This window comes from Rubrobacter marinus, from assembly GCF_011492965.1.
In the GTDB taxonomy this organism is placed as follows: domain Bacteria; phylum Actinomycetota; class Rubrobacteria; order Rubrobacterales; family Rubrobacteraceae; genus Rubrobacter_F; species Rubrobacter_F marinus.
In genome coordinates, this window is sequence record NZ_CP045121.1 from 333730 (window position 1) to 391400 (window position 57671).

The window sequence follows — 57671 nt, forward strand, 5'->3', positions numbered from 1 at the left end:
CGGCCCGGAAGGTAGCGAGCTGCCTGAGAAAGCCCGGCACCCTCAAGCGGAGGATGCCCGATGCGACCGTCTCGGCCGGCTCGTCGCCCTCCTCCACGTGGCCGCGCGACACACGGGTGTACAGGGTAGTGGTGTCGCGCCAGACGCGGATGCCGGAGCCCGCACCGACGAACTTGGTGCCGGTCAGGGTGAGCGGATGGCCGACGCCGTCGCGGAAGAAGAGGCGGTAGAGCATCCGCTTCCGGCCCGGGCCGGCCTCGTCGACGAGGAGGTTGAAGGCGCCGCCTTCCACGGGCAGCCGGCCGCCGAGCGCCTCGCATTCGACGAACCCCTGCACGCCCGCCGCGCGGCGGGCGTCGGCGGCGAAACGGTCGAGGTCCTCGACCTCGATGGTGAGATGGAACATCAGGCGGGTGCCCGCCTCGCGCCCCTCCCGAGCGCCGCGTTCGTAGTCCTCCTCCCCGAACGAGACGTAACCCTTCATCTCCTCGGTGAAGCGGACGCCCGTGCGGGCTCTCGCGTTGCCGGTCATGTGGTCGGACCGTCCTTTACTAGCCGGTAGCGTTCGCGGTTCCGTGCCGGCGCCGCCGGCGGGCGCGGGAGATCTGACGCCTCGGGCGCGCCTGCTGCCACATCGTCACACCGGTCAGGACGAGGGCGGGGATCGGGCCGACCTGCGCGAAGGGGACGAACGCCTCGCTCTCGCGCCGGGGTGTAGACGAAGGCGCCGAGAAGCCACGCCATCGGCAGGTGCGTCCATCGCATCGACGTCCTCATCGCCCTGTTTGCGTCCTCATGGTGTTCCCCCTCCGTCCCGGCGGTCCGATCCTCATGGATAGGCCCTCATCCGGCCGAACCGTTCTTTCGTTCGATCATCCCGTCCGCGAAGCGGTCCGCGAGGGCGGCGATGGTAAGGCTCGGGTTGGCGCCGACCGGCCCGGGCATGACCGCGCCGTCGGCCACGTAGAGGCCCGGGTAGCCGAAGACCTCGCCGGAGGAGTCCACCACGCCTTCATCCGCATTGCGGCCCATCGGGCAGCCGCCGAGGGGGTGGACGGTGATCAGGCGGTTCAGGTCGGTGACGATGCGGCCCAGAGACCTCAGGGGGTCGTGCACGAAGCGGGCGCCCAGGGCGTCGGAGATCCTCCTCGACGCGTCCCTGACGCGCTCGAAGTGCGCGCCGGACTTGCGGTGCTTCCAGTTTATGTCGAGCCTGCCCGAGCGCAGCGTCATGCGCCCGTTGGGGAGGTCCCGGCCCATGCCGAGGAGCGGCAGCACCCCGGCCGAGAGCGCGGTGTTGGCGAGCACGTCGGAGAGCTCGACGCTGAGGTTCGGGTCCGCGCTCACCCCGAACCAGTCCCATATGAAACGGCGCTTGACGAGCCGCCAGATCGACCCCGGGAGGTTTATCGTCTGCAGCATCCAGGCCAGGTGCTGAGGAAACCCGGCGTCCTCCAGATAAAATCCGCGGCCCTCCCCGCCGTCGGCCGCGTCGGCGCCCCGGACGGCGCTCGTGATGACGGGCCCGAAGCCGGGATCTATGACGCGCGGGACCCGTCCCTCCTCGGTCTCGCGGGTGGCCCCGACGGCGAGGGTGAGGTAGTCCCCGTTGCCGCAGAAGCGCGTGCCCAAGGTCTTGCTCACGCGCGGGAAGGCGCTCCGGTTCTTCAAGAGCAGATAGGTGGATCCCAGAGCGCCGGCCGAGAGGATCAGGCGGTCGGCCGTGAGGGTCCGCGGCCCCGGTGAGCCGTCGGAGCCGGGCGAGATCGGGTGTTCCCTGTAACGGACGGAATACCCTCCGCCGGCTTCGCTCCGCGGCTCGAAGGCCTCGACCTCGCAGCCGGTCCGGAGCTGCGCGCCGAGGCGCTTGGCCGCGGAGAGGTAGTTGTAGTCGAGGGTGTTCTTGGACCCGTAGTTGCACCCGAAGTCGCACTCGCCGACGAGCCTGCAGGTCTGGCGGGTGCGGCCGTGGAGGTTGCCGTGCTCCTCCCGGATCGGCTCTCCCGGCACCGGCTCCTCGCCCTCGGCGGGGGCGAAGGTGACGGCGAGGTTGGGGAAGAACGGCTCCATCCCGGCTTTCCTCGCCGCCTCCCTGAAGGCTACGGTCTTCGACGTGCCGCTGTAGGGCTCCGTGTCGAAGGGATACTTCTCGGGGCGCAGCATCCCTTCGACTTGATCGTAGTGCGGGTCGAGGTCGTCGCGCGTTACGGGCCAGTATTCCAGGCCGCCGCGCCGGAGGTCCTCCCTGGCGAACCACTTCTCGTCCTTGCGCAGGAGGACGTTCGCGTAGATGAGCGAGCCGCCGCCGAGCCCGCTGGCGACGAGGGCGTGGACCCTGTGGAAGGACCAGAAGTCGTAGAGGCCGTGCAGCCCCTCGCTCGGGTCCCAGAAGTTCTCGCGCATCGTGTAGGGGCTGCGGGGGAACGAGCCCGGCGGGTAGGCCTTGCCCCGCTCCAGGAGGCACACGCTCAGGCCCGCCTCCGCGAGGCGGTAGGCCGTCACCGAGCCGCCGAACCCGCTGCCTACTACGATCGCGTCGAAGTGGGTCTCTTCCATCACGCTCCCTCCCGCCGGACTTCGGGTAATGGTAACTCGGGCGCGGGCCGCCGCGGCTTCTGGTCGCGCTCGGGCGACACCTCCTACTCCCTCCTGAGGGCCTCCACAGGCGCGAGCCGGGCCGAGCGGTACGCCGGGACGACGCCGAACAGCACCCCGATCAGGGCCGAGACCCCGAAGGCCAGGGCTATCTGCGTCGTCGCGAACGCGGCGGCCGGAAGGTCCGAGATCAGGACGGGCAGCAGGACCGAGGACCCGACCCCGAGCGCGACCCCGGCGAGCCCGCCGAGGGTCGCCAAGAGGACCGCCTCGAAGAGGAACTGCAGCAGCACGTCCCCGTCGGTGGCGCCCAGGGCCTTCCTCACCCCGATCTCGCGCGTCCTCTCGGCGACGGAGACGAGCATGATGTTCATGATGCCGATGCCCCCGACGAGCAGGGAGATGCCGGCGATGCCCGCGAGGAAGACGTTGAGCTGGTCCGTTATCTGGGAGAAGGTGGAGAGCAGCTCCTCCTGCGTCTCGACCGTGAAGTCCTCCTGCCCGCCGTGGGCGGCCCGTATCTCGGAGGCGATCCCGGCCTTCGCCTCGCCCACCGCGCCGGCGCCCGTGGCGGCGACCAGGATCTGGCCGACGGTCTCCGAGCCGGAGAGCTCCAGGGCGTCGGCGGTGGTCACGTAGGAGACGGCCGAGGCAGCCTGGACCAGGCCGCCCTCCGGCTGCGAGGCGACGACGCCCACGACCTCGTACTCCCTGACAGGCCGCTCCTGCCGGGAGTCCTGCGCCTGCTCGGGCGGGAGGCCCTCGGGAACGTTCCGGGCGGAGCCACCGACGGGTAGGGTCTTCCCCACGGCCCCTTCGGGCTTCCCGCCGAACAGCTTCTCCGCGTCGGCGTGGGAGAGCACGATCTCCCCGCCTCCCTCCACGAAGCGCCCGGAGGCGAGCTCGACCTTGCGGACCTCGTCGTACGAGGGGTCCACGCCCGAGAGCTGCACGCCCTTGCCGTCGACGAAGGCGCCGGTCGCGGCGTTGGACGAGGCCGCCTTCACCGAGGGCAGGGCCGCGACGTTCCTCGTGTCCTGGGGGGTGAGCGTGCTGACCATCTCGGCGTCTATGGCGCCGCCGCCATCGGCGGACTCCGAGCCGGGGCTCACGGTGACGATGTTCGGGCCGAGGTCCGTGATCTGTCCGGAGACGCTGTCGCGGATGCCGTTGCCGAGCGAGGTCAGGGCGACGACCGACGCGACCCCGATGACTATGCCCAGAGCCGACAGCGCCGTCCTCAAGGGCTTGCCGAGAAGGCCGCGCAAGCCCATCGCGATTATCCTGAGTATCTTCATCGCCGTCCTCCGTTCTCTACGTCGCGTCCGGGGCTCCGGCCTTCGTCGCCGAAGATCCTGCCGTCGCGGATCTCTATCGTCCTGTCGCCCCGCTCGGCGACCTCCGCCTCGTGGGTAACGACCATGATGGTCACGCCCGAGTCGTGCAGCTCCCCGAAGAGCGACATGATCTCCTCGCTCGTCTTGGAGTCGAGGTTCCCGGTCGGCTCGTCGGCCAGGAGCAGCGACGGCCCGTTGACGAGGGCGCGGGCTATCGCCACCCGCTGCATCTGCCCGCCGGAGAGCTCGGTCGGCTTGTGCTTTAACCTGCCGGAGAGCCCGACCCGCTCCAAAGCCTCCGTCGCCCGCCTGCGCCTCTCCTTGCGGCCGACGTCGGCGTAGACCATGGGCAGCTCCACGTTGGCGAGCGCCGTCTCGCCGGGGAGGAGGTTGTAGCTCTGGAAGACGAACCCCACGAGGTCTCGTCTGGCCCTACTGAGCTCCCCGCCCCTCAGCCCGGAGACCTCGCGGCCGCCCAGGTTGTAGGAGCCGCCCGTCGGCCGGTCGAGCAGGCCGAGCAGGTTCATCAGGGTGCTCTTGCCGCTCCCCGAGGGCCCTATCAGGGAGACCCACTCCCCGGCCTCGACCGCGAGGCTCACCCCGGCCAGCGCCTCGACCGTGTTCTCCCCGCGGCCGTAAACCTTCGTCAGATCCCTGGCCTCGATCACGGCCCGGGAAGCCCGTCCCGCTCCACCCTCCGTTCCTTCCCTGGTCTTCGTCGACTGCATGGTTCCTCCCGTCGTCTCGTCGCTTCTCTGCCTCGCCTCGGCGGAGCCTCCGCCGTGCCCCCGTCGCGGCCGGGCGGTGGCCTCGGATCTCCTGGTGCCGCGCTCACGGCGTGCCCTCCCCGCGCAATGCCGCGCGGCGGAGCATCCAGGCCTCCAGCCGCCCCCTGAACGCCAACCCGAGCGCCATGACCGCGGCGACGACGATGCCCGCCGTGACCCAGGTCGCCGTCGAGCCCGTCACCCAGTCCGAGGCCAGAAGGGCCGTCATGGCGCTACTGGGCGTCCTGCCCAGGACCAGCATCACCAGGAAGCGGCGGAAGCCGAGCGCCGAGAGCCCCGCGAGGGCGACCGCGGCGTCGTCGGGCATGAAGGGGACGAGCAGAACCGCGAGCATCCACCAGCCCCGACGGTCGAGGACCCCGACGTACCTTCGGACCACCTCCCGGCCCACGAGCCGCGCGACCAGCACCTCGCCCCACCTGCGCACCGCCAGGAACACCAGGACCGAGCCGACGACCGAACCGGCCAGGCCCAGGGCCAGGCCCTCCCAGACGCCGAAGACGAGCGCGCCTACCAGGGAGAAGGGCCCGGACGGGATCGGCGCGACAAACACCTGAGCGACCATCGCGAAGAAGTAGACGACCGGCGCGAAGGCCCCGAACGAGAGAACGAAGCCCTCGACGCCGGCCGCGTACGCGTCTCCCGCCAGGGCGGCGAAACCGACGAGGTCCGCGCGCAACCCGGGCGAGACCGCGAAAGCCAACAAAGACGTACCCGCGACGGCGAGGGCGCCGACGGTCCGCCGGCCTCCGAACGCCCCGAAAGCGCCATCCTTGACGGTAGTCTTCATCTCGACACCCCTTCCTGTCTTCCTCGACGGACGAACCTCTTGCTAACTAAGTTAAGTAAACGTCGAAGGACGTCTGCGTCGCCGCTCGTGTGTTCCGGTGGTCGCGATCCGGGCGTCCCTCCGCGCGGGTTTACCCGGCCTGAGAGGCGGCGGTAGAGGCGACGGATGCGGCCCTGCTGCCACATCCACAGCCCGGTCTGGGTAACGACGGGGACGATTATGGCCTGCATGAGCAGGACGAAGGCTTCGCTGTCGCGCGCCGGGGTGTAGACGAGGACCCCGATCAGGAAGCCAACCAGAAGGTGCGTCCACCGCAGGAGGGCCCGCGCCTTCTTGTTCGGGTTGCTCATAGCTTCGGCCTCCTGATCCGGGTTACCGGGCGTCGGGCCGCGTGCCGGGTTCCGGCACGAGCACGACCTTGCCGCTCGCCCCGCCGGAGGCCAGGAGCTCGAGCGCCTCGGAAGCCCTTTCCAGCGGCATCCGGGTGGTCGCGTGCGCCTCGATCTCCCCCTTTGCCAGGAGCGACAGGACCGTCGAGAGGTCCTCCTGGAAGAACTTGGGCCATCGCTGGACGTAGTAGAACGTCGCCCGCTTGCCGTTGGGGACGGCGCCCCAGAGCAGCACCCGGCCCACGATCGGCAGGTAGGGCTTCAGGCGATGACCGGCGTCCCCCAGCGTGGACGCCGAGCCGTAGGAGACCAGCGTGCCGCCCTTGCGGAGCATTCGGTAGGAGTCCACGAGCCCGGGACCGCCCACGTGGTCGAAGACCGCGTCCACCCCTTCGGGGGAGATCTCGCGCACCCGGGCGGGCACGTCGTCGTTCCTGTAGTCGACCGGGACGGCGCCCAGAGCGCGCACGTGCTCGTGCTTGGAGGCCGAGGCGGTCCCTATCACCTCCGCGCCGGCGAGCCGCGCGAGCTGCACCAGGAGCGTCCCCACGCCGCCGGAGGCCCCGTGAACGAGCACGGTCTGGCCGGGGCGAACCCGTGCCGCGCGGTGGATCATCTGCCAGGCGGTGACCCCGTTGGTGACGGCCGCTACCGCCTCGGCGGGGTCGAGGCCGTCCGGCACCGGCGCGAGATCCTTCGCGGGAAGCGCCACCCGCTCGGCCCACGAGCCCGTCTGCGTGAGCGCGGCGACGCGCCGACCCACCAACCCCCCGTCGACGCCCTCGCCGACGCTCTCCACCTCACCTACCAAATCGTAGCCGGGGACGAAGGGGAACTTGGGCTGCATGAAGTAGCGCCCCTTGAGCATCTGCACCTCGGCGAAGGAGACGCCTGTCGCCTCCACGCGGACCACGGCCTCTCCTGGCCCCGGGCCGGGCAGGTCCCGCCGGTGCGCCTCGAGCACCCCCGGCCCACCCTCGCGCGGCATCACTATCTCGGTCGTCGTGGCCACTGCGGCCTCCGTGGTCTTCGTCGTCATGGTCGTTGCTCCTTTCGGTCGCGTTGCCGGGTGGTTTACTTGACCGCCGTCTCCGCCGGGAGTCCCAGGACGTTGTCCGGGGCGATGCCCGGGCGCAGGGCGAGCAGCGCGGGCACCGCGACGGCGACGGCGACCACGTTGAGGGTGGCGGCGACGACGAAGGCGGTGACGGTGCCGCCGGCGAGCAGCCCCCAGACGGGGATGGACATGAACGCCACGAAGAAACCGGCGGCCGGCACGAGGAACTTGACGAGCGCCCGCGGGTCGTAGGAGCGGTAGGACATATAGAAGCCCAGGGCGTTCCCCAGGACCGCCGGGATCGTCGCCAGCACCACCTTCACGGTGCCGAACTGGGAGACCTCGTCCGGCGCCCCGAGGGCCGGCGGGCCCGCGCTGGCGATCAGCGTGTTGATAGCGAAGGCCACCGCCGACAGGACCAGGCCCACCAGCACCACGGCGGCCGGGCGGATCTCGCCCTCCGGACTAAACGCGATGCGGTTCATAAACTCTTCCTCCTCGTTTCGTGCGACCCCCGATGGATCGCGGTTCTCCCCGGACTCCCTACAAGCCCCTGACTGCCCTCGCCGCCCCGTTGCGGGCCCCGCCCAAAACCTTCGTCACGTGAATCACCTCCCTCCTTAACGGCTCTCGTTTTATGAACTAAGTTAGATTGCGGGTAAAAGAGAGGGTGCTGCCTCTGCCTGCGCTCCTTGATGCCCGAGATACCTCCGTTTCCTATCGTTGGTCTAAAATCTAACACAGTTAAATAACGCCGTCAAGCCTCTTGTGGCATCGATAGGAAAAAAGGTGGCGAGCGAGCGAGATCCAACGTTCACAAGCCCTGACGATCGGTGAAGGCCACACCGATCCTGCCTCGTTCGCGATGTTTCGGGGGAGGGCAGCATCGCGGGTGAGTGCTAGCCGCGCAGGTAGGCCAGCACCGCCAGCACGCGGCGGTGGTCGGCCTCGCCCTGGGGCAGCCCGAGCTTGCCGAAGATGCTTTTTACGTGCTTCTCCACCGCCCCGCCGGTGACGAAGAGCGCCTTTGCTATGGCCTGGTTGGTGCGGCCCTCGGCGACGAGGGCGAGGACCTCGCCCTCGCGCGGGGTGAGGGACGCGAGGCCTTCGTTGCGCCTCCTGCGGGCCAGGAGTTGGCCCACTACCTCGGGGTCGAGCACCGTCCCGCCGGAGCCGACGGACTCGAGCGCCGATACGAACTCGGCGACGTCGGCGACGCGGTCCTTCAGCAGGTAGCCCGTGCCCTCCATCCCGGACTCCAGGAGCTCCCTGCCGTAGCGCTCCTCGACGTACTGCGAGAGCACCAGCACCGCGAGGCCGGGCCTCCGCCTCCTCGCCTCCAGGGCGGCCTTGAGGCCCTCGTCCTTGAAGCCCGGCGGCATGCGCACGTCCACGACGGCCACGTCGGGGGGGTGCTCCTCGACGGCGCTCAGGAAGCCCGGTCCGTCGCTCGCCTCGGCGACGACCCGGTGGCCTGCGTCGGTTATGAGGCGCGCGATGCCAGCCCGCAGCAGGCCGGAGTCCTCTGCGATCGCGACCTTCAGGGGGCTCTTCTGGGGTGTCCTCACTCATCGTCTCGTCCTCCCCACGGTAGCTCCGCGCGCACCCTGGTCGGGCCGCCGGCTGGGCTCTCGACCGTCAGGCGGCCGTCGAGGACGACCGCGCGGTCGGCCAGCCCCCGAGGCCCGTGCCCGAGGGGTCGGCCCCTCCGTGGCCGTCGTCTTCGACCTCCGCCACGAGGAGGTCTTTCGGAAGCTCCCCGTCCCCTCCGGGGAGGCCCCTCTCCCGGCGCACCGAGACGCGGGCTTCGGAGGCGCCCGAGTGCTTGGCGACGTTGGCCAGGGCCTCGGCGATCACGAAGTAGGCGGTGATCTCGGTCGCCTCGGGGGGACGTTCGTCGAGCTCGACCTCGACGGAGGTGGGCACCGGGGAGCGGTGCGCCAGCGCGGAGATCGCCGCGTCCAGGCCCCTGTCGGTGAGGACGGCCGGGTGGATGCCGCGGATGAGGTCCCGGATCTCGGCCAGGGCGCGCTTGGCCTCCTCGTGGGCCTCGGCCACGAGCTCCGTCGCCTTTGCCGCCTCGCGCTGCCCTGCGGCGCCCACGCCGGGGCCGTTCTCCAGCTTCTGCCGGGCCATGCCGAGCGTCATCGCCAGGGAGACGAGGCGCTGCTGGGCGCCGTCGTGGAGGTCGCGCTCTATCCTGCGCCGCTCGACGATGGCGGCCTCCACGGCCTTCGAGCGGCGCTCGGTCAGGGCCTCGACCCGTTCGTCGAGCGCCTCGCGCCTGCGGGGGCCGAGCAGGCGCCGGCCCAGCGAGGCGTGCGCCTGACAAGCTTGCGCGCCGAAGACCGCCGCGGCCGACGCGAGCACGAGGCCGACGAGCGCGACCAGCAACGTTTCGGGCACGGTGTCCGCGACGAAGGCGTCCGTCGCCAGTATGGCCACGCCGTCGGGGAGCGCCCAGAACCAGATCGGGTAGCTTACCAGGACCGCCGACAAGGCCAGGAGGAGGACGACTACGATCTCGACCAGGCCTATCGGGAGCAGCAGGAGCAGGTACAGCAGGCCGCGCCACAGCGCGGGGTCCGCCGCCCGGGCCCGCACGCGGGCGACGACCGACCCGCGGGGCAGGGGACGGTAGGGGGAAGGCAGGCGGGTGCCCAGCAGCGCCCTTAGGCGCCACCGCTCGACGCCGGTGCCCAGGACGCACACCAGCACGGCGAGCGCGAGGACGGGCAGCCCGACCCAAACGATCGTCAGCGCGAGGCCGGACAGCACCAGCACGGCCAGGGCGGCGAACCAGAACAGGCCGAGGGGGAGGCTCGAAAGCAAGAAGAGCGTCGAGAGCAAGGCCCTGGGGAGGAGACGCCCGCGGGGCGTCTCCTCCCGGCCAGAGCCCTCGGCCGCTGCCCGGGTCACTTCGGTGTGGTCCATGAGAACTCCCTCTCGTCGCAGTCTACTCGACACGCCGCGCTCCCGTCTCTCAGGCCCCGAGTTGGAGACTCAGCAGGTTGTAGTAGCCGAGCAGCGCGACGAAGGTCAGCGCCGCGAGGGCGACCAGCGAGTAGTGCGCCCGCCCGAAGAGGCCCCAGTACCGGCGCTTCCACGAGAGCGCCGCGCAGACGACCACGCCGACCGCGAGGGCGGCGACGGGGTAGGGCAGCGCCAGGACGGCGGCGAGGAGCGGCGAGTCGAAGAACAGGGCCTGGGCCTCGTTCGAGACCAGCAGCGCCATCCCGCCCAAGAAGAGCAGGGCGAGGGCGCAGAGGGCCCAGGCCAGCAGCCGCGCCACGCGCGCGCCCCTCGCGGCCTTTGCGGGCTCGCCGCCCGGCTCCCCGCGGGGCTTCCGGTACCGTCTCTCGTACCGCCGGGAGATCAACGCCCCGGCGGGCCACGCGAGGGCCGTGAGCCCGAAGACCGCCAGGGCACCGGCCAGCAGGGGAAGGTGAAGTCCTGCGGACTCGTAGAAGGGCATCTTCTCGAAGGCGGATGTCGGGTCCGCGTCGGCGGACATGTACGTGACGCGGCCCTCGCCGTCCCGGCGGAAGGCCAGGCGCTCGTCGCCCCCCTCCGCGCGGAACGCCATCGGCCCGTCCTGGACCCACCGCTGCTCGGGGCCCGTGAGGTCCTCGCGGGTGGGCACGCGGCTCGTGGTTATGCTGCCGTCCTCGTTGGCCGTCACGCTCGTGGGGCTCGGGAGCGAGAACACCTTCTCGAAACCGGTCTCGTTCGAGCGCGTGGAACGGTAGCTGCCGGCGACGCGCTCGGCGTCCCCGGAGGTCCCTTCGGCGGAGGGTTCGGGGGCCGGCGGCGGGGTCGCGGGGTAGTAGCGGTCGAAGAACGCTTCGAGCAGCTCGTATTCGGCGAAGTCCCCGCCCTCCCCGTAGGAGTTGTACGCGACGAAGATCCCGACGTTCCTCTCGGGGACCATGGCGGCCAGCGCGTGGAACCGGAAGAGGTTGCCCCCGTGCTCGATCACGCGCTCGCCGTTCACCGTCTGCTCGTAGAAACCGAGGGCCATCCCGTCCAGGCGTTCGTCGCCCGCGAACTGCTTCGCGTGCATCTCCCTCGCGGTGGCCTCCTCGAGGATGCGCGCGTCGCCGTAGCGGCCGTCCTGGAGGTGGGCGATCATGAAGCGCGCCATGTCCGTGGCGGTGGTGCTGAGGCTGCCCGCCGGCGCCTCGTCGATGTACTCGAAGGGCCCCGCGACGGGCTCGCCGCCCGCGACCCCGTAGCCGGTGGCCACCCTCTCCCTCAGCTCGCCCACGGGCGGCTGGTCGAAGGTCGTGCTCTCCATGCCCAGGGGACCCGTGACGTTCTCCTCGACGTAGCGCGCGAAGGGGACCCCGAGACGTCTTCCACGACGAGGCCGGCCAGGGACATGCCGTAGTTGGAGTAAGAGGTCGCCTCGCCCGGCGGCCTGACGCGCTCGGGCACGTTGTCCGACAGGTACTCCCCGAGCGGCTCCACGCCGGCGGCGTCGCGCGCCCCCGATCCGGTGATCACCTGCTCGAAGCCCGCGGTGTGGGTGAGGAGGTGGCGCAGGGTGACGGGCCGCCCGGGATACGCATCCGGGATCTCGACGTCGTCGAGGTAGACGTTCACGTCCTCGTCGAGGTCGAGCCTGCCCTCCTCCACGAGTTGCATCGCCGCCGTGGAGGTGAAGAGCTTGCTGGTGGAGGCTATCCTGAAGAGCGTCTCGTCGGCGACGACGGGCTTGCCTCTCGCCACGTCGGCCTCGCTGTAGCCCTTGGCGAAGAGGACCTCCCCGTCCTTCACCACGGAGACCGTAGCGCCCGGGATCTTATGGCCTTCGAGTTGCTGCGCGAAGTACCCGTCCAGAAAGGCCTCGACCTCCCGTTCGTCGGTCGGGCCGCGGCCCGCCGAGGGCGCGGGGTTCGGGGAGTCCGGTGGTGCCTGCGCCAGCGCGGGCGAGATCGTGACGGTCGCGACCACGACGGCGATAAAGGCGAGGAGCGCGAGGCGTACGCGGGTCGCGCCCGTGCGGAGCGTGCGTGGATCGGCGGTGTTCTTTCTGAAGGGCGACACTGGGAGACCTCCTGATCCTCTGGTTCGTCGTCTGGTACGAGCATAGGTTCGGCGGCGACTGCGGCCAATGGGGCGGCCGGGAGACTTGGCGGTAGGGATAACCCCACCCTCGCGCAAGCGGTGTCGCCGGCGTGGTGCCTTCGGGGCGCACCGCGGCGAGGCGCCGGGGCCGACCGGGGGCGTCGAGCCCCGGCCGGGAGACCCGTACGGGAACAAGCTATCCGGCGCGAGTTTCGCCCCGAGCCCCGGCCAGGGGAGCCGGGAACGGGTGTCGGCGCCTCGATGGACGCTACGGAGATCTGGGGGGCACCTGGCCGGCCGTTATCCGGAGAACCTCGCCGAGGTGCCCTGGGCGCGTGAGCCGGCCCAGCTCGGCGGGTGAACGGCCTCGCCGACCATGGAGGCGTACGGGCCGCCCCGGCGCTAAGATTGCGCGCATGCGAAGCACGCCGCCAGGGGTACCGTCTACGCGCCGGCCGCTAGCTTGACGGACGGGGGTACGGGCCGGACGCGGACCGGCACGAAGGGCGCGGCGCTCGCCGAGGTCTCCCTGCTCCTGGCCGCCTTTTTCGTCGGCACGGACGTCGTCTCGGTCAAGTACGCGCTGGAGGGGTTCCCGCCGCTGGTCTTCATGCCGATCAGGTACGTGCTGGCCGGGCTTCTGCTGCTCGCCTCCCTCCGGTTTCTCGGCCGGAAGGGCGGGGGCGAGCCTGGCCGCCGGGGCCTCCTCGTTCTGGCGGGCCTCGGGCTGGTGGGCGTCGCCCTGAACCACGTCGGGTACACGGTGGGCCTGAGCCTCACCAGCGGCTCGAACGCCTCGCTGGTCTTCGCCACGGCCCCGGTCTGGGGCCTCCTGCTCGGCGTCGTTCTGAGGCTGGAGCGCAGCTCATGGAGGGGCGCCCTCGGCCTCGGGCTCGCCATCGCGGGCGTGGCCCTCGTCGTGGGCGGGGGCCTGGGGTCCCCGGAGGCGTCCGTGGGAGGCGACCTGCTCGTGTGCCTGAGCGCCCTCTCCTGGGGTGCCTATACGGTGCTTTCGCTGCCCGTATTGCGGCGCCTCGATCCCCTGGCCGTGGCTGGCTGGACGATGCTGCTCGGCGGCGTCGCGGCCCTTCCCCTGGCCTTCACCGGTTTCCCCGGTCTCTCGGAGCCGCTCTCTTCCGTCCGTTGGGGTTCGGTGAGCGCGGCGTCCTGGGCGGCAGTCGTCTACTCGACGGTGCTGTGCAGCAGCTTCGCCATAGCCGCGTGGCAGGTCAACGTCTCCCGGCTGGGGGCCAACAGGGTCCTCGTCTACCTGTACCTGGTGACGCTCGTCGGGCTCATGGCCAGCGTCGTGCTGCTCGGGGAGGACCTGGGGGCGAGCAAGATCGCGGGGGCGGCCGCCATCCTGCTGGGCGTCTACCTGGCTCGCCGCGCCTAGAAGAACTTCGAGAACCTCGGCCATCGCATGGTTCGAGGAGGATCGTCCGCCAACGGCGCCGCGTCGCTGGCGGTGCTGCGCTGGCACCCGCAGGAGGGCCGATCCGCGATCCCGAAGTCGACCAGGCCCGCCCGCATCGACCCTCTTGCCCCTGCGCCTTCCCATCTTCTCTCCGATCCTTTCGGGGCCCAACCGGCGTGGACGGACGCCGAAGGAGAGCGTAAAGTCTCCCGTGACCGGAGAGTCGAGCGGGAGGGCGCGGTGGAGGGGAAGAAAGGCGGGCTGTACAGGATCGGGGAGGTCTCGCGCCTGAGCGGCGTCTCGGTCAAGACCATTCGCCACTACTCGGACGAGGGCGTGCTTCCTCCTTCGGGGGTCACCGGGGCGGGCTACCGGATGTACTCGGAGGCAGATCGCTCGCGCCTGGAGCTGGTGCGCACGCTGAGGGCCGCGGGCTTCGACCTTGCTACAATAAGACGCCTCCTCGAAGGGGACGTAGAGCCCTTGGAGGCGCTCAGGCTCCAGGCGGAGGCCGTGGACCTGCAGCTCAAGACCTTGACGCGCCGACGCGCGCTCCTGCAGGCCACCCTGGGCGCAGACGGCGGCCCGGACACCTCCTACCCCGATCGGGCGCGGGCGCTGGGGCTGCTGGAGGCGAGGGAGCGGGAGGCTTTCCTGGCCGAGCACCTGAGGAGAGGCCTCGACGGGGTGCCCATGGACCCGGACGCCGAAGCGTGGTTCTGGCGGAGAATCGTCTCCGGCATGCCCGACGAGCTGGACGAGGAGCGATTAGAGGCGTGGGCGGAGCTGGCGCGGCTCGCCTCCGACGACACCTTCGTCGAAGCGATCCGGAAGCAGACGAAGCCGGTCTGGGAGGCGGCCGAGGGGAGCCTCGACTCGGCCGGTTGGAGCGGTGCCGTCAGAGGCGCGATCGACGAGGCCGCGAGGGCCGTGCGGGAGGGACGCCCGCCGACCGGGGAGCGCGAGCAGCGCGTGGTCGCGGGCTGGGTCGAGGCCTCCGCACGCGCCATGGGCAAACGGGACGACCCGCGCTTCGCCGGATGGATGCTCTCCCACCACGAGGGGACCTACGATCCCCGCATGGAGCGCTACTGGGAGCTGATCTCCACCCTCAAGAGGTGGGAGTACGACCCCACCGTATCGAAGGCTTATCGGTGGCTCATCGAGGGTCTGCGCTGGCGAGTCGCGGGAAGCCAACGCACCGACGGCGACGGTAGCATCGCACCAGACTGAGCTTGCGGACAGGCTCTAGTCGGGGACCTCCGGGTAGGGGAGCAGCGCTTCCTAAAACACCCGCGTCGCGCTGGCCGCCGGGGCGCGTAGTCCTCCAGCCACCCCGCTCCTCCGATTCCTCGGCCCCCTGGGAGAACGGCTCCCGGTGCAGGTCGTAGCCGTGGGCGGGTCCGGTCTCGCGCGCACGGCACGGAGCCCGCAAGTTGCCGTGGTGGCGGTCTTCGGGCGGAAGACAGGGAGCAGTTCCTGGCCGTGGCCTCCGCCCAGCTCACCTACCGGGAGATCCCACGCGCCTGAACAAAGCCGACTACTCGGGGGGAAGATTCCTCGCTGCCTTCGTCCTCGAGTCGGGCAACTCGTTACGCGACCATACTCCTCGAACCCGCGGCTCTTACATTACATAGCACCGCCATGTATAATGCTGCTATGTACGTTCGGATGAGTTCATCAGCGCTGTGCGACGGGTGAGATGATGGAGATCGGCAAGGACCTGATAGCCGCTTCCTCGACCCCGATCGTTCTGGCGATCCTGGCCGAGGAGGACAGCTACGGCTACGCGATCCTCCAGCGGGTTCGGGAGTTGTCCGGAGGGCGCATGGAGTGGACGGACGGGATGCTCTACCCCGTTCTGCACCGGCTCGAGCGGCTCGGTCACGTCGAGGCGCGGTGGGTGGTTGCGGAGAGCGGCCGTCGTCGCAAGTACTACCGGATCACGTCCCAGGGCCGGTCTCAGCTCGCGGAGGAGCGCAGGCAGTGGCAGGCGGTGGACGCCACGCTGCGGGGGATCTGGCAGGCGCTCTCCGTCTCCGTTCCGGTGGGCCACCCGGCGCTGGCCGCGCCACGGCCAGAGGGGGCCTGAGGATGCCGGACCCGGGTCACGGGGTATCGCTCGAGGAGCAGATCGACCGGTGGCGGAGCTACCTCCGCCGCCGGCAGGCGATCCACTCCGTCGACGTAGCGGAGCTGGAAGACCATCTGCGCGAGCAGGTAGCGGTCCTGGTCGACGCGGGGCTCGCCACCGACGAAGCGTTCCTGGTGGCGGTGAAGCGCATGGGCGACCTCGACGCCCTCTCGCGGGAGTTCGCGAGCGAGCACTCGGAGCGCCTCTGGAAGCAGCTCGTCGTCGTCCCTTCGAATTCCGGCGATCCACGAGCGCGGGCCCGAACGGAGGCCGTCGTCGCCTTCTGTCTCGCGGTGGCGGCGGCCGTGGTCATCAAGGTGCCGGCGCTCTTCGGGATCCAATTGGACGGGGACGCCGGCTTCTACGCCCGCAACCTGAGCCTCTTCGTGCTGCCCCTCCTGACCGGCTATTTCGTCTGGAACCGGCGGCTTGGCACCGGCACGATCCTCTGGCTGGCCGTGGCGTTCGTCGCGGCGGGCGTCTTCGCCAACGTCTATCCCTTCGGAGGGGACCTCGACGGCTACACCGAGGCGCTCACGGCGCTTCACCTGCCGATCGCGCTCTGGCTGGTGGTGGGCATCGCGTACGCCGGCGGCCGCTGGAGGCAGGTCGCGGGCCGCATGGACTTCATCCGATTCTCGGGCGAGCTGTTCATCTACTACGTCCTGATCGCCCTCGGCGGCGGCGTGCTCACGGCGTTTATGGCGATGATCTTCCGGTCCATCGGGATCGACGTCGAGCCCTTCTTCGAGTCGTGGCTGCTGCCGTGCGGGGCGGCCGGGGCCGTCGTGGTCGCCTCCTGGCTGGTGGAGGCCAAGCAGAGCGTGATCGAGAACATGGCGCCCGTGTTGACGCGCCTCTTCACGCCCCTTTTCGCCGCCGTGCTGGTCACCTTTCTGGGGACCCTGCTGTGGACCGGGCGCGGGGTCGGCATCGAGCGGAACGTGCTCATCGCCTTCGACCTGCTCCTGGTGCTGGTCCTCGGCCTCCTGCTGTATTCCGTCTCCGCCCGGGACCCCCAGTCGCCCCCCGGGGCCTTCGATGTGGTGCAGGTCGTGCTCGTGGTCAGCGCGCTGCTGGCCGACGCGGTGGCGCTGTGGGCCATCGCCGCGCGCATCACCGAGTTCGGCTTCAGCCCGAACCGCGTGGCCGCCCTGGGCGAGAACGTGATCCTCCTGGTCAACCTGGCGTGGTCCGCCGTGCTCTACGTCCGCTTTCTGAGAGGGCGCGGATCTTTCACGGGCCTCGAACGGTGGCAGACGGCTTACCTGCCGGTCTACGCCGCGTGGGCGGCGATCGTCGTGATCGTCTTTCCGCCGGTGTTCGGGTACGTCTGATCGGGCGCCGCACCCGTTCTCCACGGCGACGTTCGCGGGCGACGGGCAGCTACTGGAGTTATGCCTAAAGCACGCCGCCCCGAGCTGGAGCGTGCGCTCGGAGGCGCCCGTCTCCTCGTCGCGCTCCCGAACCACGCCGAGCAGGGGGCGAGGAGGAGAGGCCATGCGCGGGCGGTTTGCTCCTGGACGGCGGCGCCAATACACTGCGCCCGGGTTAGCGAGCCAAGAGGAGGGAACCGAGTTGAATCTCAAGGGTGCGGTCGCGGTCGTGACGGGCGCCAGCCGCGGCATAGGCAACGCGATAGCCGAGGACCTGGGTCGAGCCGGGGCGAAGGTCGTGGTCAACTACGCCGGAAGCCGGGAGCCGGCCGAGGAACTGGCGGAGAAGATCAACCAGACCGGGGGCGGCGGCAAGGCGGTGGCGATCCAGGCCGACGTCTCGGACCCGGAGGACGCCCGGAAGCTCATGGAAGGGGCCGTCGAGCAGTTCGGCGGCATAGACGTCCTCGTCAACAACGCCGGCGTCAACGTCGACAAGACGGTGGACAAGCTGGAGGTGGAGGACTGGCAGAAGGTCATCGAGCTCGACCTGAACGGCTGCTTCTACACCGTGCACGCAGCGCTCCCGCACATGAAGGAGCGGAACGCCGGCGCGATCGTCAACATGAGCTCCTTCGTCGGCGAGGCGGGCAACATGGGCCAGGCCAACTACGCGGCCGCCAAGGCCGGCTTGCTCGGCTTCACCAAGACCCTGGCTCTTGAGCTCGCCAGGAACAACATCACCGTCAACGCCGTCTGCCCGGGCTTTATCGAGACCGACATGACCGACGCCATCCCCGAGGAGGTGCAGGAGAAGATCACCAAGACGATCCCCATGGGCCGCTTCGGCAAGCCCGAGGACATAGCCCAGGCCGTGCGCTTCTGCATCGAGAACGCCTACATGACCGGCGCCACCCTCGACATAAACGGCGGCGTCTACATGAGGACGTAACGGTCCCGAGACCCGGGACGGCCGCGGTCGGGTGATCCGCTCCTGCTCCATCACCAAAGACCCGACGACCTGATGGGCGAGATCCACCACCGCATGCCCGCCATCTTCCCGAGAACTACGGGGCGTGGCCGGACTCCGGCCCGGCGAGACGGAGGCCCACACGGTCAGCCGCGGGGCGAACAGACCGGCCAACGACGAGCCCGGCGTCGAGCCGGAGACTCTGCGGCCGTACAAAGGACGCGCTGACCACGCAGGCGCGTCGTCGTGGGCGCGCCGGCGAGGTAGCCGTTGGGTCCGATCTCTCCGCGGCGAGAAGGTCCGCCGCAGGCAGGAGGAGGAGTTTTGGACGGTTCGGAGAGGTCCGAGAGGCTGCGGAGGGTGTACTCGGCCCGGGACAACCGGGAGCTGGCGACGGGCTACGACGAGTGGGCGCGGGACTACGAAGAAGACATGCTGCGCTTCGGGTACGCGATACCCGCCGTGGCGGCCGGGTTCGTGGGACGCCATGTCCCGCCCGAAGGGCGCGTGCTCGACGCGGGCGCGGGCACCGGCATGTTCGGCAGCATCCTCGGCGTGCTCGGCTACGAGGACCTCGTGGGGATAGACATCTCCGAGCGCATGCTCGAGAAGGCCGGCGAAAAGGACGCGTACCGCGCGTTGCATCGCATGGTGCTGGGCGAGCCTTTAGGCTTCGCTGATGGCACCTTCTCGGCCGCCGTCTCGGTGGGGGTCTTCACGACGAACCACGCCCCGCCCGAGGCGCTCGACGAGCTGGTGCGGGTCGTCGAGCCGGGCGGGCACGTGATCTTCAGTGTCCGCGACGACGTGTACCGGAACGAGGGTTTCGAAGAGAAGCAGGCGTCGCTGGAGAAGGAAGGTGGCTGGCGTAGGGTGGCGATGAGCGAAGCGTTCCAGCCCTTCCCCGCCGGGAACACCTCGCACACGACCCGCCTCTTCGTCTACGAGACGGGGTAGCGTCTCCGCTGCGAACGCCTCATTCGCCGTTCCCCCGCGCCTCGTCCATGCCGCGGCCCTGAACAGTCTATGTTCGGCCCGAGCCTTCCCGCGTCGCGGCGGACCTCGTGGTTGGTCTGGAGCGCGTCCGGGTCGTTCCCGTGCGCCCCGGGCTCCACGTCCCTGCCCCGCTTCCTACCCGTGCTTCTACCCTCGCGTAAGTCGCCCTGACCCGCCTTGGCGAGACCTCTTCGGCTACCGCCCGCGGCGGTGCTGCTGGATCTTGCGCCAGATGATCGGTGCTGCCGCGATCAGAACCCGCCTGAGCAGAAAACTCATCCGTACTCCCTCTTGATCGGTTCTCTTCCGAGCACGGGAAGGGGTCCCCAAGGCCCCTTCCCGTACGGCGTTCGTAGCGCTTCTGCTAGCCCCGCCCGACGGTGCCGGAGGCGTCGTCGATGTCGACCTCCTCCTTGCGCACGTCCTCCTCGACGATCTCCTCGTCCCGGACGACGTCCTTGCGGACCCGGATCTCTTCCTTGACCTTGGCTCGCTTGTCGACGACGACCTCCTCCTCGACGACCGGCACGCTGACCGCGTCCTCGCCGATCTCGCCGGGGGTGCCGTCGTTGACCGGCACGCGGTCCACCGAGACCTCCTCGCGCTTCTTCGGGACCGCGATCCTCTCGCGCTCGGTCCTCACGGTCTTGCGCACGCCGACCTGACCGGCCTCGCGCTCCCTGACCCCGGCGCGCAGCTCCTCCTCGGAGCGCTGAATCCTGAGCTCGTCGTCGTCGCGGCCCACGCCCTCCTGATCGGAGGCGTGACCCTCGAAGTGCCCGGACTCGGTGTCGCCCTCGTACATCCCGGGGCCCACGCGGCCGGACTCGACGTCGTCGCCTTCCCCGATGCCCTGTTCCTGTCGTTCTGCTCCATCTCGTGCCTCCTCGTTCTCGTCGTTGCCCTGCTACGCACACCGACGGGGGCCGGGGCCGCTTCCGCGCGCCCCGGCCCCCGTTCGATAGCTACTACCTCTTGCGGTGGACGTCGACCTTGTCGCCGTCGACGCTACCGTCGGTGCTGCTCACGACCTCGGAGTCGCGCACAGTGCCCCTCCGGACGCCGTCGCCGTCGTCCGCCGAGGTAACGTTCCTCGTCCCGGAGTTCCTCTCGGCGCTCGGGGCGCGCTTGACGTCCACGTTGTCGTCCTTCCTGCGCCTCAAGCCGGCCAGCCCCGCCAGACCCAGGAGCCCCAACAGGCCCCAGAGCCCCGTGTAGTCGCGGTCCTCGTTGACGACGACATCGCGGTTGACTACCTCGCCCTCACCCTGGGACTGCGCCTCGGCGGCTTGCCCGGCCGCCGTCAGGGCGCCCGCGCTCAGGAGCCCGGCCAATGCCGCCGCCGCAAGCTTCTTCTGAGTGATGGTCCGCGCGCTTTCTAGCAACATGGTCTTTCCTTTCGTCCGTTTTCCGCGCCGCGTCGTTGCGCCGCGCCGGGTCATCTGCCAGACGACATGGTAAGCTGCGAATGTCTAAAGTCAACAAAAGTAAAGTACTAACAAGCAAAATGCACATTAAGGTGCAGCGCAAGCGCAGGCGAATGTAGCCGGCGTGGGAAGGCAGAGGCGTGAAGGAGCTATCGGAGAACGGGTTGCTGGGGCCGGGGGAGGTCGCAGGGCTTGTAGGGGTGAAGGAGTCGACGGTGTGGCGATGGTGCCGGGAGGGGACGCTGCCGGCGTTAAAGGTCGGCAAGCACTGGCGGGTGAGGCGGGGAGCCCTGGAGGACTTCCTGAGGAGGAGCGAGCGGCCGGTGACGCTCGCCGGGCAGCTGAGCGCCTTCCTCAGGGTGCCCGACAACGTGCTCGCCATCGCCCAGAACCGCGATGTCCTGCACCGCCTCGACGCCGCCTTCTTCAGCGTCGGGGAGGCGCACGACGGGCTGTTGGTGAAGTTCTACGGCGGGGAGGACAGGACCGAGGACGAGTTGGTCTCCCGGTTCGAGCAGAACGGCCTGGAGGCCGGGCGCCTGCGGGACGAGGGGCGGCTCCTGATGAGGGAGGAGGAGGTTTCTACGGGGGAGCGGGGCGACCGGCTCGGCCGGCTCGTCGAGGAGGAGTCCGGCAACGGGCGCACGGTGTGGGCGTCTTTCGACTGGGTCCTGGACGTGGAGCTGAACACGGCCCTGGAGCAGCAGGAGAATCTCGCCGAGCTCGTCGACGCCGAGCAGCTCGTCGTGAAGACGGCGGCGCTCAAGGAGGCGATCGAGGAGTGGTCCTCGTCGGCGCTCGTGAGGGCGCAGACATCGCACTCGGGGACGATCCTGGCGCTGGAGAAGGGCCTGTGGCTCGCCCGCGGGGGGCCTATGCCGGCGTCTTGAGGGGCCCGAGGAAGACACCCACGAGCAACACGCGCTAAGAACGCCGGCGCCGAGGGCGCCGGGGCGAGAAAGGGGAGGAGCTTTGCTAACCGAACGGATCGAGGGCGCGGGGAGGATCGCGGGCCTGCCGCTGTGGCTGATCTCGAGGGAGACGGGAGGACGCCGGGGGCTTCCGCCGGAGCCCCTGCTCGTGGACGGCGGGGAAGCCTTGGCGGTCTTCGGCCACGAGGAGGAGGCCGAGATGTTCCTCGGGTTCTGGGCACCGAGAGACGGATGGCGGGCCAGGGAGGTCGGGGCCGAAGCTCTCGCCTCGCTGCTCCGCGGCCCTTCGTGGCCGGGCGTGCGGCGCGTGGCCCTCGACCCGCTCCCAGGGGGCCTCGGCGGGGCGGCGCTCGACCCGCTGGTCGGCATGGACCGCGACCGCTTCGCCGAGCGCCTCGCCCCTTCGGGGTAGGGACGGCGGCGGCAGCGGGATCCCCGGGCCGCCGTTTCGGGAGGGCGCGGCGCGGGTAGCCCTTGGGCGTAGGGGCGCCGAAGGCCGCGTCCGAGGACCCGCCTTAGCGGATGAGGGAGGACCCAGTGAAGAAGCTCGCATACGTCGTGGTGGCCGCTCTTCTGGCCGCGGCGCTGCTAGTGCCGGCCGCGGCGTTGGCGCAGGAAGAGACGACGATAATAGAGGAGACCACCGTGTACCCCGAGGGAGCCCCCGCAGGCGGCCAAACCGGCGGAGAGGCGACCGGCGGCGGAGCGACGGACGGCGCGAGCAGCGCCGCTGGGACCGGGGGCACGACGGACGGCGCGGCCGACGGCGCCGCGATGCAGGGCACGACGGCGACGACGAGCGACGCGGGGGCCGGCACGACGGCGCCCGCCGGTGGCGCGGGCGAGCCGCTGCCCACGAGCGGGGGCCCGTCGCTTCTGGCGCCCGCCGTCGCCCTGCTCCTGGGCTCCGGCGTGGTGGCGTTCGCGGTGCTGCGGCGCGGGAGGTAGCCCGCCCGGCCCCGCACGTCCAGCGTCTTGGCGGAGGGCGGAGGCACTACCCGCCCCCGAACACGGAGCTTATCTCCCCGGAAAGCGCAGCCCAGGCTTGCCGTCACCCCTGGTATCCCTGCGGGGTCTCTTCCTGGGCTGAAGGGCAACGGAGGGAGGTTGTACCCATGCTGCGGGGCTCATCAGGATTCCGTACCCTTTCTCCTCGTCGAGGCCGGTCCGGGAGACGGGCGCCTCCACGGAACATTCACGCTTCAGTCGCGCGGCCAATTCAAGGTGCGCTATGCTTTACAATGCAAATGCGCTATGCTCTACAATGCAAAATCCTTTGCATGAGGGTCGGGAAAGTGGTGAGAAGGTGGGTAAAGGAAGGAAGACAATGCAAAGACCGGCAAGTCCAAGAATAGACTCGACAGTGTTTTGGGTCGCGGCGGTCCTGTCGGCGTTGTTCGTGGCATGGGGCGTGTTCTTCGCGGACAGCCTCGCCGCCGTCTTCGACGCGGTCCTGTTCGACTTCCTGGTGCCTAGCTTCGGCTGGGTGTTCATCCTGTCGTCTTTCGGCTTTCTGGCCTTCTCGGTCTACCTGGCCTTCAGTCGCTACGGCAGGATCAGGCTGGGCGCTGACGACGAGCAACCGGAGTTCCGAACGGTCTCGTGGGTCGCGATGATGTTCAGCGCGGGGATGGGCATCGGGCTGATGTTCTTCGGGGTCGCGGAGCCCATGACCCACATGGGCACTCCCCCGGCCGGGGCGGCGGAGCCGAACACCAGGGGGGCCGCCCAGGTAGCCATGGAGTACTCGTACTTCCACTGGGCGTTCCACCCGTGGGCCATCTACGCGATCATGGGGCTGGCCCTCGCGTACTTCTGCTTCCGCAGGGGGATGCCGAACCTTATAAGCACGGCCTTCCACCCGCTCCTCGGCGACAGGGTCTACGGGCCCGCGGGCAAGACCATAGACATCCTGGCGATCTTCGCCACCCTGTTCGGTTCGGCCACCTCGCTGGGCCTGGGAGCCCTGCAGATCAACGAGGGGCTGGACGTTCTGTTCGGCGTCGGCGGACGCGACGCTGTCGGGCTTGCGATCGTGGTCATCGTCGTCCTGACGCTGTGCTTTATCCTCTCGGCGGTCAGCGGGGTACACCGCGGCATCCAGTGGCTCTCCAACACCAACATGGTGCTGGCCGTGCTCCTCCTCTTCTTCCTGTTCGTGGTGGGGCCGACGGTCTTTATCCTCGACACCTTCGTGCAGTCGCTCGGCGGGTACCTGGCCAACCTCGTTCCGATGAGCTTCAGGACGGCCTCCTACGGCGACTCCGAGTTCGTCTCCGGCTGGACCATCTTCTACTGGGCGTGGTGGATAAGCTGGGCGCCGTTCGTGGGCACCTTTATAGCCCGCATCTCCCGGGGCCGGACGATCCGGGAGTTCGTCGTCGGGGTCATCCTGGTCCCGAGCCTGGTCAGCTGGGTGTGGTTCGCCGTCCTCGGCGGCACGGCCATCAACCTGCAGCTCACGGGAGGAGCGGACATAGCCGGCGCCGTGGCCGAGAGCCAGCCGGCGGCGCTGTTCTCCACCCTGAGCGCGTTCCCGCTCTCGGGCCTGACGTCGCTGATCGCGATCATCCTGGTCGCGCTGTTCTTTATCAGCGGGGCCGACGCGGCCTCGGTGGTGATGGGCATGCTCTCCTCCAAGGGCAACATAAATCCCAGGGCGTGGGCCGTCGTCGTGTGGGGCGTCTTCACCGGGGCGGCCGCGGCGATCTGCCTGCTGGCCGGGGCTATCCAGGGCTCGGTGGACGCGGCGATAACGGCCCTGCAGTCGGTGGCGATCGCGTCCGCGGCGCCGTTCGTGCTCATCCTGATCGGGCTGTGCTTCTCCCTACTCAAGGCGCTGCGCGCCGACCGGGGGCCGGACACGCTCGCCGCGCCGGAGCCGGACAGGGCGATCTCCGGTACCGGCGGGGCTCCCGCCCCGCAGCAGATGTCCGCCGAGAGCCCTCAAGAGCGGGACCGACGCCGCATCTAACGGGGCTTCGGCGCCGGTCCGAGTAGCTGTTGGAGCGGGCGGCCGAAGCCGCCCGCCCGACACGTCGGCGGGCGGGGATGGAGGTTCTCGCCCTGAAGGGGACCGGATACCCCGGGCCTCCCGTGTGGAACGAGGCCGGACCCTCCGCAGGACGGGCACCGAGAGCTGGGAGCCGGTGATGTCTTCGGGGGCAAACGAGTCGGGCCTCGCCTGCGCCTGCAACACGGGCGAAGTGAGAGGCGAGACGGTCTTCGTCCCCCGGGCCTCGGTGGGACGGACACGGCCCCCGGTACCCGGGGATGAGGAAGCCCGGGGGGCGTAAACTGGCCGGAGAAAAACGTGACCCGGAGAAGAAGCCAGAAGGAGGGAGCATGGAGAGAGCGCGCAATCCGTTCCGCGGCCTCATAGACCACATGAGCGAGATGGCCCGGATGCGGGAGGTGGTAGCCGAGGGTGGGGGGCAGGCGCGGGAGGATCGTCGCAGGACCTACGCCACCGCCTGGGTTCCGACCACGGACATATTCGCCAAGGGCGACGACCTGGTGATCCGGTGCGAGCTCGCCGGCGTGCGCCAGGACGACGTAGACATCACGCTCGCCAACGGCGTGTTGAGCGTGTCCGGTGAGCGCAGGAGCGAGCTGGACGACGAGGAGCCGGCTTTCTACACGCGGGAGCGCTCCTACGGTCAGTTTCGTCGCGTCATCAATCTGCCCGATGGCGTGGACGGGAGCAAGATGGACGCTAGGTTCGAGGACGGCTTGCTGGAGATCAAGATAGAGGGCGGGGCCAACTTGCCGGAGCCCCAGCACGTCCGAATTCGAAGCCGCGACGGCTGAGCGTGGAGGGAGGCGGTGGCCTCGCAGTAGAGCTCCGGCGCCGGTGTTGCGGCTCGGGCCGTCATCTGGAGCCGACCCGGCGCGAAGCTCTGCAAGAAGGGGCGTTGCGCGCTCTCTCGCCGTGCGCTGCAAGCACCTCAACGCCGCGCAGGAGGCCGAGGGGCGGAGCGACCGTCGCGGCCACGGCCCGGCCCCGACGCGGAGCGCCTCGCCGGTCCCGCTTGCCCCCGAAGCGCGGTTGAGGCCGCTCGGGAGTGGGGGCCGAACCCCGTGAGCCGCTCGGCGAAGCTCGCGCTCGACGTCCTCCTGGGCGCGGTCGTGCCGATCCTGGTGCTCTCCTACCTCTCCGAACCCCTGGGTGCCGTCCCCGCGTACCTCCTGTCGGCACTCGTCCCGGTGGGCTGGGTCGTGGTGGACCTCTTCTTCGTCACCAAGCGCCTCAACTTCATCACGGCCTTTCTGGGCCTCAACGCCCTCGTGCGGGGGCTCCTGGCGTTCTGGTTCGTCGACGGGGCGCTCTTCGCGCTCAAGGACTCCGCGGGCAGCGCCGTGACCGTCCTGATCCTCGCCGGCTCGCTCCTCCTCGGCCGCCCCGCCCTGCGGGCCTTCGCGGAGCAGGGCCTCGACCCGCGCACCCCCGAGCAGGAGTCGGCCCTGCACGGGCTCTTCGCCGAGCGCCCGGTGCGCAGGGCGCTGGTGCGGGGCACCGCCATGCTCGCCGTGGTGCACGCCGCCGCGGGGGTCGCCAACTTCCTCCTGAACCTCTCGATCGTCACCGCGTCGTTCGGCACGGACGGGTTCAACGCCCAGGTGGCGAAGGTCAACGCGATAACGCGCCTCGCGATCGGGCTGCCGGAGGGCTTGGCGACGGGGCTCGCGATCTGGCTGGTCCTTCGGGCGCTCTACTCCCTCCTGCCGGGCGTCCCCGGGGAGGAGGGCTTCTGGGAGCTCGTCGGGCGGCGTAGAAGCAAGGGGTCGCCGGGGGGCCCGCAAGCGCCGGCGCGGGGGCGGTCCGAATGAGCCACCGCGCCGGTGGGCCGCGCTTGTTTGCGATACCCGAGGGATCGGACCTCGGCACGAAAGACCCGAGCAAGACCGAAGCTACTCCGGCAGAGAGATGATCCGTGTCGAGGGGCGCGAGTCGAGGCGTGGCGGGACGATCCCGACGTCGGATGTCCATGCCTTATTCGCCGTTGAAAATAGAAGGTCAAACGCGACCAAAGGTCGGTACCGTTTCGCTCGCTGTAAGGCTTCCGAACCGAAAGGCTTCATGTCGTCGCGGGTCGGAGGAGTGAGCCAGAATCGCCGGGCGGTTTCCCGTCGATCGCTACCCGTGCATCAGTAGACCGAGCGTGCCGTTCGGGGGTGGATCGGCGGGTTTCCCGCGCAAGGCCCGAGCACGCGATAGGATCGGGGGATGGGCTCATACGATCGGACGGCGGATCGGGCTTGGCCGCCAACGAGGAGGCGTGATCATGCGGGCTGAACAAGTCACCGACCCCGTGGCTTACCACGGCGAGGGACCGGTCTGGTCGGAGCGATGGGGCGGGCTGCGCTGGGTGGACATGATGGCCGGCGACGTCCTGTCTCTGGGGGCCGACGGCGCGGTCGGCCGGCGCCGCGTCGGCAGCATCGCCGCCGCCCTCCGCCCCCGCCGCCGGGGCGGGGCGGTCATCGGCGTGGAGCGGGGCTTCGCGATGGAGGACCCCGACGGGACGCTCACGCACCTCGACGAGCTGTGGACCGACGAAACGGTGCGGATGAACGAGGGGGGCTGCGACCCCGACGGCCGCTTCTACTGCGGGTCGATGGCCTACGATCAGCGCGCCGGCGCCGGCGCGCTGTACCGGCTCGACCCCGACGGCTCCGCGCGCGTGGTGCTGGAGGACGTGAGCGTCTCGAACGGGCTGGAGTGGAGCCCGGACGGCTCGCGCGCCTACTACAACGACACCCCCACCGGCCGCACCGACGTCTTCGACTACGACGCCGACACCGGTCTGACCGGGCGGCGCCCGTTCGTGCAGATCCCGGACGGAAACCCGGACGGCCTGACAGTCGACGGGGAGGGCGGCGTCTGGGTGGCGCTCTACGGGGACGGCGCGGTACGCCGCTACACGCCGGACGGCGTACTCGACGAGGTGGTCGAGGTGCCGGCGAGCAAGGTGACCGCCTGTGCCTTCGGCGGCCCGAACCTGGACGAGCTTTTTATCACCACGTCGCGAGAGAACCTCGATCCCGGCGAGGAGCCGCTGGCAGGCTCGCTGTTCCGGGCCGCGGTGGGGGTGGCCGGATTGCCGGCTCGCGAGTTCGCCGGCTGAACGGTCCGCCCTCTCCGGGACCGTCGGCCCGGCTCCGATCGCCGCGGGCGCGGAGCTCTGGCGCACCTAGACGACTACATCTTCGGGGACGCCGCCGCCGGCCGGCGCTTCGCCGACGCGCCCGAGGAGAGGGCGCGAGAAGGCGTGCCGGTGCGTGTGCTCGCGGGCTGGTTCGGCCGATCGGCCGTCCTCGTACCAGGCGACGCCTCGCACTCCTTGTCAGGCTGCCGGCACCGCGCCGAGCGCCGCGATGACCTCGGGTGCGAATCCTGGGGCGTGAGCGGCCCCAGGACGTCGCGCTAGAGGTCGGGGAGGTAGCCCGTTGAGACGTCGGCCGGGCCCTCGATCTCGACCCGCCCGAGCGCCGCCGGCGACAGCAGCGTCTCCGCCCGCCCGGGCCGCTGCGACGAGCCCCCGGCGTTCACGGAGACGGGCTCCCCGACGCTGCTGAGGATGATCGCGGTCTCGCCGCGATCAGCCAGGTGAGCGTGAAGGGTACGCATACGGCCGCGATCCACTCGAGGGCGACCGAACGACGATCCTTCTCGGTCGCGGACGATGCCCCTTCAGTCGAGGCGAGATGCGAAGCGCTTTCGGTCGACGACGGCGCGCGTCACTTCGCCGCGGCCCACGAGCAAGCCCTCCCCGTCCTCGGCGCGCACCGTGAAACGCAGCAGCCACCCAGCGATGCCAACGAGCTCCGCGTGCGCGGCGACCCGCTTACCGACCCCGGTCGCCCGGAGATGTTCGAGTTCCACTCGTGTGCCGACCGAAGTTTCGTGTTCGGGTAGATGACCGGCGAGGGCGGCGACCGTTGCGGCCGCGGCGAGCGCGAGCAAGCGCGGCGTCGCAAGCGCCGACACTTCGCCGCTGCCCATCGTCGCGGTGTCGTCGTCGCCGACGACCATCTCCGCCGCGTCGTACCACAGCGCCCCCCGTCGGGGACATCATGGCCGTCCCCCACCATCAAGAACGCCTCGATCTCCGTTCCGCGTTCCGACCGCATCAGGTCCGTAACGACCTGGCCCATAGTTTCGATCGTAGCCATTGCGGCAATATAGAGACTTAATGGGTTGATTGTGCCATGCTGGTACTTGACTCGAACCACGTTTCGGAAGGTTCTAGGTTCCGTACGAGGCAGCGAAAACGGCCTTTTGGGCAGGCGCTCATCGAAGCGAGGGCTGGCCAGAAGTTAGAGGTATCGCAAAGGGCACCATCCCTGGCCTCGCAGGCACACGCGAGCTAGGGGCTTCAGGGAAGCGCGAAAGGAGCAAGTGAAGAACCGAGCAAAGCCGACCAACCGCCAGGGTGGCGCGGTAACCGCAGAGAAGCTCAGGGAGGAAGCCGCGCGGCTCTTCTGGGAGAAGGGTTACGCGGCGACCACGACGCGCGAGATCGCCGAATCGCTCGGGGTACAGAGGGCCTCGATCTATTACCACATCGAGAGCAAGGAAGAGTTGCTCTACGATCTCTGCGTGGAGTCGCTGCGCAACATCCGCTCCGCGGTCGCTACGGCAGTTGCGGACAAGAGCGACCCGCTGGATCGGGTCAGGGCGATGATACGGGCGCACGTCGTCTCCATGCTCGAAGACAGGGAGAAACACGCGACGATGCTGACGGAGCTCAGGGCCCTATCGGCCCCTCGACGAGCGGAGATCGTGCGTCTCAGGGACGAGTACGAGAGCCTGGTGCGAGCCATCGTTTCGGAGGCGCAGGAGGCCGGGGTGCTGTGGAAGGAGGCGTCGGCCAAAGAGCTCGAGCTGGCGCTCCTGAACCTTCTGAACTGGACCATTTTCTGGTACAGGACCGACGGCGAGCTCTCCCCCGAGGACCTGGCCAAGCTGTTCGAGAAGATCTACCTCGGCGGCGTAGCCCGGACGTAACCCTTCTTCCACACGACGCTATCCGATGTTGATGGTCGTACTGTTCGAGCATTCGACCCCGCCGCGTAAACGATGCTTTAGCCGGGTACGTGGCTAATTCCATATGGCTGCCCCTCTCTGCGCCAGAATTGTCAAAAGGCACAAATCATATTTAACGAACGGGCGCTCGGTTGACATAATGACCGGTCATTAGTAAGCTGCGTCGCATTGGGAAAGAGGAGGCGGTCAAAAGGGGGCAGCCAGAGACGCATGAAGAAGTAGGGTTCGACCACGGACGAAGGTTGTCGTCGCTTGCAGGTGACCGGGCAATGCTTGTTTTTGCCTGCTCGGCGTAACCCCATGCTAAATGCTGCACTCGACACGTAGCCGGATCAGGGGACGAAGGAGGAAAGATGGCTACAGACGATTCTACGCAACGCACCACGGACGGGACCGTACCGGCCGGCGCCCTGCAAACCGAGGAAGCTCCGAGGGACCGGCACGTCGGGGAGATGTCCATATACATCAACGGTGAGTGGGGGCCGGCGTCCTCCGGCGAGACCTTCGAGACCGTGGATCCGGCCACGGGCCGGGTGATCGGCACCGTACCGCGAGGCACGGCCGAGGACGTAGATCGTGCGGTACGGGCGGCCAAGGAGGCGCTCCCGGCCTGGCGCGACACCCCCGCCTTCGCCCGGGGCATGATGCTGCGCCAGCTCTCGGTGCTCCTGGCGGAGCAGAAAGAGGAGTTCGCCCGCATCGAGGCTCTGGATAGCGGACACTACTACGCCAAGGCGCTGCAGCTCATGGAGGCGACCCCGCTCTGGTTCGACTACCACGCGGGGCTCGCGGACAAGGTCGGCGGCCGGACGATCAACGTACCCGGGGGCCAGCTGGACTTCACGCTGCTGGAGCCGCTGGGCGTGACGGCGCACATCATCCCTTGGAACTACCCGTTCCTGATCACCGTCCGCTCGGTGGCGCCCGCGCTCGCGATGGGGAACACCGTGGTCATCAAGCCCGCCGAGGAGACGCCCCTGAGCGCGCTGAAGTTCGCGGAGCTCTGCGAGCAGGCCGGCTTCCCGCCGGGGGTCGTAAACGTAGTGACCGGCTACGGGGCCGAGGCCGGGGCCGCGCTCGCGTCGCACGAGCTCGTCGAGGGGATCACGTTCACCGGCTCGGTCTCCACGGGCAAGCTCGTCGCGAAGATGGCCGCCGACCACATCGCCCAGATCAACCTGGAGCTCGGCGGCAAGAGCCCCCAGATCATCTTCCCCGACGCCCGTTTCGAGGACGCGGTCGAGGGCACGATGCAGGGCGTCTTCTCGCACGCCGGGCAGGTCTGCGTGGCCGGCACGCGGCTGTTCCTGCACCGCGACATCTACGACCGTTTCCTCGACGCCCTCGTCGAGAGGATCAAGAGCGTGCGCGTCGGCGACACCTTCGACGACGGGACGCAGATGGGGCCCCTGGTCTCGCAGGAGCAGCTCGAGCGCGTGCTCAACTACATCGACGTCGGCAAGCAGGAGGGCGCCGAGCTGCTCATCGGCGGCGACCGCATCGAGGAGAACGGTCTCGGGGACGGGTACTACGTCGAGCCCACCGTCTTCACCAACGTCGACAACAAGATGCGCATAGCGCAGGAGGAGATCTTCGGTCCGGTGCTCTCGGTGATCGCCTGGGACGACGAGGAGGAGATGATCCGGCAGGCCAACGACTCGCCGTTCGGGCTGTTCGCGGGCATCTGGACGCAGGACATCGACAAGGCGCTCAGGACGGCCCGACGCCTCGAGGCGGGCGGCGTGATCATCAACGACTGGTACGGCGAGGTGCCCCAGGCGCCGCACGGCGGCAACAAGCAGAGCGGGGTCAACCGCGAGGAGGGCCTGGAGACGATCCAGAGCTACACCCAGGTCAAGCACGTCACGGTCAACCTCGATGGGCGCCTGACCGGTGCCCCGGGGCTCCCCGCAAACTGGGCCGACGCTCCGCTGTAGCCGGCGACGATGGCGCAGATAACGATAACGCCGGACGCCGGGAAGAAGCTGGCGGAGCTCAAGGAACGCCGCGGCGAGGTCGCCTTCAAGATCGACAACGGCTGCTGCGGCGGGACGACGCTGCTCCTGATCGACGCCTCGTTTCTGGGCGGCGGGGACATACACGTCGGCGAGGCGGCCGGCGTGGGGGTGTACGTGGAGCGCCCGTTCGCCGACGTCTACTCGTCGGACAGCTACCACATCTACGCCCGCGAGGGCGGCAGGGATTCGGGGTTCTCCGTCGAGATCCCCTACGGTTACAAGTTCCTGATGGAGCGGGGCGTGGGAGGGGGGCGCAGGTCCGCGCCCTCCGCGTCCTCGCAGGAGGGCAAGGGGGAGGGGAGCTCGCAGGGGACACGGTAGACCCGGAAGGTCGAGCAAGCAGAGCGCGTAACGTAATCGGGGAAGGGAGTACGCGATGAGTGAGAAGCTGGACCAGGAACAGCCGATGGTGTGGGGGGCGCCGGAAGTCGCCCCGGATCCCGAGCTATCCGGCTTCGACGTCGGGAGGCCCCGGCTCGGTGGCCACGAGGAGCCGGTCGAGTTCTCGGATCGGCAGGTCGAGATCCTGAACGCGGCTGCGGACGAGATCATCCCGCCGGGCGAGGGCTTCCCCGCGCCGAGCGAGGTGGACGTGGTGGACTTTATCGGGCGCTACACCGCGCCGAGCGGCGAGAAGGCGCTCCACTACCCCTTCGCCGAGGAGGACGAGTTCAAGGCCGCCATCGACAACCTCGGCGACGAGTTTTTGCAGGCCGATGGGGCCGGGCGGGTCGAGATCCTCAAGCGGGTCGAGAAGGAGGACGAGACCTTCTTCACCCAGCTCCGCAACATGGTCTTCTACGGGTACTACTCCAGGCCCGCCGTGACGCTGGCGATCCAGGAGAACCTGCCGGCGGCCAGGGACTACCACGGTCCGCCGCAGCCCTACGGCTACATCCGCACCATCGAGCGGTGGAGCGCGGACGAGGAGACCTTCAACGCGCGCGGGGGCGGTAATTACATCGCGACCGAGGACGTCAAGCGGATCGACCTGAGCAAGATCGGCTGGATCCAGAACAGCCCGAACGGCCAGCAATAAACGGCGCCATTCCCGAAGGAAGCGAGGGAGAACGTGGGTAGAAGAAGCTACGACGAGACCGATGTCCTGGTCATCGGCTCGGGACCGGGAGGGGCGGGGGTCAGCAAGAAGCTGGCCGCGGCCGGGATGAAGGTCATGTGCCTGGAGCAGGGCCCCTGGGTGAAGCCCGCGCAGCACGCCCACTTCCACAACGAGTGGGAGATCGAGAAGAACCGGGGCTGGGCCTACGACCCCAACGTCCGCCAGCTCCCCGAGGACTACCCGGTCAGCGGGTTCACGACGCCGTACATGATGAACAACGTCGGCGGCAGCACCCTCCACTACGCCGGACACTGGCCGCGCTACAAGCCCGTGGACTTCAAGAAGGGAACCGAGCACGGGCTCGAGGGGACGATAGACTGGCCGATCACCTACGAGGACCTCGCCCCGTTCTACGACGAGAACGACGCGGAGTACGGGATCTCCGGCATGACCGGCGACCCTTCCTACCCTCCCCGGAACGGCCTGCAGCGCGACCCCGCCGTCCACCCCGGGAAGCTGGGCCTCAGGTTCGCCCGCGGCGCCAAACAGCTGGGCTGGCACTGGTGGCCGTCGGACAACGCCATCATCACCAAGGGCCGCGACGGCCGCCTCCCCTGCAACGCCTGCGGTAACTGCCTCTCCGGCTGCCCGCGGGGGTCTTTGGGCACGCCGGACTACACGCACTGGCCACAGGCGATCAGGGACGGCGCTGACCTCAGGCCGATGGCGCGCGTCGAGCAGATCAACTCCAGCAACGGCAAGGTGACGGGCGCGACCTACATCGACCGCAACACGGGCAGCCGGCGCGAGGTGCGGGCCAAGATCGTGGTGCTGGCCGCGAACGGGATCGGCTCCCCGCGCCTGCTCCTGATGAGCGCCCAGAACGGGCATCCCGACGGGCTCGCTAACAGCAACGGGCTTGTGGGCAAGTACCTCATGCACCACATCTTCGCGTTCTGCGACTCGTGGTTCGAGGACCCGATCGAGGGCTTCAAGGGCGCCTTCGGGGCCCCCCTGTACTGCCACGAGTTCTACCACACGGACACGGACCGCGGCTTCGTCAACGGCCTCGGGATGCAGGTCGCCCGCTCCTTCGGCTCGGCGTACACCTCCGTGGGCACCCACACCGGTTACACGGCGCCGTGGGGCGAGGGCCATCGCAAGTTCTTCAACGACCACTTCGCGCACCACCTCATGGTCTTCATGTTCGGGGAGGACCTGCCGGTCGAGACGAACAGGGTCACCCTGGACCACGACGTCACCGACTCGGACGGGCTCCCGGCCGCGAACGTCAACTGGGTGCCCCACGAGAACGACATCGCGCTCTCGAACTTCGGGATCGAGCGCATCTTCGAGGCCACGGAGGCCGTCGGGGCGACCGAGACGAACGACACCGGCGTCCTGAACCCGCCGCCCGCCTGGCACCTCATGGGCACCTGCCGGATGGGCAACAACCCCGAGGACTCGGTGACCAACAAGTACAACCAGACCTGGGACGTCCCGAACCTGTTCATCGTCGACGGGAGCTCCCTGACCACCGGCGGCGCGGTCAACCCGACGTCCACCATCGGCGCGCTGGCGGTGCGGTGCGGCGAGTACATCAAGCGCAACTACGACGAGATCGTCTCCCAGAAGACGACGCCCAGCAACACGGACGCCCCCGGCATGTAAGGCCGCGCGGGGACGTCCTCTTCGTCCGGGGGAGGCTCGTCAGGGCCTCCCCGAACGCACGACGACCGCCCGGCGCTTCGGCTCGCCGTCGGCGCGGGTAGCCCCGATTCCGGCCTCCTGGTCCCCGCGCGAGAGCCGGAGAAGCGCCGCCGGGCGCTCTCGGGGACGGCGAGCGCGATGCCCGGACTCATTGGGCTCGCGGGGACCGTCCGTGCCGCAGGAGGACCCCGGGGGTTCGTCTGCCGTGGCGGCAGGATAGGAGGAAGAAGGTGCAGAAGCTGTACAGCGCGAGCGCAACCGTGGAGGGCGGCCGCCAGGGCCACGTGGCGTCCTCGGACGGCGTGCTCGACATGGACCTCGCGATGCCGAAGGGGCTCGGCGGGCAGGGGACGAACCCCGAGCAGCTCTTCGCCGCCGGCTACGCGGCGTGCTTCGAGAGCGCCATACGGCTCGTCGCCCGTCAGGAGGGAGTAGACGTAAACGGGGTCAGCGTGACCGCGAACGTGGACATCGGCCACCCCCCCGACGGCGGCTTCGCGCTCGAGACCGAGCTTGTCGGAAGGATGCCGTCCCTCTCCAGGGAGGAGGCCGAGCAGATGATGGAGAAGGCCCACCAGGTCTGCCCCTACTCCAGGGCCACGCGGGGGAACATGCCCGTCAAGCTCCGCGTGGAAGCGTGAGCGAGGGGGGGCGAGGCACGGCTCGAGAACCCTCCCTCGCCGGGGAAGGAGCCGGGGCGCAGACCTCGAAGGGCGTGGAGACCGTCCGGGAGATGTATCGCCTGTTCGCCGAGCGTGACGACGGCGGTCTCCGCCGGCTGTTCGACCCAGGAGTAGAGTGGGTGCAGATGGAGGGCTTCCCCGGCGGGGGCCGCTACGTCGGGGCGGACGCCATCTTCGGCGGCGCCTTCGCCGGGCTCAGGGAGGACTGGGAGGGCTGGAGGGCCATCGTCGAGCGGTACCTCGACGCGGGCGAGTCCGTGGTCGCTCTGGGCTTCTACGAGGGGACTCACCGGGGCACCGGCAGGCCCATGCGGGCGGAGTTCGCGCACCTCGTGGAGCTCGGGGACGGCCGCATCGTCCGGTTCGTCCAGTACACGGACACGTTCAAGCAAGCCGAGGCCGCGGGCCTCATCCGGGAGGGACGGGCTTGATGCCGAGAGATCGACGGGAGGAAGTGATGGAGGCGACGACGGCCCCTGCCAGGACCGGCTCGCGTACGGGCGCCCGCCTGGTCGCGGAGTTTCTGGCGCGCCGGGGGGTAGGGAGGATCTACGGCCTCTGCGGGGGGCACGTCCAGCCGATCTGGGACGAGGCCGCGCGGGCCGGCATCAGGGTCGTGGACGTGCGCCACGAGTGCGCCGCCGTGTACATGGCGCACGCCGAGGCGGACCTCACGGGGTCTTTGGGTGTGGCGATGGTGACCGCCGGTCCCGGGCTGACGAACGCCATCACGGGCATCGCCAACGCGAGCGTCTCCCGCTCCCCGTCCTCGTCGTCTCGGGGCGGCCGCCGCGTCCGCAGGCCGGGATGGGGGCGCTTCAGGACATCCCGCAGGGGGAGTTGATCCGGCCGATCTGCCGCAGGGTCGAGTCCGTCTACGAGAGCCACCACATCCTCCCAAGGCTGGAGGCCGCGATGCGCGCGGCCGAGGGCGTCGGGACCCCGGCCGGCCCGGCGTACATAGACTTCCCCACGGACCTCCTCCGGGCGGACATCCCCGACGCGGACGTCGACGAGCTGTTCTTCGAGCCGCGTCCCGGGGAAGGGGTCGTGCCTCCCGAGGAGGCGGTCGCGAGGGCGGCCTCCGTCATACGGGAGGGGAGGCGCCCGCTCGTCATCTCGGGCAAGGGCGCGAGGGCGGCCGGCAAGGAGCTCTCGGACTTTCTCGAGGCCAGCGGCGCGCTGTACCTCGATACGGCCGAGAGCCGCGGGGTGATACCCCTGGATCACCCCGCCTCCGTCCCCGCCTCGCGCGCGAAGGCCATGTCGGAGGCGGACGTCGTCGTCACGGTCGCGCGTAAGCTGGACTTCCAGCTCGCCTACGGCTCCAGGGCCGTGTTCTCGGACGACGCGAAGTTCGTCAGGCTGGGGGCGAGCGGCGACGAACTCTTCGACAACCGCCGCGGCGACGCGGAGATCCTGGGCGACGTCGCCGCGTCCTTGAGGGCGCTGACCGGAGCGGGCGCCGCCCCCGAGCGGCCGGATGCGGAGTGGATCGAAGCCCTCAAAGCCTACGACCGCGAGAAGGGCGAAAAGTTCGTCGCCCGGATGGGGGAGCAGCCCCCGGGCTCGGACGGCTACATGCATCCTGCGTCCCTTCTGGCGGCGGTCAACGAATTCATCGACGAGGACACGATCGTGGTGGCGGACGGCGGGGACATCCTCTCGTTCGCCCGGGGGGGCTTGAGGGCGGAGACCTACCTGGATCCCGGTCCTCTGGGATGCCTCGGCGTCGGGGTGCCGTTCGCGAACTCGGCGGCCCTGAACTTCCCCGATCGGCGCGTGATCGCGGTGGTCGGGGACGGCTCGTTCGGCCTGACCGCGATGGAGATCGACACGGCGGTCCGCCACGGGGCACGCGCCGTGTTCGTGGTGGCGAACAACGAGTCGTGGGCGATCGAGCGCAACGACCAGATCGTCGGGTACGGCGGCAACCTGGTCGGCGTGGACCTTCCCGGCTGCCGCTACGACCGGGTGGCCGAGGGGCTCGGATTGTACGCCGAACGGGTCGAGAAGGCGGAAGACCTGCCCGGCGCCCTGGAGCGCGCCTTCGCGAACGCCCCGGCCCTGCTGAACGTGGCGGTCACGAAGGAGGCCGAGTCGCCCGACTTCAAGAACGGGCTGGCCTGGGTGCCCGACCGCCAGGCCCTGGAGGTCTGGGACCGGGCCGAGAAGGGCCGGTACGCCGGCAACGGGGAACAGAGCCAGACGTAGGAGAAGGCAACCGCGGGGAAAGGAAGGCCATCGCATGGGATCGCTCACGACCTTGACGACAGAGGTAAAGGACGGCTGGACGATCGGCAACATGCTGTCCCGCCAGGCCAGGGAGAGACCGGACTCCCGGCTCTGGGGTGGCAGACCGAGGAGCCGCTCTCCTACCGGGAGCTCTACGAGCGTTGCCTGCGCGTCGCCGGGGGCTGAGGGGACTGGGCGTCGAGGCCGGCGACAAGGTCCTGATCATGCTGCCCAACAGCATCGAGATCGTGCTGTCGTGGTTCGGCACGAACCTCCTGGGGCCGCCGAGGTCCCCATCAACATCCACTACAAGGAGGGTTGGCTCACCCACGAGGTGAACGACTGCGGGGCGCGCGTGGCGATCGTGCACCAGGAGTACCTCCCGAGGTTCGAGAAGGTCACAGGCGACCTGGAGGGCCTGGAGAAGATCGTCGTGGTAGGCGATGGCGGGGCCGATGGGCGCGCGAATAGTTCCCTGGAGATGCGCTCCTGGGGCGAGCTGGAGGGCGCGGAGGCCCTCCCCGAGCCCGCCGAGACCCGCTTCTACGACACGATGGGCATCCTGTACACGTCCGGCACGACGGGACCCTCGAAGGGGGTCGTGCTCCCGTACGGGGTCAGCGGCATCTTCGCCCAGGCCGTCATAGACAATGCGCACCTGACGAGCGACGACGTCGGCTACGTCTGCAACCCGCTCTTTCACGGGAACGCGCAGTTCATGCAGGTCCTCCCGGTGCTGCTTGCCGGGGGGCGCGTCAGCATTTGGCCGAAGTTCACCGTCTCCGGCTGGCTCCGGCAGATACGGGAGTGCGGCGCGACCATAACCAACACGATCGGGGTGATCCTCCAGTTTATCTACGGTCAGCCCGCGCGCGACGACGACTGGGACAACCCGCTTCGGCGGGTGCTCGTCCAGCCGGCGCCGAGCGACATCGTCGAGGATTTCGAGGAGCGGTTCGGGTTGAAGTGCCTGGAAGGCTACGGCATGACCGAGATAGGCGTCGTCACGTACCGGAACATGGACGACCCCCTGCGCCCCGGTGCCGCCGGAAAACCGCTGGAGAAGTGGTTCGACGTCAAGATAGAGGATCCCGAGACCGGCGAGCCGCGAGGCCCCGACGAGCTCGGCGCGATCGTGGTGCGCCCCAAGTCCTCGGGCATCCTCATGAAGGGGTACAACAACCTCCCCGAGAAGACCCTGGAGGCCTGGCGCGACCTGTGGTTCCGCACCGACGACATGGCGAAGCTGGACGAGGAGGGCTACCTGTACTTCGCCGACCGGGCGAAGGACGTCATTCGCCGCCGGGGGGAGAACATCTCGTCGTTCACCATCGAGAGCATCCTGAACAACCATCCGTCCGTGAAGGAGGCCGCCGCGTTCGCCGTGCCGTCGGACCTCGGCCCGGGGCGGAGGACGAGGTCAAGGTCTGCGTCGTGCTGGATGGGGGGAGAAGCCGGACCCGGCGGAGCTCCACGAGTACTGCGCCGACAGGATGCCGTACTTCGCGGTCCCCCGCTACATAGAGTTCGTCGCGGAGATACCCAAAACGCCCAACCAGAAGGTCAGGAAGAGCGTGCTCAGGGAACAGGGCATCACCCCTGATACGTGGGACAGTGAGGCGGCGGACGTTCGGGTGCGCAAGTAGGAGTCCGTCCGCCGCCCGACTACTCCTGTAGCGGCCTACGCGACGCGAGAAGTCGTGTCTGCGAACCCGGGCGAGGCGCGCGGGCTACGGCTGGCGAAGGTCTCGAAGGGGCGTCCGTAAGGCCTCTTGGATGATGTGATGAGGGGGCGCGAGGTATGGACTGGAATCACGGGTACGCCCGGGCGAACGGGATCGGGGTCCACTACGTTCGCCATGGGGCTGGCATGCCGCTCGTGCTGCTGCACGGGTGGCCCGAGTTCTGGTACGTCTACCGGAAGAACATCCCCGTTCTGGCCGAACGCTTCGACGTTGTAGTGCCCGACCTCAGGGGGTTCGGCGAGACCGAGAAGCCCGGCCTGCCCGATCCCCCGAGCCGGCTCCTCGACGCGCTGGTGGAGGACTTGAGGGGGCTCGCGGATTCTCTGGGGATAGAGCGCTTCGGTCTGGTCAGCCACGACTTGGGCTCCTTCGTCGCCCAGGCCTTTGCCAGGAAGTACCCGGGGAGGCTCCTGGGCCTGTTCTTCTTCCACTGCGCCTACCCCGGCATCGGGAAGCGCTGGATCGAGCCGCGGAGCGTCAAGGAGATCTGGTACCAGTCGTTCAACCAGCAGCCGTGGGCCGCGTCCCTCGTCGGCCGGGACCGCGAGACGTGCAGGACTTACATCAAGCACTTCCTCGACCACTGGGCGCACGAGCCCGGCCGCTTCGACGAGGACCTGGAGGCCTGGGTGGACAACTTCATGAAGCCGGGCAACCTCCAGGGCGGCTTCGACTGGTACAGAGGCATCGACGAGGCGAGGACCGAGATCTGGCGGCACGGGCCACCGAAGCTGCCGAAGATAGACGTACCTACCCGCTTCTACTGGGGCGAGGAGGACCCCCTGATCAAGCTCGAATGGGCGGACCGCCTCGGCGACTACTTCTCGGACTATTCCTTGAAAGCCGCCCCGGGCGCCGGGCACTTCGTCCACTACGAGCAGCCCGAGGCGGCCAACCGCGAGATCATGGACTTCTTCTCCGCAAGGTAGCCGGGCCGTGCTCGCCGCGGCGCACGACCCGGAGCAGGTCGCGCGACCGGCTCCGGGTCTCGCCCTCGTCAACCCCTGGTCGGCTCTTTCTGCGAGACCTGCTCCGGGGCTTTTGTCCCCTTGCGGCGTTCGAGCTCCGCGTCGTTCCACGTGTTGAGCGCCTGGTAGTCGGCGACGAAGCCAAGCCCCTTCTTGGCGTCGGACGAGACGGCCTCCCTGCTGACGAGGACGTCGAGCAGGGCGGGCGCGTTGTCCAGGGCGCGCCGGAGCGCGTTGGGCAGGTCCTCGGGGTCGGTTACCCTTTCTCCGTAAGCTCCAAAAGCCTCTGCCATCCGGGCGTAGTTGGCCTCCCCCAACTCGGTCCCGACCACCAGCCCGTAGTTCGTGGCCTGGTCGTAGCGCTCGATGTTCCACGCGCCGTTGTTGGCGACGATGAACACGGCGCCTGCCCCGTGGCGCACCGCCGTGTCTACCTCCATCGCGTTGAGGCCGAACGCACCGTCGCCGTTAACCGAGATCACGGTCCTGTCCGGATAAGCGAGCGCCGCCGCGACCGCGAAGGGTGTCCCGACCCCGAGGCAGCCGAGGGCCCCGGAGTCCAAGTAGGTCCTCGCGTCGAGGCCGGTGCGCGCGAAGCTCAGCAGGTCTCCGCCGTCGGCGATGCCGATCCAACCTTCGTCCAGGCCGAGCTCGCGGATGGCGTGGAAGATCCGGTTCGGGTGCATGCGGCCGTCCTCCCCGTCGGGCGCCTCCGCCAGCGCCGCGCCGGCGGCTTCCCGCCGCTCGACGTGCTTCGCCCGAAGTCCCTCCGTCCACTCGGCGTCCAGGTTGCCCTTTCGGCCCTCGAGCTCGTCGGAGAGCGCGTCCAGCGTCAGCGAGGTATCCGCGAGGATCTCGACCTCGCCCCGTCGGTTGTCGTAGAGCTCCCCCGCGGCATCCGCCATGCGGATCAGGCGCGCCTCGGGGAACACGGCGGGGGAGCCGTAGCCGACCTGATAATCCAGCTTACGCCCCACCACGAGGACCACGTCGGCCTGCGCCATCACGGCGCCCCGCACCGCGCCCGCGATCGAGGGGTGCTCGGCGGGCACCAGCCCCCGGCTCTCCTGCGTATCGAGGTACAGCGCCCCGGAGGCGTCCAGGAAACGCACGAGCGAGTGGGCGGCCCGGCGCGCGCCGCGTCCGGCGATGACGGCGGGGCGCCGGGCGGAGCCGAGGATCTCCGCGGCCTCTTCCACCATCGACGGGTCCGGCAGGATTTTTCTGCGGGGCTTCGGCCTGAGGTACTCGTCGAGCACCAAGGCGGGGCTCACGCGCTCGCGCAGCACGTCGGTGGGGATCTCCACGTAGACGGGGCCGGGCTCGCCGCCGTCGCCAGAGGCGAGGGCGAGCGCCTCGTCGAGCTCCCTCAACACCTGCTCGCCCACCCGCAAGGTGCGCGCCCTGCGGGTGATCGGGGCCAGAATCTCGACGTGCGGCAGGTCCTGCAACGGGCCCATGTTCACCTGCGGGCGAGGGGGGCAGCCGCCGATGATCAAGAGCGGTATCCGCGAGACGTGCGCGTTCGCCACGGCCGTGACGGTGTTGGTGACACCGGGGCCCGCCGTCACCATCGCCACGCCGAACCCGTCGGTGAGCTCGGCGTGCGCGTGAGCCATGTGTACCGCGGATCGTTCGTCGCGGACATCGACGATCTCCACGCCCAACCGCGCCGCCCCGTCCCAGATGGGCTGGATGTGGCCGCCTTGCAGACCGAAGAACCGGCGCACGCCGCGTTCGCGAAGGAACCGCGCGACCAGAGTGGCAACGGACGGGGCACCGTCCGCGGCCCCTACCGCCACGTCCGGCCTCACCGCGGCACCTCTACACCAGGCGCGTTCCCCGGTCCGGGTCTCTTATCCACCACCTCGGCGCGTTCGAGGCGCACGTCCATGATCCGGTGACTCGGCCGCGCGTCAGTCTGTTGCACGCGTCCTCCATGCTTCGAGGGCTGGCCGGTCGCGCAAGCATCTCTTCGGGAGCGGCTCCCCCACTCAGTAACGGTTGCTGCCTCCATTTGCTCCTCCTCCCAATGCCACGGACCGGGGCCACCGATTCGGGCCTCCCCGTTCACGACCGGCTCCGCCACCAAGAGCCGTACAAACCCTCCCGACACAAGCAACCAGTATAACGAACCGCGCGTTCGGTGCGTACACGTCCGCCGGACCACGACGGAAGCCCACACCTCCGACCGCCCGGCCAGACGCAGGAGCTTGCCACCCAATTTACTAGACCGGCCGGTCTCGGTCGCCATGAGGCGTTGGAAGACGCAATAGACCTTTAAGCGGCGCGTAATTCTTTCTTAAGCTTCTTCTCTTACCTTGATCGGGCATGGGCTTTTCGTCGAAGCTCGAGGGGAGGTGGAGCCCGAGGATAGACGGTAAGAGCCGAAAGGCCGGCCGCAAACCCCGCGGACCGCTCGGAAGAGCCGGTCGGCACGGGTAATTTCGTTCTAGTTAAGAGGTGTAGATGTACCGTATGGAAGTGCGCTCCGTCCACGAGAGGAGCCTGGCTCTGGCCGGGACCCTGTTGCTGGCGCTGGTGCTGTCTGCTTTCGTTGTGGGGGGCGTCAGGCCCGCCGCGGCGCAAGAAGGGACCGCGGCGCAACAGGCGGCCGGCTTCACGCCGGGCGCCGTGTTCGGGATGTCCAACGACGCGGACGGCAACGAGGTGGTGGCCTTCAACCGCGGCGCCGACGGTCGCCTCGAGCCCGCGAGCACGTTCGAGACCGGCGGCACCGGCAGCGGCACGATCGAGGACTCCGCCAACGGCCTCATCCTCGCCAACCGAGGAGGGGAGTCGTCGCCGAACAACCTGCAAGGGGCGCCCCGGTTCCTGTTCGCCACCAACGCGGGGAGCGACTCGATCTCCGTGTTCCGCGTCGAGCCCGACGGGCTGGAGCTTGTCGACGTGGAGCCGTCGAACGGCCAACGCCCGACCAGCTTGACGGTTAGCAGGGGCGTCGTCTACGTCATGAACTCCGGAGGGTTCATGTGCTCGGGCACGGAAGGGACGCCGAGCATCACGGGCTTCAGGCTCGACGAAGGGGGCGAGCTCACGCCGATCCCCGGCTCGACGCGCCCGTTGAGCGGCGCACCGACGTACGGCTGCAACCAGGTATCTTTCAACAAGTCCGGCGACGTCGTCGTCGTGACCCAGCAGCAGGCCGACGTCATCGACACGTTCACCGTCAACAAAGACGGCACCCTGAGCGGGCCGACACCTCAGCAGTCCATCGGCAACGGGCCGTTCGGTTTCGCGTTCACCCAGCGCGACCAACTCGTCACCACCGAGAACTTCGGGGCGGCGCCCGGTCAGGGGGGTGCGGCGTCCTACGACGTCGAGCGCGACGGCACGCTCACGCCCTTGAGCCCGACGGTGCGCAACGGGCAGTCCGACACCTGCTGGGTCGTGATCACCGACGACAACCGCTACGCCTACGCGGCTAGCTTCGGGGACGACGGCGCGATCTCCAGCTACCGGGTCGAGCCCGACGGTAGCCTCGTCCTCCTCGACAGCCAGGAGGAGACCACCGGAGCCGGCACGGCGGATTCTACCCTCAGCGGGGACAGCAAGTACCTCTACGTCCGCAACTCCAACCGCAACACGATCACGGCGTTCCGGGTCGAGAACGACGGGGGCCTGACCCGCATCCAGGAGGTGCCGTCCGGGTTGCCTTCCGGCGGCGCCCTCGGCATCGCCGCCAAGTAAGAGCGACGTCCCGAACGACGTAGACGCGCCGTACCGGATGCGCGTTCGAAGACCCGGCGGAGGCAGGCAGCACGGCTGTCGGACCCCCGCTGGGGGCGGGCTGATCGGGGCACGGGAAACCTGCCCCGGTTGGGCCACAACGCAAGCGACGTACCGCAGGGAAGAGGAGTAAGCGATGGCGGAGAAGCTCGCGCGGTCGGCGGCGGAGCTTGTGGGTCGCCCGACCTGTTCAGCTTCTCGTAAGGAATAGGCAAGGGACGCCTGAGAGCTCCCGCGCGGATTCGAACGGATGGACCGAACACGAAGGAGCGTCAGCGATGCAGGACTCGGAGGCCGTACTGAGAGAGCGAGGAACGGTTGCCGGAGGGTGGGCGCGGAACCCGGAACGGGTCGAACGCATTCCCCGATCGGCTACCAAACGAAAGAGCGGCGAAAGGCTGAGAAAGTTGGCGTTGATGACGGTGGTGCGCATGATCGGACCCCGATGAGGGGCCTGGCGCAAAGCCGGTCGCGTACCCGCGGGCCGGCCCTTCTCCGAGAAACGACGATAGGGGGCTGTGCATGAAGCGAGGGCTCGTTCTATTAGCGCTGGTACTGGTGCCGATGCTGGGGGCGTGCGGCCCCGGGATCGGCGGCTCCGCCGAGACCACGGCGGAGAAGGCGACGGAGAAGGTCCCGGGGAGCGAGGGTCCGGCGGGCACCAGGAAGGGCACCATAGCGCTGGCCGTCGGCGAGACGGCGACGACCACAAAGGCCGGGAACATGCTGACCGTACACTCCTACGAGTCGCCGGTGACTCCGGCGGGCTCCTCCCGGCCCGAACCCGGTTACGAATTCTCGGCCGTCGAGGCCGAGGGCTGCGCCAGCCGGGCCACCGAGAACTACAGGATGGTCGTAGGCCCGTCGGGCTTCGCCCTCGACATGCCGGACGGCACCCGCCTGCGGCCCGATGCCCGCATGGAGGACATGACGGTCAAAGAACCGGCACTGATGAGCGCGGAGCCCGGCCTCGGCGAATGCCAACGTGGCTTCGTCGTCTTCCAAACGCCGGAAGGCGAGAGGCCGGAGCGCGTGACCTTCGAGGACCCGTTGACGACCGAGACCCCGGTCGTCACGTGGAGGGTCCCGACCGAGTAGGAGGCGTGCCAACGGACCGCTCCCGCCCGCAGCCCGGACGAAGCGAGCCCTAAAGACCTCGATGCCAACGACTGTGCGAGAGGACCCGGGAGAAGTACGCAAGCAAGAGGTCGCTCTTCCTCCGGCCACGCGCCCCCCGTCATAGCCCTGGCTCTCGCGCTCCTGGGCTGCGGCGCCGGGCAGAGCGCGCCCGAACGGGGTGCTCGCGAGGGGACGGCCGGGCAGGGTGCCCCCGAAGAGGAGAGGCTGCCCCCGCCGCCCGAGCCGAGGCCCCACCGTTTATCGAAGGACCGCATGGGCCAGCGGTCGAAGGGTCGGCGCCGCGTCGGCTCGGCTGCCCCAGCGTACGCCAGCCCGACTCCGTAGCCTTCGAATCTTCGACCAGCCGTACTCTTAAGCATTCCGTAAGAAGTATGCAAGGGCTGCGTAAGAACCGCCCCGTAGATTGGTGACACATGGAGAACACGAGAACACATGCGGAAGACGTGCGCACGACGGGAACGTTCGCGGCGGCGAGACGCATCGACCGTACCGGCGAAAACGACGCGTCGCGAGCCCGCTCCCTCGTCCGCGTCGCCGCCGTTATCCCGGCGTTGAACGAGGCCCCTTCCATAGCCGGGGTCGTCGGGAAGCTGCGCGACGGGCGGGCCGTCGCCTTCTGCCGCATCGTCGTGGTGGATAACGGCTCGACCGACGGGACGGGGGAGCGGGCTCGCCGGGCCGGAGCGACGGTCGTGCGCGAGGAGAGGCGCGGCTACGGTTACGCCTGCCGGGCCGGGGTGCTCGCCGCCGGGGACGCCGACGTGATCGTCCTGCTCGACGGCGACGCCGCCGACGAGACGAGCGACCTGCCCCGCCTCCTCGAGCCTCTGCTGGGGGACCGGGCGGACCTGGTCGTCGGCTCCCGCGTGGCGCTGCCCGGCTTGCGAGAGCCCGGCTCGATGACCCCCCAGCAGGTCCTCGGGAACCGCCTCGCGACCTTTCTGATACGCCTCCTCTACGGGACGGAGGTCACGGACCTCGGGCCCCTGCGCGCGATCCGGCGGGAGGACCTGCTCGCGCTGGGGATGGGGGAGATGACCTACGGCTGGTCGGTGGAGATGATGGCGAAAGCCATCCGGGCGGGCTACCGCTACCGCGAGGTCCCCGTGACGTACCATCGCCGCGTCGGCGTCTCCAAGGTCGGCGGCACCCTCTCGGGCAGCCTCCGCGCCGGCTGGTGCATCATCTCCGCGACGCTACGCTACTCCCGCTGGCTGCCAAGAGTACCCGGTGAGCGGGGCGAGATCCGATGAGGGACGCTCTGTACATCGCCGCCAAGGCGCCCCGGGCCGGGTTCGCCAAGACGCGCCTCGGCCGGGAGATAGGCCACGAGCGGGCCGTGGCGTTCTACGCGGCGTTCCTGTCCGACCTCGCCGCGCGTTTCGCCGATGCCCCGTTCCCCCTCGTCTGGTACGTGACGCCGTCCGACGCTTGGGCGGACGTCGCGCCGCTCGTCGGCGCGGAGGCGGAGCAACCCGACCGCGTCCTGGACCAGGGAGAGGGCGACTGGGCCGAGCGGCAGGGGCGGCTCTTTCGCGGCGCGGAGGCCCGCGGGGAGGAGCGCGTGGTTCTCATGGCCTCCGACTCGCCCCACCTCCCCGTCGCGGTCGTGGAAGGGGCCTTCCGCGAGTTGAGGAGGCACGACCTCGTCCTGGGGCCGGTCCACGACGGGGGCTACTACCTGGTCGGGATGTGCCCCTCTGCTGCGCGTCACGACGTCCTCGGCGTCCCCATGAGCACCGCGACCGTCCTCGGGGACGTTGTGGCTAGGGCGGAGAGCTTGGGCCTCTCCGTCGGCCGCGTCGCGCCCACCTTCGACGTCGACGAGGCCGAGGACCTCGAACGGCTTCGGCCGCTTGCCCTCGCGTGCGACGACCTGCCCGCGACCCGCGCCGCCTTCTCCGAGGCGTCGGGGCCTCCGGCTCGAGCCATCCCCGAAGAGAACCACGCCCTACAGGAGGTATGAGATGATCCGCGAGCGTCTGTTCAGAACGATCTTCGCGGGGCTGTTGACCGGCCTCGTCGCCGCGCTTCTGATGACCCTGGTGATGGCGCTCTTGCGCTACTCTTTGGGCTTCGCGTCGACCTTCGAGATGTTCGGGGACCGCTTCGCCCCCCTCCTCCCGGTCGACCTGTTCCTCAGGCTCCAGGGCATCCTCGGCGGCTACGACCAGATGAAGGGGCTCGGCGTCGGCTCCGTCATCGCCGGGCAGATAATCGTAGGCTGCACAGGCGGCGCGCTGTACGCCCTCGTCGTCGAGCGAGACCCCGCACGCAGGAGGGCCCCCGGCATCACCCGCCGCGGCATCCTTTTCGTAGCGCTCGTCGTCGGGCTGGCCTGGCTCGGCACCCTGGCGCTGCTCCGGCCGGTACTCGACACCAACTTCCGCGGCTCCCCGCCGGGGCCCGCCTCGGTCATGACCGTCCTCGCGCTGCTCTTCTCGTTCGTCGTCTTCGGGCTGACGCTCGTGCTCGTCTACCGCGCCATCACGAGAAGCGAGTCGAGCGACGAGGGGGCCTCAGCGCCGGCCGGCGGGAGGCTCATCGGGCGACGGGCGTTCCTTGCGGGGGTCGCCGGGCTGGGCTTCGCGCTGGTCTCCGGTGAGTTGTTCCGGCGCCTCTTCGACCGGGCGACCTTCTCCTACGACGGCCTGACGTACGGAGGGCCCGGCCTGCAGGCGATCACGCCGAACGACCAGTTCTACGTCGTCACCAAGAACGTCGTCGACCCGCTCGTCGAGAGGTCCGCCTGGCGCTTGGGCGTTACCGGGCTCGTAGACGACCCCAAAACGTACACCTTCGAGCAGATAGCGTCGATGCCGAGCGTGGAGCAGGAGACGACTCTCTCTTGCATCAGCAACCCGGTGGGCGGCGAGCTGATGAGCAACGCGATGTGGAAGGGCGTGCCGCTGCGGGACCTGATCGAGGCGTCGTCGCCCCGGGAGGGCGTCGTGGAGGTCGTCCTCCACGCCGTCGACGGCTACACGGATACGTTCTCGTTCGAGAAGGCCCTTGATCCCACGACGCTCGTCGCCTACGAGATGAACGGCGAGCCGCTCCCCGACCGCCACGGCTACCCGGCGCGCATCCTTGTGCCGGGCCTCTTCGGCGAGAAGAACGTCAAGTGGGTCACGCGCATCGAGCTCGTGGACCACGACGCGAAGGGCTTCTACGAGACGCAAGGGTGGGGCCCGAACTTCGTACAGCCGACCCGCTCGCGCTTCGACGCCCCCGACTTCGCCCGGCCGCTGCGGGCGGGCCAGACCGTCGGGCTCCTCGGCATCGCCTACGGCGGCGACCGCGGCGTCTCCAAGGTCGAGGTCTCGACCGACGACGGGCGGAGCTGGCGGGAGGCCAGGATCGACCACCAGGGCTCGAAGCTGGCCTGGTCCGTCTGGAGCCACGACTGGCGGCCGGAGGGACCCGGTGAGTACCGCCTCGTGGTGCGCGCGACCGACGGCGAGGGCGAGCTACAGACCTCGGAGGTTCGCCGGGTCGGCTCGGGGATGGGCGCGACCGGCCTGCACAAGGTCACCGCGCGCGTGGAGGCCTAGGGTGACCACCGGCCGGAGAAACGGCGAACGAGCCCTCGTGACCGGCGGGGCCGGGCTGATCGGCTCCCACCTCGCGGACGGGCTTCTGAAGGAGGGTTACAGGGTCCGCATCCTCGACAACCTCGAACCCCAAACCCACCGCAACGGTAAGCCCGCCTGGGTGCCGAAGGAGGCCGAGTTCCTTCACGCCGACGTCCGGGACCCAAGGGCCCTGCGCCCGGCTCTCGAAGACGTAGACCTCGTCTTCCACGAGGCGGCCTACGGCGGCTACATGCCCGGGATCTCGAAATACGTCGAGGTCAACTCCTTGGGCACCGCCCGGCTCCTCGAGACCATCCGCGACGAGAACCTGCCGATCAGGAAGCTCGTCGTCGCTTCCTCCCAGGCCGTCTACCGCGAGGGCGCTGGCCTCTGCGCCCAGCACGGTCTCGTCTTCCCCGAGAGTCGACCCGTCGAGGATCTCGCGCGCGGGGATTACGCCGTCCGCTGCCCGAAGCTCCGCTGCGGCGAGCCCGCGCAGCCGACCACGACCCCCGAGGAGGCGCCCACGGGCGGCGAGACGGTCTACGCCATAACCAAGGCGGAAGGGGAGAAGCTGGCCCTCACCTGGGGACGCGCCACCGGCATCCCGACCGTGGCCCTGCGCTACTCCTGCACCTACGGGCCGCGACAGTCGATCTTCAACCCGTACACGGGCGTCATCGCGATCTTTGCCACCCGCCTGCTGAACGGCCGCCCGCCCGTGCTGTACGAGGACGGGGAACAGACCCGCGACTTCTGCTACGTCGAAGACGTCGCCCGCGCCAACCTCCTCGCCGCGGCCACCGACGCCCTGGACGGCTCGGCCGTGAACGTCGGGAGCGGCAGGGCGACGACCATTCGCCGCGTGGCACAGACCGTCGCGGCCGCCCTGGGGGTTGCCATCGAGCCCGTGGCGAGGGGCGAGTACCGCCCCGGGGAGATGCGTCACCTCACGTCGGACGTCTCGCGCATCCGGGCCGCAGGCCATACGCCGCGGGTGGACCTCGAAACGGGGATAGAGCGGTACCTGGACTGGATCGCGACCCAGGGAGACGTGCGCGACTACTTCGCCGCCGCCGAAGAGGTCCTGCGGGAGAAGCGCATCGTCCATCGGGCCGCAGCGGCCCCGAGGGCCGTCCGATGATGGACGCTCGCCTCCCGGGCATAGGGGGCTTGCCGCCCGGAACCCATCCCGTCGGGGAGAAGGAGAGCCTCTTCGAACGCTTCCCCTGGCTCTACGCCTTCTGCCGGGACCACCTCTTCCAGGACGACACCCCCCGGATAACGCGGGCCCTGTGGCCCTCGGGAGCCCCGGGTGAAGGCAGCGTTCTGCTGGAACTGGGCTGCGGGCCGGGGTTCTACGCCCGGCGCCTCGCCGGCGACCTACCGCAGCTCAGGGTCACCGGCATCGACCTCTCGGGGAAGCAGCTCGAGCGCGCCCGGGCGCTCGCGACGGCAGACGGGCTGGGTAATTGCTCCTTCGAGAGGGGAGACGTATACGATCTGGACCGCCCGGATGCCTCGGCCGGCGCCCTGGTCGCCTCGCGGCTCTTCACGATACTTGCCGACCGGGAGACCGCGCTTGAGGAGATGCACCGCGTGCTGGAGCCCGGTGGGCGCTGCTTCGTGGCCGAACCGTGCTCCGCCTTGCGGGCCTCGGTGCCGCTCCACGCGATGTGGATGCTCGCGGGAGCCCTGACCTTCCTCGGCGACAAGCCCCGCGCCTACCAGGAGCCGGCCAGGGTCTCCGTGATGACCGGCGGCGAGTTCGACGCACTGATAGCGTCCCAGCCCTGGAAAGACGTACGCCGCTGGCAGAGCGGTCGCTACCGGTACGCCGTCTGCGAGAAGGGCGGGGGCTGAAGCGGGACACGTGGCGCCGATGACGAAGTTCGTCCGCTTCCGGCTGCTCCCCGCTCCCCCCCTTGCGGACGCAGCCGCGGTCTTCTCCCTGCTCGTCCTCACGGCCGTCGCCGCGTGGGACACCCTTCAGCCGGGCGAGACTTTCGTTGGCGCGGACGCCGCCACGCAGTTCTACCCCTGGTACGCCTTTCTCGGCGAGAGCCTGCGCTCCGGCGACGTGCCGGGCTGGAACCCGCACCAGTTCTCGGGGACGCCCTTCGCGGCCGACCCCCTCTCCGGCTGGTCCTACCTGCCCGCCATGCTGCTCTTCACCGCCCTGCCTCCCCTCGCCGCCGCCAAGGCCTACGCACTCTTCCACCTGCTCCTCGCCGGTTGCGCCACCTATGCCCTCGCGCGGGTCTTGGAGATGGGCACGGCGGGCGCGCTTCTCTCGGCCGTCTCGTACGAGTTCTCGGGTTTCCTGTACGTCGAGAACACGTGCTGCTTCGCTTACGCCAGCGTCATGGCCTGGCTCCCGTTCGCCTTCCTCGGGGCGGAAGGGGCGGTTTCGAGCGGTAGCCGGCTGAACAGAGCTTTGTGGTGGGGGGTATCGGGGCTGGCCTTGAGCCAGATCCTCGCCGCCTGGCTCGGACAGGGCTCCTACTACGCGCTGCTGGCCCTGATGGGCTACGTGGCCTACCGCACCGTCGTCTCACCGCCCGGTCGCGGTGTTTACGCTCGTCTCTCGGGGACCGTTCTGCACGCGGGGGGCATCCTCGTGTTCGGGTTCGGGCTCGCCGCCCTGGGCCTGCTCCCCAGGCTGGAGTACAACGCGCTCTCGAACCTGGCCGGTGGATACCCCGACGCCAAGGGGGCCGGCGGCTGGACCGTGGAGGACTGGCGCCTCCTGCTGGAGCCCGGTCTGTTCTACGCCGGCGTAACCGTCCTGGCCCTCGCCCTCGTCGCCCCGTTCATCGCCCGCGGACGCTCCGCGACGCCCTACTTCGCCGGCCTCTGCCTGGCCGCGCTAGTCCTCTCCGGGGCGGAGCCCACGCCGCTGCACTCGGCGCTGAGCTTGTTGCCCCGCTTCGGGCAGCTACACCCGCACTTCCCGGAGCGCGCGATGGTCGTCTTCTTCCTCGGGGCTGCCCTGCTGGCCGGGGCCACGCTCTCCCGCCTCGGGGAACCGGGCAAAAAAGTCGGTCCTCTACTCTCCTTACCGGCCCTGGCTACGCTCTTGTTGCTGGCGACCCGGGTTCCTCCTTCCGCCGCGCTTCTCCTCGCTCTTACGGTCGCCAACGTGCTCGCGGCGGCTTATGCGCTGCTTCCCGGCCGGCGCGCACTCTGGCGTGGGCTCGCGGCCGGGGCTCTGGCGTTCGTGGTCTTTTCGGATCTGTTCGCGGCCGGAAAGGCCACGCTCGTCGAGCACGGGGAGGCCCAGGGTGGATCTAGGCTGGAGGATAGGGTTCGGCAGATCGACCTGGCGCAGTACTACCGGCCCACGGACGCTGCCCGGTTTCTCGGATCCAGGGCCGCAGAGCCGTCGCGCTATCTCGGGTACGGCCCCCGAACCCGTCCGAGGCGTTCCCTGTCTTCCCCCGTGCGGTTCGCGGACCCCGAAACACAGGCACTGGGGGTAAACAACCGGGCGATGACGTCGGGGCTGCAGAGCACGGGGGGCTACAACGCGGTCCGCCTCGCCCGGTACGACGAGTACATGAGGGCGCTCAACGCGAAAGGGCAGGATTACCACTACGCGGACGTGTTCGAGGGCGGCCTCGACTCGCCGCTGCTCGACCTCCTCAACGTGCGGTACGTGATCGTACCCGCCGGAACGCCCCCCGACGGAGGCGAAGGCGTGCAGAACCTCAAAGACGCGCATCCCACGGTCTACGAGGGCGACGGGCTTGAGGTGCTGGAGAACCGCGGGGCGCTGCCGCGGGCCTGGATCGTCCACTCGGCCAGACGGGCCGAACCGGACGAAGCGTTGGGCTTGTTGGCCTCCGGCGCGGTCGACCCCGGAGAGACCGCGCTCCTGGAGGAGACGCCCCCGGGGTTGGCCCGGCCCGTGGACGCCTCGTCCGACCGGGCCCGGGTGACGGAGCACGGGGCGGACCGGATCGAACTGGAAACGACGACCGGCGCGCCGGGCTTACTCGTGCTGAGCGAGACGTACTACCCGGCGTGGAAGGCTTACGTCGACGGCCGTCCCGCGCGGCTCTACAGGGCGGACCACCTGCTGCGCGCCGTGCCGGTGCCCGCGGGTGAGCATTCCGTAGAGCTCCGTTACGAATCGGCCACGCTGCAGCTAGGCATCGCCGTCTCGTCGGTGGTGGGCGCGATCCTCGTCGCTCTCGCCGTCGCCGCCGTGGTCCGGCGCCGCAAGAAGGCCGGCCCCAGAACGGCCGCCGTACGATATTCCATGTCGAGGAGCAACGGACCACCAGCGCCGGTCCAGGGAGGGGCTCGATGGTAGACGTCGGCATGATTATGGGGTCCGGGATCTACGACCTGCCCGGAGCCGCGGAGCTTCGCCGGGTATGGACCCGCTTCGGGGAGGTGGAGCTCTTCCTGAGGGTGGTCGGGCCGTGGAAGGTCGGCGCCGTCTCGCGTCACGGCGAGGGGCACCGTCACCTGCCGCACACAGTCCCTCACCGGGCGCACCTTCTGGCCTTGAAAGAGCTCGGTGCGAGGGCGGTGGTCGCGACCACCGCCGTCGGGGCGGTGGACCCGGGGCTTCGCCTCGGGAGCCCCGTCGTCTTCGACGACCTGTTCTTCCCCGAGAACCGTCTCCCGGGCGGCGAGCCCTGCACGGTGTTCACCGACCCGGGCGACGGGGAGCGGGGCCACCTCGTAACGCGCGAGCCCTTCGCCCTGCGCCTCAGAGCCGCGGTCGAGCTCGCCGCGAGGTCTCTAGGCCTGGAGCCGACCGTCGGCGGCGTCTACGGCCACACCAACGGCCCAAGGTTCGAGACCGCGCCGGAGATACGCATGCTCCGAGCCGCAGGGGTGACGGCCGTGAGCCAGACCTCGGGTCCCGAGGCGGTGCTCGCCGGGGAGCTCGAGATTCCCTACGCCCTCGTCGGCCTCCCGGTGAACTACGCGACCGGGGTCGCCGGGGTGCGGCAGGAGCCGAGGGAGGAGCTCGACCGCCTCCTCGCGCTGTCGGCCGAGACCCTCCCCCGGATCGTCCTCCGGACCGTGGAGATGCTGGAGAGGAAGGATCTCACGTTCGACCACGGTTACGTCTACCGCGTCGAGGGGGGCGTAGGAAAGGGATAATGCTCGAACGTCACGCACGCTACAATAATCCGGGGGACGCGGGAGGACGGGAGTTGCGGTGCCGAAGATTCTGGTGGTAGACGACGAGCCCAACATACGCGAGGTCGTGGTGCGCTACCTCAGGCGCGACGGCCACACCGTCGTCCAGGCCGCCGACGGCGAGGAGGCCTTGGAGCTGTACCGCAGAACCCGGCCCGACCTCGTCGTGCTCGACCTGATGCTCCCAAGGTCGGAGGGCTGGAGGTGTGCCGGCGCCTCGGCGTGGAAGGACGGGTGCCGCTTATCATGCTGACGGCCAGAGGTGAGGAGGAGGACAGGATCGTGGGCCTCTCCCTGGGCGCCGACGACTACGTGGTCAAGCCCTTCTCCCCGCGCGAGCTGGCCGCCCGCGTGGAGGCGGTCCTGAGAAGGGTGAACGCGGCTCCGGAGGCGGAGACGACGCAGGCGGTCCTCGAGTTCGACGGGTTGCGCGTCGACCCCAACACGCGGGGCGTCACGGTACGGGGCGAGCCCGTCGTACTCACGGCCCGGGAGTTCGACCTGCTCCACCACCTTGCGAAGAGCCCGGGGAGGGTGTACACGCGTGACCAGCTTATGGAAGCGGTGTGGGACTTCGCCTTCAGCGCCGAGAACAGCACCGTCACGGTCCACGTCCGTCGCCTGCGCGAGAAGATAGAGACCGACCCCGCCCACCCGCGTTACCTGCAGACCGTGTGGGGCGTCGGATACCAGTTCGTGGACGAGCGGTGAAAGCAGTCCGCTTCGTGGTCGTCGCGGCCCTCTCCTTTGCGGCCGCCCTGGGGGTGACGATAGCCTTCGCCGCGACCTTGTTCGGCGTCCCGAAGGAGGATCTTGCGGCGGTGGCGCTCGTCCTGCTCGAGGTGGGTTGCGGGGTGGGCCTCGCGGCGCTGTTCTTGATGCGGCCAGCCGTGCTCGGGCGTATAGGCGGCGTCAGGGCCCAGCTTCTGGGGGCCGGCCTGATCGGCAGCCTCCTGCTCCTCGGCACGACGCTGCTGGGGTCCCGGGCGATGTTCTTCTCCGGGCACGACCTTTCTATCTTGCTGACGATGCTGCTCTTCGCGGCGCTCCTGGCGGTCGGCATAGGCCTGTACTGGGCGGCCCCGATGGCCCGGCGCATCGAGGAGGTGCGGGAAGGGACCGCGCGGCTCGCGAGCGGGAAGCTCGACACGGAGGTGCCGGTCAAAGGCCACGACGAGGTCGCGGGCCTCGCGGTGGACTTCAACCGCATGGCCCGGAGGATCAGGGAGGCGGACGAGCGCGAGCGCGCGATGGAGGGGGAGCGGCGCGAGCTTATAGCCGCCGTCTCCCACGACCTGCGCACGCCCCTAACCGCGGTGCGCGCCCTCCTCGAAGCCGTCAACGACGGCGTCGCCGCCGACCCCGAGGTCAGAGAGCGCTACCTCTCCTCGGCTCAGAACGAGGTCACGCACCTCGGCCGGCTCGTGGACGACCTCTTCGAGCTCGCCCAGATCGACGCGGGCGCGCTCAGGCTCACCCTCGAACGGGCCTCGCTGCACGACCTCATCTCCGACACGCTCGCCAGCTTCCAGCCCGAGGCCGACAAGCGCGGCGTCCGCCTCCTCGGGGAGTTCTCAGACGGCATAGACCCCGTCCTGATCAACCCGCCCAAGCTCCAACGCGTACTGCACAACCTCATCTCCAACGCCCTGCGCCACACCCCCTCCGACGGCACGATCTTCCTGCGCGTCAAGCCCGAAGGGGAGGAAGCGGTGCGCGTGGAGGTGGAGGACACCGGCGAGGGCATCACCCCCGAGGTTCTGCCGCGCGTCTTCGAGCGCTCGTTCCGGGGCGAGGAGTCGCGCGCCCGCCCGAGGGACGGCGCCTCCCCGGGCGCCGGCCTCGGCCTCGCGATAGCCCGCGGCCTCATAGAAGCGCACGGAGGCTCGATACGCGCCGAGAGCCAGACGGGCGCAGGCTCGCGCTTCTGCTTCACGCTGCGCCGGGCGTCGTAAGCGGCGTTACGGACCCTGGCGGTCGCGAGGGCCGCGAGGCCTGTGTCGAATCGACGAGAGCCCCGATCCCGGTCCCAGGCCTCGACTCTTGGCTACGTTTCGGGCGCTACGCCTGGCGAGTTCACGTCGCCGAACTTCTCCGCCGTCAGAACGGCGTTCGGTGTGACCAAAACCTTGGGAGTCGCGGAGCATTGCGCCAAGATCGGGGACGTTCCCTTTTCGGTGCGGCTAGCGGTGGTCCGTAGCGCCGTGGATGAGCCGGCGGTCGTGCTGGCCGTCGCCGCGGGGGCGGCTTCTTTACACTCGCCCGGAAGTGGCCCGCACGGAGGAGAAACCCGATGGAAGAACGAAGGATCGTCTCCGGGGACCGGGAGGTCATGGGCGACAAACTCGTCTTCACCGGTACCTGTATCGAGGTCGAGACCCTTGTGGACTACCTCAAGGCCGGCCACGCCCCGGAAGGCTTCCCAACCGTCTCCCGCGAGCAGGCCGAGGCCTATTTGGAGACCACGATCTCCTAACGGGCAGGGCGACGTCGTTGACGGACATCTTCTCACGAATATATAGTGAACGTTACGAGCAGGGGGGGACGGCGGGTCCTTCCGGCCGGGTCAGGGGAATGGCTGATAGGAGGGGACGCATGGCTGCTACCACATCGCGCAACGGGACGAGGACCGTGATCGGGGCCTGTCCGCACGACTGTCCCGACACGTGTTCGATGATCATCACGGTCGAGGACGGGCGGGCGACGGGGTCCGGGGCAACCCCGACCACCCGTTCACGCGCGGCGCGCTGTGCGCCAAGACCAACGACTTCCACGAGAAGGTGCACAGCCCCGAGCGCGTGCTCTACCCGCTCAGGAGGGCGGGGCGCAAGGGGAGCGGCGAGTTCGAGCGGGTGGGCTGGGAGGACGCGCTCGGGGAGATCAAGGATCGGTGGGACGGCATCGTGGCCGAGCACGGCCCGACCGCCATCTTGCCCTACAGCTACCTCGGCACCGAGGGGATACTCAACGGCCTCAACGTCGGCGACGCGTTCTTCAACAAGCTCGGCGCGACCATCACCGAGCGGACCTTCTGCGACTCCGGTTCGTGCACGGCGTACATCATGACCTTAGGGCCGGCGGCGGGGATAGACCCCGAGAGCTTCAAGTACTCCAGGTACATCGTCCTGTGGGCCAGCAACCCGCTCAGCACCAGCATCCACCACTGGCCGTTCATCGCCGAGGCGCAGAAGAACGGCGCGAAGGTCGTGGTCGTGGACCCTGTCAAGACGCGCACGGCCAAACAGGCCGACTGGCACGTCCCGATAAGGCCCGGGACAGACGCCGCGCTGGCTCTGGGGATGATGAACGTGATCATCTCGGAAGGACTGATCGACCGCGACTACGTCGAGAACTACACGGTCGGCTACGAGGAGCTGGCCGAGAGGGCGGCCGAGTACCCGCCGGACCTCGTCGCCGGGATAACCGGCGTTCCGGCGGACGACATACGGAAGCTCGCCAGGGAGTACGCCACGCAGCAGCCCTCCGTAATACGCCTCGGCGTGGCGATCGAGCGCCATCCCGGCGGCGGCCAGGCGGTGCGGGCGCTCGCTTCCCTGCCGGCGCTCGTCGGGGCGTGGCGGCGCGTGGGCGGCGGGATCCTGCAGCTGCCCCTCTGGGCGTTCCCGATCAAGTGGGACGGGTTGATGCGCCCGGATTGGATCCGTCCGAACACGCGCGTCCTGAACCAGTGGCACCTGGGCCGGGCGCTGACCGGCGAGATGGACCTGGACCCGCCCATAAAGTCGCTGATGGTCTACAACTCCAACCCCGCCGTCGTCGCCCCCGAGCAGCGCAAGGTCCTCGCCGGCCTCGCCCGCGAGGACCTCTTCACCGTCGTCAGCGAGCAGTTCATGACCGACACCGCCCTCCACGCGGACCTCGTCCTGCCCGCGGCGACCCAGCTCGAGCAGTACGACATGATGTTCTCCTGGGGACACTTCTACCTGTCCCTCAACCAACCGGCGATAGACCCTCTGGGCGAAGCGGTGCCCAACAGGGAGCTTTTCCGCCGCCTCGCCGAGGCCATGGGCTTCGGCGACGATCCCCAGTGGCAACGCAGCGCGCGCCGATGCGCCATCGACGCCATCGACTGGGAGAGCCCGGTGATGGAGGGCATCGACATGGAGACCCTCGAGCGCCAGGGCTACGCGCGGCTCAACGTCGGCACGCCGGAGACCTACGCCCCCCACGCCGAGGGCAACTTCCCCACACCCTCGGGCAAGGTCGAGCTGAAGGCCTCGATGGCCGAGGGCGGTAACTTCGTGCTGCCGCTCTTCCGGCAGGGATCGAACGAGT

The 57671-nt window shown here is 69.4% G+C and carries 52 protein-coding genes and 3 pseudogenes (2 of these 55 only partly in view); 39 read left to right on the forward strand and 16 right to left on the reverse strand.

Annotated elements, in window-relative coordinates:
• The 11 genes and pseudogenes from GBA65_RS01785 to GBA65_RS25975 form a co-directional block, all read right to left on the reverse strand.
• A protein-coding gene (locus GBA65_RS01785; protein WP_166395117.1) for a hypothetical protein crosses the window boundary here: on the reverse strand, window positions 1-532 show its 5' portion. Its footprint begins 122 nt before the window's first position; the window shows 532 of its 654 coding nt (coding positions 1-532); its start codon is at window positions 530-532; its stop codon lies off the left edge, out of view.
• 311 nt (window positions 533-843) lie between these two features.
• The gene (locus GBA65_RS01790; RefSeq protein WP_166398283.1) at window positions 844-2556 is read right to left on the reverse strand and encodes a GMC oxidoreductase; all 1713 of its coding nucleotides are present in this window, start codon (window positions 2554-2556) and stop codon (window positions 844-846) included.
• A gap of 83 nt (window positions 2557-2639) precedes the next feature.
• Window positions 2640-3893, reverse strand: coding sequence for an ABC transporter permease (locus GBA65_RS01795; protein WP_166395118.1), 1254 nt, complete (start codon window positions 3891-3893; stop codon window positions 2640-2642).
• Window positions 3890-4660, reverse strand: a complete 771-nt coding sequence (locus GBA65_RS01800) for an ABC transporter ATP-binding protein (protein ID WP_166395119.1) — start codon at window positions 4658-4660, stop codon at window positions 3890-3892. Before GBA65_RS01800 ends, GBA65_RS01795 begins: the two co-directional genes overlap by 4 nt.
• A gap of 103 nt (window positions 4661-4763) precedes the next feature.
• Complete coding sequence (locus tag GBA65_RS01805; RefSeq protein ID WP_166395120.1) at window positions 4764-5510, reverse strand: TVP38/TMEM64 family protein; 747 nt, start codon at window positions 5508-5510, stop codon at window positions 4764-4766.
• Window positions 5507-5860, reverse strand: a complete 354-nt coding sequence (locus tag GBA65_RS01810) for a hypothetical protein (RefSeq protein WP_166395121.1) — start codon at window positions 5858-5860, stop codon at window positions 5507-5509. Before GBA65_RS01810 ends, GBA65_RS01805 begins: the two co-directional genes overlap by 4 nt.
• A 22-nt stretch (window positions 5861-5882) precedes the next feature.
• On the reverse strand, window positions 5883-6938 hold the full coding sequence (locus GBA65_RS01815) for a medium chain dehydrogenase/reductase family protein (protein WP_207956064.1): 1056 nt from the start codon (window positions 6936-6938) through the stop codon (window positions 5883-5885).
• Between the two features lie 35 nt (window positions 6939-6973).
• Window positions 6974-7441, reverse strand: a complete 468-nt coding sequence (locus tag GBA65_RS01820; RefSeq protein ID WP_166395122.1) for a hypothetical protein — start codon at window positions 7439-7441, stop codon at window positions 6974-6976.
• 414 nt (window positions 7442-7855) lie between these two features.
• On the reverse strand, window positions 7856-8500 hold the full coding sequence (locus GBA65_RS01825; protein ID WP_166398285.1) for a response regulator transcription factor: 645 nt from the start codon (window positions 8498-8500) through the stop codon (window positions 7856-7858).
• 94 nt (window positions 8501-8594) lie between these two features.
• Entirely contained in the window at window positions 8595-9890 is a 1296-nt protein-coding gene (locus GBA65_RS22650; protein ID WP_207956065.1) for a sensor histidine kinase, read from the reverse strand.
• A 49-nt stretch (window positions 9891-9939) separates the two neighbouring features.
• Window positions 9940-12005: pseudogene (locus GBA65_RS25975) on the reverse strand (serine hydrolase domain-containing protein).
• A 484-nt stretch (window positions 12006-12489) separates the two neighbouring features.
• On the opposite strand from GBA65_RS25975, the gene GBA65_RS01845 reads away from it, so the two are divergent.
• The 6 genes from GBA65_RS01845 (at window position 12490) to GBA65_RS01870 (ending at window position 18880) form a co-directional block, all read left to right on the forward strand.
• Entirely contained in the window at window positions 12490-13422 is a 933-nt protein-coding gene (locus GBA65_RS01845; RefSeq protein WP_166395125.1) for a DMT family transporter, read from the forward strand.
• 261 nt (window positions 13423-13683) lie between these two features.
• Window positions 13684-14676, forward strand: coding sequence for a MerR family transcriptional regulator (locus GBA65_RS01850; protein WP_166395126.1), 993 nt, complete (start codon window positions 13684-13686; stop codon window positions 14674-14676).
• A gap of 472 nt (window positions 14677-15148) precedes the next feature.
• On the forward strand, window positions 15149-15535 hold the full coding sequence (locus GBA65_RS01855) for a PadR family transcriptional regulator (protein WP_166398286.1): 387 nt from the start codon (window positions 15149-15151) through the stop codon (window positions 15533-15535).
• Window positions 15536-15537: 2 nt separating this feature from the next.
• Window positions 15538-16914, forward strand: coding sequence for a permease prefix domain 1-containing protein (locus tag GBA65_RS01860; RefSeq protein ID WP_166395127.1), 1377 nt, complete (start codon window positions 15538-15540; stop codon window positions 16912-16914).
• 241 nt (window positions 16915-17155) lie between these two features.
• Window positions 17156-17905, forward strand: a complete 750-nt coding sequence (locus GBA65_RS01865) for a 3-oxoacyl-ACP reductase family protein (protein WP_228281613.1) — start codon at window positions 17156-17158, stop codon at window positions 17903-17905.
• Between the two features lie 342 nt (window positions 17906-18247).
• Complete coding sequence (locus GBA65_RS01870; RefSeq protein WP_166395129.1) at window positions 18248-18880, forward strand: class I SAM-dependent DNA methyltransferase; 633 nt, start codon at window positions 18248-18250, stop codon at window positions 18878-18880.
• A gap of 403 nt (window positions 18881-19283) precedes the next feature.
• Here GBA65_RS01870 and GBA65_RS01875 read toward each other — a convergent pair whose 3' ends face one another.
• Both GBA65_RS01875 and GBA65_RS01880 read right to left on the reverse strand, forming a co-directional pair.
• Window positions 19284-19736, reverse strand: coding sequence for a YsnF/AvaK domain-containing protein (locus GBA65_RS01875; protein WP_166395130.1), 453 nt, complete (start codon window positions 19734-19736; stop codon window positions 19284-19286).
• Between the two features lie 151 nt (window positions 19737-19887).
• A complete protein-coding gene (locus GBA65_RS01880; protein ID WP_166395131.1) occupies window positions 19888-20307 on the reverse strand; it encodes a WGxxGxxG family protein in 420 nt (139 codons plus the stop codon).
• Between the two features lie 179 nt (window positions 20308-20486).
• Between GBA65_RS01880 and GBA65_RS01885 the strand changes: the two genes are divergently transcribed.
• From GBA65_RS01885 to GBA65_RS01915, 7 genes are all read left to right on the forward strand, one after another.
• Window positions 20487-21236 (forward strand): helix-turn-helix domain-containing protein, encoded by a 750-nt coding sequence (locus GBA65_RS01885; protein ID WP_166395132.1) that lies wholly within the window; start codon window positions 20487-20489, stop codon window positions 21234-21236.
• Window positions 21237-21318: 82 nt separating this feature from the next.
• The gene (locus GBA65_RS01890; protein ID WP_166395133.1) at window positions 21319-21690 is read left to right on the forward strand and encodes a hypothetical protein; all 372 of its coding nucleotides are present in this window, start codon (window positions 21319-21321) and stop codon (window positions 21688-21690) included.
• A 125-nt stretch (window positions 21691-21815) separates the two neighbouring features.
• Window positions 21816-22226, forward strand: coding sequence for a hypothetical protein (locus GBA65_RS01895; RefSeq protein WP_166394797.1), 411 nt, complete (start codon window positions 21816-21818; stop codon window positions 22224-22226).
• Between the two features lie 415 nt (window positions 22227-22641).
• Window positions 22642-24252, forward strand: coding sequence for a BCCT family transporter (locus GBA65_RS01900; protein WP_228281616.1), 1611 nt, complete (start codon window positions 22642-22644; stop codon window positions 24250-24252).
• Between the two features lie 371 nt (window positions 24253-24623).
• Complete coding sequence (locus GBA65_RS01905; RefSeq protein WP_166395135.1) at window positions 24624-25088, forward strand: Hsp20/alpha crystallin family protein; 465 nt, start codon at window positions 24624-24626, stop codon at window positions 25086-25088.
• 270 nt (window positions 25089-25358) lie between these two features.
• Window positions 25359-26108 carry a VC0807 family protein gene (locus tag GBA65_RS01910; RefSeq protein ID WP_166395136.1) on the forward strand — a complete coding sequence of 250 codons (750 nt, stop codon included), beginning with the start codon at window positions 25359-25361 and terminating at the stop codon, window positions 26106-26108.
• 455 nt (window positions 26109-26563) lie between these two features.
• Entirely contained in the window at window positions 26564-27406 is an 843-nt protein-coding gene (locus tag GBA65_RS01915; RefSeq protein ID WP_166395137.1) for an SMP-30/gluconolactonase/LRE family protein, read from the forward strand.
• Window positions 27407-27705: 299 nt separating this feature from the next.
• Here the strand turns inward: GBA65_RS01915 and GBA65_RS01920 are convergent, their stop codons facing one another.
• Window positions 27706-27909, reverse strand: coding sequence for a hypothetical protein (locus tag GBA65_RS01920; protein ID WP_166395138.1), 204 nt, complete (start codon window positions 27907-27909; stop codon window positions 27706-27708).
• Window positions 27910-27972: 63 nt separating this feature from the next.
• Window positions 27973-28314, reverse strand: a complete 342-nt coding sequence (locus GBA65_RS01925; RefSeq protein WP_166395139.1) for a thioesterase family protein — start codon at window positions 28312-28314, stop codon at window positions 27973-27975.
• A gap of 366 nt (window positions 28315-28680) precedes the next feature.
• Between GBA65_RS01925 and GBA65_RS01930 the strand changes: the two genes are divergently transcribed.
• From GBA65_RS01930 to GBA65_RS01975, 12 genes and pseudogenes are all read left to right on the forward strand, one after another.
• Window positions 28681-29289: a TetR/AcrR family transcriptional regulator gene (locus GBA65_RS01930; RefSeq protein WP_166395140.1), complete on the forward strand. Its 609-nt coding sequence runs from the start codon at window positions 28681-28683 to the stop codon at window positions 29287-29289.
• 392 nt (window positions 29290-29681) lie between these two features.
• The gene (locus GBA65_RS01935; protein WP_207956067.1) at window positions 29682-31265 is read left to right on the forward strand and encodes an aldehyde dehydrogenase family protein; all 1584 of its coding nucleotides are present in this window, start codon (window positions 29682-29684) and stop codon (window positions 31263-31265) included.
• Window positions 31266-31274: 9 nt separating this feature from the next.
• Window positions 31275-31667 (forward strand): DUF779 domain-containing protein, encoded by a 393-nt coding sequence (locus GBA65_RS01940; RefSeq protein WP_166395141.1) that lies wholly within the window; start codon window positions 31275-31277, stop codon window positions 31665-31667.
• Window positions 31668-31722: 55 nt separating this feature from the next.
• Window positions 31723-32385, forward strand: coding sequence for a gluconate 2-dehydrogenase subunit 3 family protein (locus tag GBA65_RS01945; protein WP_166395142.1), 663 nt, complete (start codon window positions 31723-31725; stop codon window positions 32383-32385).
• 33 nt (window positions 32386-32418) lie between these two features.
• Window positions 32419-34077 carry a GMC family oxidoreductase gene (locus GBA65_RS01950; RefSeq protein ID WP_207956068.1) on the forward strand — a complete coding sequence of 553 codons (1659 nt, stop codon included), beginning with the start codon at window positions 32419-32421 and terminating at the stop codon, window positions 34075-34077.
• A gap of 269 nt (window positions 34078-34346) precedes the next feature.
• Window positions 34347-34757 (forward strand): organic hydroperoxide resistance protein, encoded by a 411-nt coding sequence (locus GBA65_RS01955; RefSeq protein WP_166395143.1) that lies wholly within the window; start codon window positions 34347-34349, stop codon window positions 34755-34757.
• 74 nt (window positions 34758-34831) lie between these two features.
• Window positions 34832-35230: a nuclear transport factor 2 family protein gene (locus tag GBA65_RS01960; RefSeq protein WP_207956069.1), complete on the forward strand. Its 399-nt coding sequence runs from the start codon at window positions 34832-34834 to the stop codon at window positions 35228-35230.
• A complete protein-coding gene (locus tag GBA65_RS25735) occupies window positions 35230-35643 on the forward strand; it encodes a thiamine pyrophosphate-binding protein (RefSeq protein ID WP_323127108.1) in 414 nt (137 codons plus the stop codon). Before GBA65_RS01960 ends, GBA65_RS25735 begins: the two co-directional genes overlap by 1 nt.
• Window positions 35607-37013 (forward strand): thiamine pyrophosphate-binding protein, encoded by a 1407-nt coding sequence (locus GBA65_RS25740; RefSeq protein WP_323127069.1) that lies wholly within the window; start codon window positions 35607-35609, stop codon window positions 37011-37013. The genes GBA65_RS25735 and GBA65_RS25740 overlap by 37 nt, the downstream gene beginning before the upstream one ends.
• A 91-nt stretch (window positions 37014-37104) precedes the next feature.
• Window positions 37105-38151: pseudogene (locus GBA65_RS25980) on the forward strand (AMP-binding protein); the annotation flags it as partial.
• A 376-nt stretch (window positions 38152-38527) separates the two neighbouring features.
• Window positions 38528-38680 carry a hypothetical protein gene (locus tag GBA65_RS25985; protein WP_407691034.1) on the forward strand — a complete coding sequence of 51 codons (153 nt, stop codon included), beginning with the start codon at window positions 38528-38530 and terminating at the stop codon, window positions 38678-38680.
• 155 nt (window positions 38681-38835) lie between these two features.
• Entirely contained in the window at window positions 38836-39708 is an 873-nt protein-coding gene (locus GBA65_RS01975) for an alpha/beta fold hydrolase (protein ID WP_166395145.1), read from the forward strand.
• Window positions 39709-39776: 68 nt separating this feature from the next.
• Here GBA65_RS01975 and GBA65_RS01980 read toward each other — a convergent pair whose 3' ends face one another.
• The gene (locus GBA65_RS01980) at window positions 39777-41561 is read right to left on the reverse strand and encodes a thiamine pyrophosphate-binding protein (RefSeq protein ID WP_207956071.1); all 1785 of its coding nucleotides are present in this window, start codon (window positions 41559-41561) and stop codon (window positions 39777-39779) included.
• 655 nt (window positions 41562-42216) lie between these two features.
• Here GBA65_RS01980 and GBA65_RS01985 point away from each other — a divergent pair.
• From GBA65_RS01985 to GBA65_RS02045, 14 genes and pseudogenes are all read left to right on the forward strand, one after another.
• Window positions 42217-43458, forward strand: a complete 1242-nt coding sequence (locus GBA65_RS01985) for a lactonase family protein (RefSeq protein WP_166395146.1) — start codon at window positions 42217-42219, stop codon at window positions 43456-43458.
• 561 nt (window positions 43459-44019) lie between these two features.
• On the forward strand, window positions 44020-44595 hold the full coding sequence (locus GBA65_RS01990) for a DUF4352 domain-containing protein (protein ID WP_166395147.1): 576 nt from the start codon (window positions 44020-44022) through the stop codon (window positions 44593-44595).
• Between the two features lie 485 nt (window positions 44596-45080).
• Complete coding sequence (locus GBA65_RS01995) at window positions 45081-45890, forward strand: glycosyltransferase family 2 protein (protein ID WP_207956072.1); 810 nt, start codon at window positions 45081-45083, stop codon at window positions 45888-45890.
• A complete protein-coding gene (locus GBA65_RS02000; RefSeq protein WP_166395149.1) occupies window positions 45887-46603 on the forward strand; it encodes a TIGR04282 family arsenosugar biosynthesis glycosyltransferase in 717 nt (238 codons plus the stop codon). The genes GBA65_RS01995 and GBA65_RS02000 overlap by 4 nt, the downstream gene beginning before the upstream one ends.
• A 1-nt stretch (window position 46604) precedes the next feature.
• Window positions 46605-48191, forward strand: a complete 1587-nt coding sequence (locus tag GBA65_RS02005; protein ID WP_166395150.1) for a molybdopterin-dependent oxidoreductase — start codon at window positions 46605-46607, stop codon at window positions 48189-48191.
• A 1-nt stretch (window position 48192) separates the two neighbouring features.
• A complete protein-coding gene (locus GBA65_RS02010; protein ID WP_166395151.1) occupies window positions 48193-49356 on the forward strand; it encodes an NAD-dependent epimerase/dehydratase family protein in 1164 nt (387 codons plus the stop codon).
• Window positions 49353-50075 carry a class I SAM-dependent methyltransferase gene (locus GBA65_RS02015; protein ID WP_207956073.1) on the forward strand — a complete coding sequence of 241 codons (723 nt, stop codon included), beginning with the start codon at window positions 49353-49355 and terminating at the stop codon, window positions 50073-50075. Before GBA65_RS02010 ends, GBA65_RS02015 begins: the two co-directional genes overlap by 4 nt.
• A gap of 19 nt (window positions 50076-50094) precedes the next feature.
• Window positions 50095-52530 (forward strand): YfhO family protein, encoded by a 2436-nt coding sequence (locus GBA65_RS02020; RefSeq protein ID WP_166395152.1) that lies wholly within the window; start codon window positions 50095-50097, stop codon window positions 52528-52530.
• The gene (locus tag GBA65_RS02025) at window positions 52524-53336 is read left to right on the forward strand and encodes an MTAP family purine nucleoside phosphorylase (RefSeq protein WP_166395153.1); all 813 of its coding nucleotides are present in this window, start codon (window positions 52524-52526) and stop codon (window positions 53334-53336) included. The genes GBA65_RS02020 and GBA65_RS02025 overlap by 7 nt, the downstream gene beginning before the upstream one ends.
• A 109-nt stretch (window positions 53337-53445) precedes the next feature.
• Window positions 53446-53669, forward strand: a pseudogene (locus tag GBA65_RS23870) (response regulator); the annotation flags it as partial.
• 78 nt (window positions 53670-53747) lie between these two features.
• Window positions 53748-54086, forward strand: coding sequence for a winged helix-turn-helix domain-containing protein (locus tag GBA65_RS23875; protein ID WP_228282038.1), 339 nt, complete (start codon window positions 53748-53750; stop codon window positions 54084-54086).
• The gene (locus GBA65_RS02035; RefSeq protein ID WP_166395154.1) at window positions 54083-55330 is read left to right on the forward strand and encodes a sensor histidine kinase; all 1248 of its coding nucleotides are present in this window, start codon (window positions 54083-54085) and stop codon (window positions 55328-55330) included. Before GBA65_RS23875 ends, GBA65_RS02035 begins: the two co-directional genes overlap by 4 nt.
• Window positions 55331-55668: 338 nt before the next feature.
• Entirely contained in the window at window positions 55669-55851 is a 183-nt protein-coding gene (locus GBA65_RS02040) for a DUF433 domain-containing protein (protein ID WP_207956074.1), read from the forward strand.
• 190 nt (window positions 55852-56041) lie between these two features.
• Window positions 56042-57671 carry the 5' portion of a molybdopterin-containing oxidoreductase family protein gene (locus tag GBA65_RS02045; protein ID WP_207956075.1) on the forward strand. It continues 449 nt past the right edge of the window, so 1630 of the gene's 2079 nt are visible here — the first part of the coding sequence; its start codon is at window positions 56042-56044; its stop codon lies off the right edge, out of view.

Coding starts and splice junctions, on each gene's coding strand:
- GBA65_RS01790 (WP_166398283.1), bottom strand. CDS start 2,556: ATGGAAGAGACCCACTTCGACGCGATCGTAGTAGGCAGCGGGTTCGGC.
- GBA65_RS01795 (WP_166395118.1), bottom strand. CDS start 3,893: ATGAAGATACTCAGGATAATCGCGATGGGCTTGCGCGGCCTTCTCGGC.
- GBA65_RS01800 (WP_166395119.1), bottom strand. CDS start 4,660: ATGCAGTCGACGAAGACCAGGGAAGGAACGGAGGGTGGAGCGGGACGG.
- GBA65_RS01805 (WP_166395120.1), bottom strand. CDS start 5,510: ATGAAGACTACCGTCAAGGATGGCGCTTTCGGGGCGTTCGGAGGCCGG.
- GBA65_RS01810 (WP_166395121.1), bottom strand. CDS start 5,860: ATGAGCAACCCGAACAAGAAGGCGCGGGCCCTCCTGCGGTGGACGCAC.
- GBA65_RS01815 (WP_207956064.1), bottom strand. CDS start 6,938: ATGACGACGAAGACCACGGAGGCCGCAGTGGCCACGACGACCGAGATA.
- GBA65_RS01820 (WP_166395122.1), bottom strand. CDS start 7,441: ATGAACCGCATCGCGTTTAGTCCGGAGGGCGAGATCCGCCCGGCCGCC.
- GBA65_RS22650 (WP_207956065.1), bottom strand. CDS start 9,890: ATGGACCACACCGAAGTGACCCGGGCAGCGGCCGAGGGCTCTGGCCGG.
- GBA65_RS01855 (WP_166398286.1), top strand. CDS start 15,149: ATGGAGATCGGCAAGGACCTGATAGCCGCTTCCTCGACCCCGATCGTT.
- GBA65_RS01860 (WP_166395127.1), top strand. CDS start 15,538: ATGCCGGACCCGGGTCACGGGGTATCGCTCGAGGAGCAGATCGACCGG.
- GBA65_RS01880 (WP_166395131.1), bottom strand. CDS start 20,307: ATGTTGCTAGAAAGCGCGCGGACCATCACTCAGAAGAAGCTTGCGGCG.
- GBA65_RS01905 (WP_166395135.1), top strand. CDS start 24,624: ATGGAGAGAGCGCGCAATCCGTTCCGCGGCCTCATAGACCACATGAGC.
- GBA65_RS01915 (WP_166395137.1), top strand. CDS start 26,564: ATGCGGGCTGAACAAGTCACCGACCCCGTGGCTTACCACGGCGAGGGA.
- GBA65_RS01920 (WP_166395138.1), bottom strand. CDS start 27,909: ATGCGTACCCTTCACGCTCACCTGGCTGATCGCGGCGAGACCGCGATC.
- GBA65_RS01925 (WP_166395139.1), bottom strand. CDS start 28,314: ATGGTCGTCGGCGACGACGACACCGCGACGATGGGCAGCGGCGAAGTG.
- GBA65_RS01935 (WP_207956067.1), top strand. CDS start 29,682: ATGGCTACAGACGATTCTACGCAACGCACCACGGACGGGACCGTACCG.
- GBA65_RS01940 (WP_166395141.1), top strand. CDS start 31,275: ATGGCGCAGATAACGATAACGCCGGACGCCGGGAAGAAGCTGGCGGAG.
- GBA65_RS01945 (WP_166395142.1), top strand. CDS start 31,723: ATGAGTGAGAAGCTGGACCAGGAACAGCCGATGGTGTGGGGGGCGCCG.
- GBA65_RS25735 (WP_323127108.1), top strand. CDS start 35,230: ATGCCGAGAGATCGACGGGAGGAAGTGATGGAGGCGACGACGGCCCCT.
- GBA65_RS25740 (WP_323127069.1), top strand. CDS start 35,607: ATGGGGGCGCTTCAGGACATCCCGCAGGGGGAGTTGATCCGGCCGATC.
- GBA65_RS25985 (WP_407691034.1), top strand. CDS start 38,528: ATGCCGTACTTCGCGGTCCCCCGCTACATAGAGTTCGTCGCGGAGATA.
- GBA65_RS01975 (WP_166395145.1), top strand. CDS start 38,836: ATGGACTGGAATCACGGGTACGCCCGGGCGAACGGGATCGGGGTCCAC.
- GBA65_RS01985 (WP_166395146.1), top strand. CDS start 42,217: ATGTACCGTATGGAAGTGCGCTCCGTCCACGAGAGGAGCCTGGCTCTG.
- GBA65_RS01990 (WP_166395147.1), top strand. CDS start 44,020: ATGAAGCGAGGGCTCGTTCTATTAGCGCTGGTACTGGTGCCGATGCTG.
- GBA65_RS02000 (WP_166395149.1), top strand. CDS start 45,887: ATGAGGGACGCTCTGTACATCGCCGCCAAGGCGCCCCGGGCCGGGTTC.
- GBA65_RS02005 (WP_166395150.1), top strand. CDS start 46,605: ATGATCCGCGAGCGTCTGTTCAGAACGATCTTCGCGGGGCTGTTGACC.
- GBA65_RS02015 (WP_207956073.1), top strand. CDS start 49,353: ATGATGGACGCTCGCCTCCCGGGCATAGGGGGCTTGCCGCCCGGAACC.
- GBA65_RS02020 (WP_166395152.1), top strand. CDS start 50,095: ATGACGAAGTTCGTCCGCTTCCGGCTGCTCCCCGCTCCCCCCCTTGCG.
- GBA65_RS02025 (WP_166395153.1), top strand. CDS start 52,524: ATGGTAGACGTCGGCATGATTATGGGGTCCGGGATCTACGACCTGCCC.
- GBA65_RS02040 (WP_207956074.1), top strand. CDS start 55,669: ATGGAAGAACGAAGGATCGTCTCCGGGGACCGGGAGGTCATGGGCGAC.